Source organism: Pantoea sp. EKM10T, from assembly GCF_011800685.1.
Taxonomy (GTDB): Bacteria; Pseudomonadota; Gammaproteobacteria; order Enterobacterales; family Enterobacteriaceae; genus Pantoea; species Pantoea agglomerans.
Genome location: NZ_JAALEU010000010.1, coordinates 1 through 56,960, shown reverse-complemented (window position 1 = coordinate 56,960; position 56,960 = coordinate 1). Strand labels below are relative to the sequence as shown.

Sequence of the window (56,960 nt, the reverse complement as noted above, 5' to 3'; positions counted from 1 at the left end):
ATTCGGATTTGCCGGGTCAATGGCCAGGCCGAACAGGGTGGGCCCGTAAGCCCGGCCTGCAAAACCGGTTTCAGGTATTACTGCCTCCGGCATGCACTGAACCAGAATATCCAGACGAGGGACACGTGTCACGGAGGAGAGGTGCTCGCAGGCGAGCTCAGCGGCCCTGACTATTGACGATTTATAGGGCCCAACATCACCCGATGCCTCAAGCCAGTGCAATTTCCATAAGTCGTTCACAGACTCTCCTGTCAAAGGTTGATAATCAGAACACAGGTCCGGGACGCGCCAGAGCTACTAATACCTTAACCGGCAATGCTTTAAACAGACACCGGAAGAAAGCGTTATCGTTGTCGGTAAAGAGTTAAAAGCAACTTCCGGAACGCCTGCCATTCCTGAACATTCAGGGCTGTCTCGTCGCGACGCCAGCACCGATAGATACCCTGCCACAAGAAAATAGTGCAGTTTGGCCCGACTCCATCGAACACTGTCCTTTGAGCCTGTTACGCGCAGGTAAACAGTGCCGTAAATTAACCTGATGGTAGCCAGTAAGCCTGGCTGATTGCACTGAGACTGTTTACGGAGCCAAAATGAAGCTGACCCAGATTCGTAATGCCACCCTGCTACTGGACTATGCAGGCAAAAAATTCCTGATCGACCCGATGCTGGCCGAAAAAGAGGCCTGGCCCGGGTTTGCCGGAAATGCCCGTCCCCATCTGAGAAATCCGATGGTTGAGCTGCCTGTCCCGGTCGCTGCACTGCTGGCAGTCGATGCGGTTATTATCACCCACACGCATATGGATCACTGGGATGAGGCTGCGCAGCAGCTAGTGCCGAAGACGATGATGATCTACAGCCAGGATGAAACGGATGCAGCGCTGATTCGTTCGCAGGGGTTTGAAAATGTTCGCGTGCTGCAGGATGAGAATCCGTTTGTTGATGGCCTGACGATTTATAAAACCGACGGTCAGCACGGCAGCAATGCGTTATATGCCGACAAAGTGATGGGCGATATTCTGGGTGACGCCTGTGGCCTGGTCTTTACCCATCCGGCAGAAAAAACCCTCTATATAGCTGGCGATACCGTATGGGTCAAACCCTATGTCAGAGCGCTGCAACGTTTTCAGCCGCAGGTGGTGGTAATGAATATCGGCAATGCAACCAACGATCTCTATGGGCCGATTATCATGGGAAAAGAGGATACCCAGCGCACGCTGAATATCCTGCCTGACGCAACGCTGGTTGCCTCACACATGGAGGCGATCAACCACTGTTTGCTGACGCGCGCAGAGCTGCGAGCCTGGACTACCGAACAGGGTATTGCTGACCAGGTGCTGATCCCGGAAGATGGTGAAACAATGACGTTCTGAGCGTCGTGGCACTAAACCGGCACAATTGTGCCGTGAGTTCTCAACACTACGCTTTCACACAATAAGGGGGAGAGGATGGCTGCTCTGAGAGTCGCGGTGCTGGCAACGGCCGGTTTTAGTCCGTTTCATTTTTCAGTTCCCTGTATTCTGTTCGGCTCAGCCCTGCCGCAGCCGGATCTGTTTCATGTCGATATCTGCGCACTGAAACCAGGCCCGGTCATCTCAGAGATGGGGTTGTCAATTACGGTGGAACAGGGTCTTGACCCGCTTGATCAGGCGGACATTATTATCGTGCCCTACTGGCATAATCCGGCTGAAAAACCTGCGCAGGCGCTGCTTGATAAGCTGGTGGCAGCCTGGCAGCGCGGCGCAGAGATCGTTGGACTATGTCTGGGCACTTACGTACTGGCTTATGCAGGTTTGCTCGATAAGCATCGTGCTGCCACTCACTGGGAATTTGAGCGTGACTTCTGCGAGCGCTTTCCGCAGGTTCACCTCGACAGTAATGCTCTTTATACCCGGGACACTCGTCTGATCACTTCTGCCGGCACCGCGGCGGGCATCGACTGCTGCCTGGATATCATCCGTCACCACTATGGCAGCGCCATGGTTAATCGGGTAGCCAGACGCATGGTGGTGCCGCCTTACCGTGAAGGCGGTCAGGCGCAGTTCATTGAGCGGCCGGTTCCGGAAACAACGCGTGACAGTAAGATCAACGCGTTGCTGGCGTCCCTGCGACAGAATCTGCATCAGCCGCAGGATCTTGACTCACTTTCGCGGACGCTTGGCATGAGCAGGCGAACGCTGACGCGTCATTTTCACAAGGCGACAGGCATGTCCCTGGGAGAGTGGCTGACAGCAGAGCGTCTGCAACGCAGCCAGCTATTACTCGAAACCACCGGCATCAGCATTGAATGTGTGGCAGAAAAGGCGGGTTTTGATTCGCCCGTGTCATTTCGTCAGCGTTTTAAATCCCGGTTTGGCGTCTCTCCCAGCGAGTGGCGCCGGACATTTCGGGGGCCGCATCCGGTGATGAGTGATGAGACATTACGACAGGACGATGAGTGACCAGGCCCGGATGAATTTCTGCGCCTGTGACTTTGCCTGCCGGAATATTCCCGCGTAATGACGGTCACTATTCCGGCAGAAATAAATGCGACTACAGCAGGAAATCATCCAGCGACTGGCCGTTTTCAATGGCCGCCTTAATTACGGAGGGCGTTCGGCCCTGACCCGTCCAGTAACGAACCTGACCATTTTCGTCATTGTAACGGTATTTCGCCGGACGCTTTGCGCGTTTCTTTTTGCCGGTTACCGAGGGGGATGCGCTATTCACCAGCTCCGCCGGGTTAATCCCTTCTTCCATTAACAGCTCCTGGTAGAACGCCAGTTTTTCTGCTTTCTCACGGGCTTCCGCTGCCCGCGCGTTTTCCTCTTCACGACGTTCATTTACCACGGTCTCTAATTTCTGGCGTAACTCTTCCAGCATATCTAAAGCCATATTGCGCGCCTCTGCACGAAGCGTGCGGATATTGTTCAGGCTGCTCAGGTTCTTACTCATAACAAATCCTCAAATACTCAACTTAATCAATGAAGTGCAAATTATTCAGCTGGCAAGGGTAACATTTACCCACGTGATATTTGAAGCGCTAGTGTAGCCTTATTCGCTATTAATCCTCTATTAAGGGTGCTGGTTGAACCAACAAAGAAGAAATTTTAAGCGAAATCTGCTGGTTAATTGCGGATTATCATTGTTGAAACAGGATTGTGGGATTTGCATTTTTGCTTTTGATTAACTGTGCTTAAATCAGTCAACAGGGTTTATTAAGGACAGGCATGAAGTTTCGCCAAAAAAATGAGGGTTCAGCGCCAAAAATCTCGCCGCTGCTAAGAAGTATTATCCTTTCAGGCGTATTGCTCAGCGTGGCGGTGATTGGCTTAAATGTGTGGACGCTGCGGGAAGACTGGAATGAAACCGTCGATAAAGCTGAAGATACGGCGGTTAATCTGTCGCTGTCACAGGCGCGCCAGGCGGACGATACATTTTTGCAGACCGAGCTCTCTTTGCGCGAGGTGCAACGCGAGCTCGAAAAGCAGATTGCCACAACCGGTGTAGATGGCGAGGCGCTGAGCCAGACGATGCGCCTGTTGCAGAGCCACCTGCCACAACTACATGGCTTATTCTACTATGATGCGCAGGGGAAATGGATAGCCACTTCTATGAGCCGGATACCGCCTGACATCAATAATTCCGATCGTGAATATTTCGATTATCACCGCACCAGCCCGCGCGATACCCTGCACGTCGGCCCGGTGCTTCGCAGCCGCACCACTCACGAGCTGGTGATCCCGGTTACGCTGCGTGTGAACGATGCCTTTAACGGCTTTCGGGGTGTCTTACTCGCCACCGTCAAAGTGGACTATTTCCGCCGTTTCTACAGCTATTATGAACTTAGCGAAGGCGATGTACTGGTACTGATGCTGGCAGACAGTACCGTGCTTTACGCCCGTCCGATGCCGGATAGCTACATCGGCAAAAACCTCTCAGTGAGTCCGCTTTTCCTCAGGATGCTGGCCCATGCGGATAAAGGCAGCGGTCAGTGGACCGCTGCGCTTGATGGTAAAAAACGCATCTTTGGCTTTGTCCGCTCACAGCGATACCCGCTGGTGGTGGCCGCGGGATATGACAAGCGCGCGCTGTTTAACCACTGGCTCAAAAGCTGGGTACATGATCTGATTCTGAGCCTGGCGCTGCTGATTGTTATTCTTTTACTGGGTGCATTTGTACTGCGTCAGGCACGGCATACACTGCGTTATCAGCTTGAGCTGACCCGATTACGCGATGACCTGACCGCGGCTAATCGCGCACTGGAAAATCTGGCTCAGAGTGACGGGCTGACGGGTGTTGCCAACCGGCGCCATTTTGATCACATGCTGACTGAATGCCTGCAGAACGCGGAGCACAGTGGCCTGCCCGTGTCATTGATCCTGCTCGATATCGATTATTTTAAACGTTTCAACGATACCTACGGCCATGTGGCGGGTGACGACTGCCTGAAAAAAGTGGCTACTGTTCTGAAGAACGCCGCCCGCCGCAAAAACGAACTTACGGCCCGATATGGCGGCGAAGAGTTTGCCATTATTTTGCCCGGACAGCCGTTGTCAGCCGCGTTGAACTTCGCTGAATCGATCATCGACGCTGTTAACAGGCTCGATATTCCGCATCTCACCACGGAACTGCCGCAAAAGCACGTCACCCTGAGTGCAGGCTGCGCCGTCTATCTTGCTTCAGACTCACAACAGGAAAAAGAATCGCTGATAGCGCGCGCGGATGAGGCTTTGTATCACGCGAAATGGGCAGGGCGTAACCAGGCCATGTGTGAAGAACGTAGCGGCTGAGCATCCGTGATCAAATCCTGAATCCTGCCTGTGGCATGGTGACTGCTCAACTTAAACAGGGAGCGGCCATGTCAAACGATACCGGTTTCACTCATCTTGCTTTACAGGTACGGGATTTAGAGAAGAGCGTAGATTTTTATCAGCGTTATGCCGGGATGCAGGTGATACATCAGCGTGAACCTGGCATTCCTGAAGCACAGAAAGTGGCGTGGCTGTCGGATTTAACCCGACCTTTTGCGCTGGTGCTGGTGCAATCTGACAACAGTGTAGATACGCCGCTGGGTCTATTTGGTCATATAGGGGTGGCCTGTAGCAGCCGTGAAGAGATAGATGAAAAAGTGGCACTCGCACGGCTCGAAGGTGTGTTGCGACGCGACGCGCAGCAATCTGGTGTGCCAGTCGGCTACTGGGCATTTTTTGCCGATCCTGATGGCAATACGCTAGAGCTCTCTTATGGTCAGCAGATCGGACTGGAAATTATCACAGCCGCCACACGCAATCGCTGAATAAATAAAGCGGTTGAGAGAACAGAATGAAACCCATTACCTGTTGCGTGACTGCGTAAAGCTTTTCAGTTATTGAGTTCAGGGTAACGCCTGAGCAGGATTATGGATGGAGAGACAATAACAAGATGAGAAAGGAAAGGGTACAGGCTGGCCGGTAATTGAGATGCTTGAACCTGACCATTTATGGTGAAAAAACCGCCTGCCTGATGCAGGCGGTGTTTCATTATGCATACTGGATTAAATCAGGAAATCATCCAGCGATTTACCTGCATCAATGGCAGATTTAATAGCAGATGGGGTACGGCCCTGGCCAGTCCACTGCTTAACCTCACCATTTTCGTCGGTGTACTGATATTTAGCCGGACGAGGCGCGCGTTTTTTCTTCACGGCTGGTGCAGTCGGCATACCATTTAACAGTTCGTTAGGATCGATACCTTCCTGCAACAGTAATTCACGGTACTTTGCCAGTTTCTCAGCTTTTTCACGATTAGCTGCTTCAGAAGCCTGTGCTTCCTCACGTCGCTCACTCACCACAACCGACAGTTTTTCCAGCATTTCTTCCAGGGCAGCAAGGTCAAGCTCGCGAGCGTTTGCGCGAAGGGTACGGATATTATTCAAGCTGTTGAGAGTGTCACTCATCAAAGTCACCATAGTCATGTTCAGATAATAAAATACAGAGCGGGTTCACGCTGATGCTTTTCGTCAGACCTGCTTTTTTAAGATGCTTGCCTTCGAAGAATCAAAATACAGAACCGATAGTTCAACGCCAACATATTAATCGCTTTCTCAAAGAGTTTAAACTGTAATTAACGTAAGACCCTTAAACAAAAGTAAAGTTACTCTTTTTTTTACACTCTTCGCTCAAAATGTCAAAAAGGTGCCTCATCTGATGATGCTCAATAATTTAGTTACGTTATGGATAAACCAGGCTTTCACGCCGCTTTTCCAGCAGAATCGCTTCGCTAATCGCGGACCTGCTTTGTTCCGAGAGGCAGTCACCGTGCATACTTCTCCAGATAAGGCTGGATATGTCCATGAGGCCACCATAATAGGGTTGTAAAGGACGCATAGCAAAATTACTAAAAAATAACCATCAGGCGGCTGATTTATTCAGACAATATCTAAGGCCATGAAATCAGATTAATTTATCACTTAAATAACGTTCTGGTTAAGGCGATCATCACCAGACGGGTTATGGCTTTGTTTTAAAAGCCTGGAGAGACAAACCCCAGTAAAGGGGGATAAAACAGTCAGATTCACGCGTGACCTGTATGACCCTGGATTGATTATTTAGGGGCGTAATGACTTTTTAGCCGCCGTATGGGGCCAGAGAGGCTTTCCGCTAATCAAGGAAACCTGAGCCACATCATCCGGGTACCATATTGCCTTATGCGCCGATGAAGCGGTAAACAGTGCGATCTCAATTGCCCTCAATACTTACTCACAAGCAAGCTAAACTGTATAAGAGACGCTATTGTCAGCGTTATAAGGGGTTTTCAGGAGAGACTGGCGTGTTCAAAGGCAATAAAAAGTCATTACCGGTTCGCTACTGCAAAACGTGTAATAAACCGATGTCATGGCGAAAAAAGTGGGAACGATGCTGGGACGAGGTGTTGTATTGCTCGGAACGGTGCCGGCGGCAGCGTACTGATCGGCAAGAGGATGATACAGAAATAAAACCTGAACCTGACCTCTGACGCTGATCAAAGCTGGCCAGGGATTGACCTGGCCTCAGTCAGGGGAATGGGGCTATTGCTGTACCTCGATCTGTTGCCAGCCTCTTTTAAACATACAATCTTTAACCAGTATCTCTCGCTGGCTTTCATTGGCGTCGCTGGTGGAGTAATCGGTGTCAGTGGTTTTATATTTACTGTCTTTTGAGGTGTATTTACCGCTAACGACATTGTCAGGGGGTAAATCCCGCAGTGCCTGGGCCCGACAGGCTGTTTCCGTTATTGTTTCCTGCTGTTCAGATGCATCTGGCTTGACCCATTTATACTGCACACATCCGGTCAGACAGAGAGTAAATAACATCAGCATAAGAGGTTTCATAATCTGTTTCTCAGTGCTCCCCGCCTGAGTTGAGACGAGTGATTGAGTAAGGAAACCGATCGGCAGGGTTTCCTCACCACAAAAAAAGGGAAGAGTCATCCGACGTTAAAATGTCAGGCCGCCACCGATATAGGGACCATCGATCAGGGTATGACCCGGACGTCCATCTTTGCCATCAACACCCGCATAGCGATAGCCCACTTTTAACACCAGTGGATCCACAGGTGACCAGCTGACACCGCCATTGGCCTCAACGAAATTCTTAACGCTGTTGGTCAGCTGTTCCGGGGCGGAATAACCTTCTCCATACAACGCAAAATTAGCGGGCAGATTGATTTTCACACCGCCGCCAACAGGAAACGCAACGCCGTTATCTCCTTTTTTGCCGCCGATGTAAGCGGCTTTAACGCCAGCCGTCAGCATCACAGGTCCAATTTCAAGGTTATAACCGGTACCCGCCTGACCAATCTGAACACCATCCGCCGTATTTTTGATCCACTGACCATCAACATAAAGCCCGCCGGATGAACGGCCGATTTCTGCGTCCAGTACCGAGGTGTTTTTACTTTGTTCGGCATTCAGGCCAATGGCCATGGCTGAGGAGGATGCACACAATAATAAGCCAAAGCCAATTACAGAAATTTTCATTGCTCAGTTTTTCACAGAATCAGATTTTCAGGATAATGATTAAGATTGCTATTAAAGCAGGATTACTTTTGCACAATCTCTTTAACATCGTGCTGTTGTAACTGATGCATGTTTCCATCCGTGTCTTTATAAGAGATCATGCCTGTTTCTTTATCTTTTGCGGGTTTGCCATGAGTCGTAATCATGTGCCCATCGTTGGTGGAGATCACATAATTGCTTGAGCAGGCGGAAAGGGACATAACAGAAGTTATCATCGCAATAGCAAAAGCGAATTTCTTGCCAGAATTAAAAGATGTCATTTTACTTTCCTGTCGTTTCTTTTTAAGAAGATGCGGCATTATTCGCTGTGATTGTTAAACGACATGCTAACAATCCGGCTGTTTGCCTCTTTATCAGGATGATAATGATCTGGATCAATATCATGGGTTGCTCAGGAGTAAGCAACCATGGCGGGTATTGATTGTTTTGCGACCAGTACTTGCGGAAGCGAAGGCAGAAGTTTGTACTGAGAGAATCAGGAAGAAAACCAGCAAGGTAGAGGAAAAGAAACTTAAGCTCGAATCCGCAAAAATGAATCTGAAAGAAGCACAGGCTGATGTTCAAAGACTGAACTAAACGCATTTACTCGTAGGCTCACGCTGGCGAATCTCCGAACTTCGGTAAATTACGCATGTTCCTTTATCTCTTGTCAGTTTGGGTAGGCATCAGGCTATCACCACTCTCCTCTTCTGTTTATGCATGTTCAGACAGTATCAGGCAACATTCTTCCCCTTTTAATGCCAGAAAGGGCTGCATTCCGAATGGGAGCCGTTGTCGATACACTGCATACGCAGCGTTACTGGGTTCTGTTACTATCATCGGGAACCAGGCATAGAAAAAAACCACTCAGTTGAGTGGTTGTAAAAAGAAAAAAATAGTTAATGAGCAAAACTGCGATACATAATGTTTTAATACTGGGATATATCTATGCCAGGAAATAATATCTGTTAACAGACATGTTAGCTATGGGATTTATAAGAAATGATGCAAAGTGAAAGCGTAACAATGACCATAATACAGTGAATGTTAAAAGTTCAGCTCTCACGTAACTGTTTATCTATCAATTTATTTTGTTAACAACATGGATTTAACTTTGATTGTTTTTCTGATGCGGATTTATCGTGCGCATCATGCTCATTACATTTTTAAAACACATGGAGGTAATCAATTTTCTTAAGATCCCGTTAAGATCTGCATCGTAAATTAGCCCGACAATTTTAACGGAGATAAATATGAAAAAGTTTCTTTTAGCAGCATTGTTTGCCGGTATGAGTTTTGGAGTTGCTGCACAGGAAGGTTTTGTTAATCCAGCAGGGCAGGGGTATTCTCAGGGCGGATTTAAAGGTCCGACACCCGGCGTCTCTTCTGTCGCTCAGGTTAAGACGCTGCGTGATGACGCATGGGTCGTTCTGGAAGGTAACATCATCAGACAAGTGGGGCATGAACTTTATGAGTTCAAAGATGCTACCGGAACGATTAATGTCGATATTGATGACAAGCGCTGGATGGGACAATCGTTATCACCGAGTGATAAAGTCCGTCTTGAAGGTGAAGTTGATAAAGACTGGAACAGTGTTGAGATTGATGTAAAAACGGTTCGGGTTCTTAAGTAATCCTTATTCGCTCATCACCTGGTGGTGGCCTGAAAATCAGGGCACTGCCATTGTGAAAATGATCCTTCCAGGACGCCTTTCTTTCATTACAGCAGCCGCAATTTAGTTACAACACCCTATTTGAGCAGATTACGTTACCGGCGATATCCTGCCAGATTGGTTTTTTTGATTAAACCTGAACGGAGCCGTTCTGTGAATCCGAGTGCTCATTGACCAGCCGCCCCGCACGGCCCGAAGGGCCGTAATAGTTATTTACGGCAGATTGAATGATGTAACTAAATGGATACTCTCTGCTAGAGTGCGGGAATGATTCTACATTCTCCACATCCGCCTTTAACTGTTGAACCCGCGCCTGGAAGAACCCCCATTTAATGCGCTGTTGACCTGCCGTTGACCCTGACGGCCGTTTTCTTCTGCCTGCCCGATGCCAGATCAAAAACCGAAACGAGTATCATTTATAGAATGAGTGCTTCTTACTTTTAGGCAGGGCGTGATATGGCAATGAATATGGGCAGCACCTACCGGATCCTTGGCTATCAGCCATCGGTAAATTCCGCCTGGCGCCAGAAATTACTGACAATGGGTATGCTTCCCGGCGCAGTTATTGAGATCATTCGCGTGGCGCCAATGGGCGATCCGGTGCAGATCTCTACCTGCCGTGTCAGCCTGGCGGTGCGGCAGCGTGACCTGGATGACATCATCCTGGAGGAAATCGTCTGATGAAGAAGATAACCATCGGGCTGATTGGTAACCCTAATACCGGCAAAACCACGCTGTTTAACCAGCTCACCGGTGCCCGACAGCGGGTCGGGAACTGGGCTGGCGTCACGGTTGAGCGCAAAGAGGGTCAATTTTTTACCGCGCAGTCAGATGTCAGGCTTATTGATCTGCCAGGCACCCGATCGCTGACAACGCTATCTGCTGAAAGCTCGATAGATGAGAGCATCGCCTGCCAGTATCTCTATCAGGATCACGCCGATGTGGTGATTAACGTCGTCGATGCCTCCAGTCTGGAAAGTAATCTGTTCCTGACCTTTCAGCTGCTGGAACTGGGCGTGCCCTGCATTGTCGTTTTGAACATGCAGGATATTGCCGCCAGCCAGAACATCACTATTGATGTCGCAGCACTGTCAGCTCATCTCGGATGTCCGGTCGTTTCACTGACCTCAACCAAAGGTGATGGCATTGCCCTGCTCAAAGCGCTGATTGACCAGCCCCATATTTACCGCGCACCTGAACGGGTACGTTATCCGGCCGCGATTGAAACGGCCATTGAGCAGCTCTGCCAACAGATGCCCGCCGCCATAGCCCCACAAAAACGCTACTGGCTGGCCTTGCAACTGCTGGAAGGGGATATCAACAGTCAGAAACTTTGTCCGGCGCTGGTTCCGCATTTGCCCGAGATTATGCAGCAGGCCGGAGGAGAGACCGGCGTACAGATTGCCGATTACCGCTATCGCACCATCAATGCGCTTTGCGCGGCAGTGAGTAACATTCATCACGCAATGCCCGCCGGTCTGACCCGCAGGATCGATAAAATTGTGCTGAACCGCTGGCTGGGCATTCCGATATTCCTGGCAGTGATGTATGTGATGTTCGTGCTTTCAATTAACATTGGTGCCGCGCTACAGCCACTGTTCGACAGCAGTTCGGTGGCGATATTCATTCATGGTGCGCAATGGCTGGGCTATGTCTGCCACTTCCCTGACTGGCTGACGGTTTTCCTGGCGCAGGGTATCGGTGCCGGTATCAATACCGTGCTGCCGATCATTCCGCAGATTGGCCTGATGTTCCTGTTCCTCGCTTTTCTTGAAGACTCCGGCTACATGGCGCGCGCCGCTTTTGTGATGGATCGTCTGATGCAGTCACTGGGCCTGCCGGGAAAATCCTTTGTGCCGCTGATTGTCGGCTTTGGCTGTAATGTCCCGTCGGTCATGGGGACACGGACGCTGGATACACCGCGTGAGCGTCTGCTGACGGTGTTGATTGCGCCTTTTATGTCATGTGGCGCACGGCTGGCGATTTTTGCGGTTTTCGCTGCGGCATTCTTTAACACCCACAGTTCCAGCCTGGTTTTCTCCCTCTACCTGCTTGGCATTGTGGTGGCCATCGCGACCGGGCTGGTGCTTAAGCATACCCTGCTGGGCGGATAAGCCTCGCCGTTTATCATGGAGTTGCCGGTCTATCACCGGCCTCACCTCAAAAGCCTGCTGTTGCAGACCTGGCAACGGCTGAAAATGTTTGTGGTGCGAGCCGGACAGGTGATTATCCTGGTGAGCATGCTGATTGGCGTACTGAGCAGTTTTGCCTTTAATGGCCAGATGGTTAATGACATTAACCACTCTGCGCTGGCGGCGACCAGCAAAGCGATCACCCCCGTGCTGTTGCCGATTGGGGTCACTCAGGATAACTGGCAGGCAACAGTGGGGCTGGTGAGCGGCATCATGGCGAAAGAGGTCGTGGTTGGCACGCTCAACAGCCTTTACACCACAGAGGCAATCCAGAGCAGTCAATTTGATCCGCAGGCTTTTGACCTGCCTGGTGAGCTTAAAGAGGCGCTGACAGAGACCTGGGCGGGGTTAACGGCTGCCTTCAGAATTGATGCGCTGGCCCATCCCATCGATGCCAGTAAAGGCGATGGTGAGATGGCGACTGGTTCGATGGGCGTGATGTCAGCCAAATTTGGCAGTGGCTTTGCCGCTTACAGTTACTTAATTTTTGTCCTGCTTTATGTTCCCTGCGTCTCGGTCATGGGGGCTATTGCGCGGGAAGCCGGTAAAAAATGGATGATGTTCTCCTTCTTCTGGGGACTCAATATTGCCTACGCCACCGCCACGCTGTTTTACCAGACCGTCACTTTTGCCGACCATCCTGCATTTAGTGCGACCTGCCTGATAATTGTGCTGGTGCTGAACGGAATCATCCTGCTGGCATTGCGAAAAGCGGGAAGCCGGGTGCAGTCAATACCGGTCATGCTCAGGGAGGAAAAGGGGAGCTGCAGCGGCTGCCACGGCGGCTGTGATAAGCAGAAAGGCTTTGCCCGGTAAAAATAAGTACTGATGACATTCACTCTTTCCGCTGCCGGCGATTCCTGGCCGCAGCGGACAGGTGAGGATTGTCCTGTTAATTGTTCTTACGAATTTGAAGCCAGAATAGTGGGATGATTAGCGTATGAGCAGTGACAAAGGCAGCATGACAATTAACCCCGCCAGAAGCATTATCCTTCTCGCTAAGGCGGATACTTACCAAAGCAGGTCTGACCATGCACTGCAGCATGCCCTTATTATGGATAGCAGCTCCTGTTTTGCAGACAGATTCGCAGCATGCGGTATGGCAGTAAGAATAAATCAATTAAATCAGCCGGATGAACGCTATGGATGCCCGCCGCAGCGATAATCCGTACCGGCTTACACACAGGCTGTCCACTTTTTCTGTGGATAACTTCAGCCTGAATAAGGGCTTTATTCTCATTTCAGGAGCCATCAGCCAGGATAATCAGGGTCACCATATTGCTCCATAAACTCCACCATGGCACCTTTGTGTGCATCCACATGGCGAATATAGCGCATCAGTGTTTCTGGTTTTTTCCACGTGCCTTCCTGCATGATCCTGGCAATCGGATAACCTTTATCTGCCATATCCTGCGCAGCTCCTACCCTGGCGCTGTGGCCACTCCAGCCGGTGTAGCGATTTTTGTTGGCCTTTACTGCGCCCTCTTTTCCGGCAGTGCGCCATGCCCGGCTAAAAATCTGTTCCAGTGCCCTTGTGCTCATCGGCTTTTCGGCAATCAGTGGCCGGCCAGACCGATGTACTGCAGTAAACAGCCAGGCATCAGGCTGGCTGGATAGCCCTGACGCTTCAATCCACTCTTCCAGTCGTTGAGTTGAACGGGCGCTGAGCGCCTTAATCAATCCGCCGGTCTGCACAATAGTTTTTGTCCATGCCACATCCAGAATGATGCGACCATCACCGGCACGCATCACATCCCGCACCCTCAAACGCGACAGTTCACTGATACGCAATAGCGTTGCATAAGCCACATGTAAAAAAGCCAGATCGCGAAGCGCCTGAAGGTTATCAGAACCTGACCATTCTTTATCCAGCGCCAGCAGGTCACTCAGCCTGAAGGGCACGGCCTGGCCTGCCCGCTCACCGTTGATCACCGCCACACGGTTTATCTTCTTCATCGTCCGGAAAACCAGCGGAGAGACATTGGGCACCGGCAATCCGGCGTTACGGTGTAACATCGAAATTAACGCCGCGTGTGAAGTGACGGTTGAGGAGGCCCGGCCGCTTTCAGCCAGAAAAGAGAGATAGTCACGCAAATCGTCTGCGCTCATCGGCAGGAAGCTGCGCTGGTTATCTTCCGACCAGCGATTGCAGATTCGCATTACGCTAAGCAGCTGTCGCCAGGTGTTAGGTGAGAAAGCCTCTTTATCCTGAACGAACTGCCGGAGCCGCTCGGTGATATCGCTATTCCGGTCAACCGTCAGAGGGGTTAACGGCACTAACTCACTCATATTTGCTCACTTATCAACCAAAGACGCCGATGATCTCGCTACGTTAATTCTGAGAACTAAGCAGGGGGATAACCGGTCAGAATTTACGTAGCGTTGTCATTTTCAGGGCGAACTTTACTGCTATCCATCTTAACCCGGCACCATCCCTATGTCATGACTTCGTATAAGAACAATTATACGAAGTTAGTATATCGTAACTGATCCCGTCTGGCTTTTAACGGATTGACGCTCATCGCAGTCAGTCAGGGCAGGTACAGGTCACACGCTTTATCAATAGCTGAACGTAACTCACTGCGAGTTGTTCAAGTGAAACCACGACGCAAAAAAATGTCTCAAACTAAGGTGCGTTTAAACCAGGGTATGAACGGTTTAATCATTATTTAATTAAATCAGCACATCACGATGCTTTATTTTCCCAGCGCAATAATGAGCAGGAGTATCAAAATAGAGATGTTGAAAAATGGCAGAAGACGTTAATTAGTTAGTCAGTTAAATTAATGACTCATAAAAAGGTTCCATATAACACTGCTCAAAGGCAATACCCTTTGAAAGTTTTATAGAGCACATAAATTAAACACAACTTCCCGATATTACGTTCATAGCTCTGAACAGGCGACATGTCATTTACGCTACCAAAAGAGACCCAGGCATTAACCCTCAGAACAAAAAACTAAATACCAGCTTATCGCCGATTTAAATACCAGACAGCACTTCCTTTCATCTATCTTGTTCCCCTGCATATCAAAAGCGTCGATAAGTATATGCATCAGCTTTTTAATCGAATAAAGCGGCTAATGTATTTATCGCAGCGGTCTTATTCTGGCTGATCAGCCGGATTAAAACGTATTAACGAGTTATACACATTTTATGGCGGCGTCTGGAAGAACGCACAGAACGTCGGCTTCACCCAGGGTAAATATGAGGATATTTTCATGAAAAAAACGTTATTATCGCTGTGCCTTTTAGGTCTTTCCTGCGCCCCAGTTGTTACGCAGGCACAACAGTCCGTGGCCTGTGTCAGAGCCTCAGAGCAGGATGTGGCCAACCTGTTTGACGCCTGGAATGACTCTCTGGCAACCGGTGATGCAACAAAAGTCTCTGAATTATATGTCAGCGATGCCGTTTTGCTGCCGACCATTTCAAATCAGGTACGTCTGACCGATCAGGAACGTATCGATTATTTTAAAGATTTCCTGAAAAAAGGGCCGAGCGGTAAAATTGATTCCCGGACTATCAGAATCGGTTGTAATAAAGCGATTGATAACGGCGTTTATACATTTACTTTTAAAGATAACACGCACGTCACAGCACGCTACACCTTCACTTATGTCTGGGATGGTAAGGGCTGGAAAATCTCAACCCATCACTCTTCAGCTATGCCAGAGCCTGTAAGCAAGCCTTAACAGACGCGCTGATGAAAAAATAGCCAGCGTCATGATGTGATGCTGGCTCTTTTCCCTTTACGCAAAAATAAACGTTCGGGCTTGAAGATAATAACGCCTGGCTCATACTTAATAAATGGCAATTAATATCCTTCGCATTTAGCGTGTCTGTTTCCTGTATCACGGACAGTATAAGTGCTATTAAATGGCCAGCGTCAGTTTCTCATCCGAATAAAATGAAATCTGTCGGTTTGGTGTTTCCATTTCAGGCTGATCAATTCCCAAACGCAAATATCTGCCCATGAAACAGCGGTTTTATACGCCATTTCCATTGCCTATCTGCCAGATAAAGGTCGGATCGGTGCCGTTCACCTCCCAGTCACCCACGTTACGTAGCTTGTAGATCACCGGATTGTGCGACGACACCGTTCGTGCATTACGCCAGTGCCGGTCGAGTGCCTTGCTGACTCGGGTATCAGATGCACCCAGCGCATTGAAGAATTCTGTTGCCGCACGCGTCACCAGCTCAACGGCCACCGCCTGTGCCTGAGCGGACTCTACTTCGGCCAGCACGTTTGCCGCATGAAGCTGTGCCTCATCTGCGCCACTCAGTTGCAGCTCAAATGCCCGCTGCAACGAGTGGGTCGCCCGGTCGACGGCGGCTTCGGCTGCCCATGCCCAGCTGCTTATCTGACCGACCACCTGCAACACCTGAACATCCTGCTTCACCTGCGGCGCATTACCGTGGCTGTAAATACGCTTACGCTGCGCCACGCCCTGAGCAGCATCGCGCACCACCGCCCGCCCGATGCCCGCCAGCGTGGCCAGTAAGACATGCTGATAGAATGCCGTCTGATAGCGGAAACGCTCACTGAAATCATAGACATGTGGCAGTTCAACCCGCGCCTGATGAAAGCGCGTCGTACCACTGCCGGTCAGTCGCTGCCCGAAGCCATCCCAGTCATCATCGCGCTTCACCTCATTCTGGTGGGTGTTCACCAGTGCAATCACGTCACGACCGTTATCCGCGCGCTGAGCATAGACATCAATCCAGTCTGCATAGAGCGTGCCTGTGCTGTAGAACTTCTCACCGCTGATCCGCCATCCCCCCTCATCGGGAGAAACCTGAGTATTGACCTCACCCAGCTTCACCGCGCCGATCTCGCTCCAGCCGCTGCCCACCAGCTCACCGTCCACAAAGCGGCGGAACCAGCGACGCCGATCCTCACTGGCTGGCTGGTTCAGGCGATCCTCAATAAATGCGAAGTGCGCACGCAGCGCCTGTGGCAGGTTCGAATCTGCCTCAGCCAGTTCGGTCAGCAGAGCAAATAACTGCGGCAGCGAAACCCCAAAGCCGCCTTCTTCTTTAGGGATACGCAGGGTCCCGAAGCGCGCCGCTTTCAGCCAGCTAATCGGTTCATGCAACAGTGTGCGTTCGGTTTCACGGGCACTTGCCCCCTCAGCGATGCGGGCGAATAGCGGCCTGAAATGCTGAACCAGTTCGGCAAATTCGGTACGATTTAATTCAGACATGATCCTCTCCTGAGTCGGGTTGTTCATCGATGTCCTGTCGGGTCGGTTCAAAACGAATGATTAACAGGAAAATAATCGGGATAAGGGCGGCCAGTGAGACAATCCAGAACATATTGGTGCCGTAACGCGCCTGCAAAATTGGCAGAATAAACAGCGCCAGCGCGCTGCCCACACCGGAGAGCGAACGACTAAAGCCGACACCGGTGGCGCGTATGTGGGTCGGGTAGGAGAGCGCCGGATAGATCATCAACTGTGCGCCGGGTCCGAATCCCTCTGCGAAGAGCCACAAACCCAGCATCAGTACCGCAAACACCACGCCAGCTGTCGCCTGCGGATGACCGATCAATGCCAGCGAAATCAGTGCGATAAACTGCAGCGCAAATCCGGCGATCGCGACATGTCGTGAGGGGAATTTCCACGCCAGTCGCATCCCCAACAGCCCGCCGGTAAAGGCGAACAACGCATTCAGTCCCAGCGAGGCAGAGATAGTTTCAAATACGCCCGCGCCGAGAAATTGCGCCAGGATAGAGGGCAGGAAGAAAGCGATGGCGGTGTATTCAAATGAAATACAGACGTTCATCACCGCACTGACGACCGTGCGCTCCAGATAAGGTTTCTGAAACAGTACGCGGAAACGCACTTTCGGCTTCGCTTTCACCGCATCGGTTTTAGCGGGCGGCTCCTCATGCGCAACAATGCCGTAAGAGTCACGCAGAATACGCACCGCACCGCTCAGGTCGCCCTGATTCGCCGCCCACAGCGGTGACTCATTCATAAACTTACTGCGCACCGCAATAATCAGTAGCGCCGGTACGGCGCCAAACAGCAGCGAGGCGCGCCACAGCCAGTCGATATGTTCGGCGGGCAGCAGGAAATAGAGTGCAAAAATAATAAAGAAGCAGGCAGACGAAGCGGCATACCACATCGGGCACCAGGCTGCGAGGCGCGATGCTTTATTGCCCTTGCCGGAGAACTTAGAGAATTCTGCCAGATAGGCCATGGCAACCGGCAGATCGATCCCGACGCCGATGCCCATCAGAAAACGGGCACCAATCAACACCCAGACGTTGGGGGCCAGACCTGCCGCAATGGCGGAGACGACAAAAAACAACATGTCCGCCATAAACACTGAGTAACGGCCATATTTATCGGTCAGCCAGCCGCCGACCAGATTACCCACAATGGTGCCGATCATGATTGACGACGTCACCAGGCCCGTGAGTACCGGGGTTAAACCAAACTCCTTCACCACATCATCAATGCCGTAGGAGAGGGTAGTGAGATCGTAGGCATCAAGAAACACGCCGCCCAGCGCCAGGAAAACAATCCAGCGCGCATAGCTGTTTTTTTCGGTGTTACTGTTAATCAGCCGGGCCACATCACTCACCGATCGAACCGGTTGAGAGTGAGGCGGTGGCGCAGTTAAGGTGTTGTCAATTTCTAATGTACTCATCGTATCCTCGTTATTATATTCAGCAGGTAACGAGGGTTTTATATGAATTACTGGCATAGTTAACAACCAACAAAATCAGATAACTATTATAATTAATTCAATAAGATAGATTTATATTTCGCCCACACCAGACCCCGCATGAAATATAAAATTCATCCGGTAGCGTTCAGCGAAATGTTGTTTTTATACTGCTGAAACGGGTGAGGTTTCAGCAGCACATGGCAGACCGGTTCAGCAACGGTTAACAGCAATGACCGGTCCGGTAATGCCTGTCCATCTACCGGCGACAAGACGTACTCTTGTTTCTTTGCACTTTGCTATGCGCCGGTTATTCATGCCGGGCAGCCAGCCGTCTCTGTTATGAAACTTCCACCCTTGCTGCTGGCTGTTCCACATCCGCACTCCGGCGATAACCGGCACCCGGATGCGGCAACGCCAGCCGCGGCCCCTGGCCAAATAACTTTTCACGCAGCGTGCCGGGCTGATACTCCTGCTTGTAGACGCCACGCTTTTGCAGTTCCGGCACCAGCAGTTCCACCACGTCAGTAAAGGTTTCGTGCGTTACGGCGTAGGCGAGGTTAAAACCATCGACGTCTGTCTCTTCGACCCAGCTTTGCAGCTCATCGGTCACCGTTTCAGCGCTGCCCACCAGCAGCGGACCAAATCCGCCAATGCCCACCCAGTCTGCCAGGCCCTGCACCGTCCATTGGCGGTTGGGATCGGCAGTGGAGAATGTCTCAACTGCCGACTGAATCGCATTGGTGTGCAGATGTTTCAGTACCTGATCCGGCTGATACTGCCCGAAATCAATGCCGGTCCAGCCTGAGATCAGCGCCAGCGCGCCTTCGTAACTGACATAGCGTTTGTACTCCTGCCATTTGGCCTGCGCCGCCAGGTCGGTTTCACCCACAATGACTGTCTGCAGGTTGAAGATCAGTATGGAGCGGGGATCGCGTCCCGCTTCAGCGGCTCTCCGGCGAATATCCGTCACGGTTTTCTTCAGCAGAACTTTCGAAGGTGCCGCCACGAACACGCATTCGGCATGCTCCGCCGCAAACGCTTTACCGCGGCTGGAGGCGCCCGCCTGATATAGTACCGGCGTGCGCTGCGGCGAAGGTTCACACAGATGGATGCCGGGCACCTGGAAGAATTTACCCTGATGATTTATCGGATGGATTTTATTCGGGTCGCTGAAAATATGACGTTCACGATCGCGCAGGACCGCGCCATCTTCCCAGCTTCCCTCCAGCAGCTTATAGATAACCTGCAGATATTCATCGGCATAGTCGTAGCGCGCATCATGGTCGGTCTGAGCCTGATGTCCGATATTACGCGCACCGCTTTCCAGATAGGAGGTTACAATATTCCAGCCAATGCGGCCTTTGGTCAGATGATCCAGCGTCGAGATCCGCCGCGCAAACGGGTAGGGGTGTTCAAACGACAGTGAGGCGGTCAGGCCAAAGCCCAGATGTTCCGTCACCAGCGCCATCGGCGTGATTAACGCCAGCGGATCGTTTACCGGCACCTGCGTGGCGTGCCGAATCGCGGCCTGGTTATTGCCATTGAGCACGTCGTAGACCCCAAGCACATCAGCAATAAACAGTCCATCAAACCTGCCGCGCTCCAGCAGGCGTGCTAAGTCGGTCCAGTACTCCAGATCTTTGTACTGCCAGGAACGATCCCGGGGATGCGCCCATAAGCCGGGCGATTGATGACCGACACAGTTCATATCGAAAGCATTCAGGCGAATTTCACGTTGCGATGACATAGCGACTCCTGGGCGGATGCGGCAATCGCTTGCCGCCCACCTTTTAGTGATTGTTCCGGAAGGGTGATTCAGTAGATGAGTGAGCCGGGACATCGCTCGCTGAGGGGCAGCGGCGTAGTGGAGAGTAGCTGCCGTGCTACGGACTCAGCATGTTCTGCAACCTGCGGTAATCCCATGAGTTCGCCAAAGCGACCACGCGCGGCAGGCCCGGCTACATAGAGATGAGGATTGGCATCACCCTGCGCATTCAGCGTCTGTGACAGCGCGTTAACCTGGATGCCCAGCGCCAGCGGGTCGGGCTGAATCACGCCGTCGCCGTGGAGCTGGCGCAGCAGCGCGTTACTTTTAAGCAGTGCGTTGTGCGCTGGCCCGGTGGTGACAATCACTTTTTCCACCACCCGGATTTCTGATTGCGCTCCACGCCGGCGCAGCGTCAGCTGAAGATTGTTTCCCACCGCTTCCGCGCCCATCAGACGCGCCGCCAGCAGTGACAACTGACCGCTCGCCTGCTGCTGGTTGAGTATCTGGCTTACCTGCGGGGCAATCCGGTAGCGGTGAACATCCCACCAGGGGCGTAGATGGTGCAGAAAACGCTGCTGCTCATGCAGTGAAAGGCTCTGCCAGATACGCTGGCCGTTACGGCGGATATCATCCAGCACCAGCTGCCAGGGGAGATTTAACGCGGCTGCCTGTTTTACCTCCTGACGCACCCGATGTAACCAGCCACGTGCGCTGGCGGGCTGTGGCTGACTGTAATCCAGGGTGTAGCTCTCATCGCTGCCGCTCAGGTTGGCTCGCGGCAGCTGTCCACGGCGTGAGAAGGCGGTAATCTCTCCGCGATGCTGCTGGCGATGCAGCGATGCCACCACATCGGACATGGTCAGGCCTGAACCTATAATCGCTACCCGATCGTCAGGTGCGACCTGTGCCAGCGCGCCATTCTGCCAGGGATTGGCAATCAACCCCGGATGCCCCTGTAAGGGCTTCAGCAGCGCAGGCAGGTCCGGCGATGGATGGCTGATGGCCAGCACCACCTGATCGGCCCGGATCTTCTGCCCTGAGGCTGTTGTGACTACGCCATCCTGCAGCGCAACCGCGCTGTCACGCAGATGACTAAGTTTTACCGGCGAATGCTGCTGCTGATGCACAAACTGCGTATTGACCCAGCGACCAAACTCACCGCGTTGCGGGTAGACATTGCCGTCACGCCACAACGCGTCCGGGTCGGCCTGAAAGGCGGGCGATGCGCGATAGTCGCGGTCAAATATGCCCTCCTCATCCCCTGCAAGCTGCATTCTGGCGGCTGGCACATTGATGCGGTGGGCCGGATCGGTGGTGCCGTATGCCACACCCTGAGCAAGCTGCGCTCGTGGTTCAATCACCGTCACGTGCCTCCCTGCCTGGCCAGCCCGGGCCAGATGGATCGCCAGCGCGGTGCCGGTAAAACCACCGCCGATAATGACTATCTGCTGCTGTGACATAAGCGAACCTTCTCTTCTGTTAACTGGCGCTGGCCTGTTTATCAGGACGACGGTCGCCGCCAATGGTTTCACCAAAAGGACCGGTGTTCACGCTGCGCTGTCTCTTTTCGGCGTTGGCAGCCAGCGGTAACAGCGGCATCACCAGTTCAGCGAAGCGGTGCGCCTCTTCAAGGTGCGGATAGCCGGAGAAAATAAAGTTCTCGATCCCCAGCGCCTGATACTCCCGGATGCGATCGGCTACCTGCTGCGGACTCCCCACCAGCGCAGTACCCGCACCGCCGCGCACCAGGCCGACGCCTGCCCAGAGATTGGGACCAATGCGCAGGCTGTCTCGCGAGCCCTGATGCAGCGCGCTCATCCGCGCCTGTCCGGCTGAGTCCATGCGGGCAAAGATCTTCTGCGCGGCGGCAATAGTCTCTTCATCCAGATGAGAAATCAGCCGATCGGCCGCCGCCCAGGCTTCCTCTTCGGTTTCACGGACAATGACATGCAGCCGGATGCCGTAGGAGAGGCTACGGCCACTCTCCTGCGCCCGCTGACGAACCACCGCCAGTTTTTCCGCTACCTGTTCAACCGGCTCACCCCACGTCAGATAAGTGTCGATCTGATTCGCCGCAACGTCGATAGCGGCATCAGACGAGCCACCAAAATAGAGCGGTGGGCCATTTTCCTGCACCGGCGGAAAGAGGATCTCAGCGCCTTCCACGCGGATGTGATCACCCGAAAAATCGACCTTCTCGCCTTTCAGCAGGCGGGAGTAGACCTCAAGAAACTCTCTGGTCACCTGATAGCGCTCTTCATGACTCAGAAAGATGCCGTCACCTTTGTTCTCCACCGGATCGCCACCCGTGACCACGTTAATCAATAAACGTCCGCCAGAAAGCCGATCCAGCGTAGCCGCCATACGCGCCGCCAGGCTTGGCGGTTGCAGGCCAGGACGCACGGCCACTAAATAGCGCAGCTTTTTGGTGATCGGAGCCAGTGCAGAGGCGACCAGCCAGGAATCCTCGCAGCTCTTACCGGTCGGGATTAATACACCGTAGTAGCCCAGATTATCTGCCGCCAGCGCAACCTGCTGTAAATAGGGTAAATCGACTGCTCTGCCGCCTTCGGTGGTGCCAAGATAGCGCCCATCGCCATGGGTGGGCAGAAACCAGAAGAGGTTGAGGTTTTCCTGTGTCGCATGACTCATTAGCAGATTCCTTTATAACGATATTTGAATTTAATACATAGGCATAAATTCTTTTGTTATATAGCTGTTAGCAGGATGCGTGCCAGTCTGCTACTTAATATTTATCTCATTAATTCAACGATATATTCATAATTTCGCTTGATGCATATTGCTGCATTTGCGACAGGTAAAGTTACAGCCTGCTGCATTGGCAACAATCCGGTCCGGTTAGCCTCTCGTTTCCGCGTTAGCCACGCGGTATGGTCATGGCTTTCCAGTTAACCAGGTAAATGAGATGCAAATTACCAGCCCTGAGTTGATTGACCCCGCATCGCGCGCCTTTAAAAGCGTGCTGGATCAGCTTGCGCCTACCGACGCGACGGTGCTGATCATTGGTGAAACCGGCACCGGCAAAGAGGTGATGGCGCGCTATCTGCATCATCACAGCGCCCGCAGCAGACAGCCATTTCTGGCGGTCAACTGCGGTGCCCTCACTGAGAGTCTGGCGGAGTCGGAGCTCTTTGGTCATGAGAAAGGGGCATTTACCGGCGCACAGGATCGGCATCGCGGCTGGTTTGAGGCGGCAGAGGGCGGGACGCTGCTGCTGGATGAAGTCGGTGAACTGAGCGCATCGCTGCAGGTGAAGCTGCTGCGCGTCTTGCAGGAGCGCGAGATTACCCGTGTGGGTTCCTCCCGGGCTTTAAAGGTCAATGTGCGGGTCATTGCGGCCACCAACCGCGACCTGGCGGTGGCGATTCGTGAACGGCGCTTCCGGGAAGACCTCTACTACCGGCTGAATGTGGCCAGCGTCACGCTGCCGCCGCTGCGCCAGCGCTGCGAAGATATCCCGGTGCTGGCCACTCACTTCCTGCAGCTCTATGCGCGCCGTCTGGGCCGACCTCAGTTACGTCTCAGTGAAGATGCTGTCGCCACGCTGATGGACTACAGCTGGCCGGGCAACATCCGCGAGCTGGAGAACACCCTGCATAATGCCGTCCTGCTCAGCAAAACCTCGCTGGTCACGCCGCAGCAGCTCCGGCTGAATAACCTCACGGGTAGCGAGTTACCACCGGGAGAGGAGGCGCTGGATCAGTTTTTACGGCAACAGATGCAGCAGAGCGAAACACCGCTCTATCCCCGGGTGATTGAGGCGCTGATAAAGAATGCGCTGGAACTCACTCAGGGCAATCAACTGCAGGCCGCCGCGCTGCTTGGCATCAGTCGTCATACGCTGCGCACCCAACTGGGCCATCTGGGGGTGATTAAACCGCGCCGCACTTCACTGCGTCAGCGCGACACTTCTCTGAATCAGCAACCAGAACGGGAGCGGGAACTGCGCATCGGTTATCAGAAATTTGGCAACCTCGGCATCCTGAAAGCGCGCCAGTCACTGGAACAGCAGCTGGCCGATAGAGGCGTCAGCGTGCTGTGGAGTGAGTTTCCTGCGGGTCCGCAACTTCTGCATGCGCTGAGCCAACAGGAGATCGATTTCGGCACGACCGGTGAAGTTCCTCCCTTGTTTGCGCAGGCCAGCAACAGCCCGATGGTTTATGTGGCCTGGGAACCCGCCGCGCCGCAGAGCGTGGCACTGCTGGTACCGAACAGCAGCCCGGTTCAACAGATTGGCGATCTCAGAGGAAAACGCATCGCCGTGAATCGTGGTTCCAACGTTCACTATCTGCTGCTGCAGATCCTGGATGAAGCGGGTTTAGGGCTGGACGATGTGCGCATCGTCTATGCACCACCAAAATATCCGCTGACGCCCAGCGATCTCAACGCAGTGGATGCCTGGATGATGTGGGATCCGCTGCTCAGCGATGCAGAGAACAGCGGACAGTTCAGGGTGATCGCTGATGGCACCGGCCGGGTCAATAATCATCAGTTTTACCTTGCCGAACGCGGGTTCGCCGCGCAGTCGGGCGATCTGCTGCAGGTTCTGCTCACCGCGCTGGAGCAGACTGGCCGCTACATCGATGCACACCGTGCTGAAGCCGCTGCGTTGCTCTCAACCGAACTCGGGATATCAGCGCCTTCACTGATGCATGCCTTAGCGCGGCGCAGCCACCAGACCCAGCGCATGAACTTAGCCATCATTCGGGAACAGCAGACCATCGCTGACCGCTTCTATGCACTGGGGCTATTGAGTCGCGCCATTCGGGTACGTGAGTCGGTCTGGCATCCATAGCGTTTTTTTCGCTAAGCATCGAACATTTGATCGCTAAGCGCTTCAACCTGCGTTTGTTATGTTGCGCTGACAACAACCAGACTCAGGAATGAGAGATGAAAAGAGTTTTGCTTAGCGCAATGATTATTGCCGCCCAGGCGGGATTAGCGTTCAACACCCAGGCTGCAGCAGAGAAGCCCGAAACAGTTAACATTGGTTTTCAGAAAGCCAATATCTTCGCCCTGCTGAAATATCGCGGCACGCTGGATCAGGAATTTAAGAAACAGGGGATTGCGGTTCACTGGATTGAGTTCCCGGCTGGGCCGCAGATGCTGGAAGGCCTTAACATCGGCAGTATCGATCTGGCCGCAACTGGCGACGCGCCACCGACTTTTGCTCAGGCCGCACAGGCCGATCTGGTTTATCTGGCACATTCTCCCGCCAACCCCAAAACTGAGGCGATTGTGGTGCCCGCCGACTCCCCCATTAAAAGCGTGGCGGATCTCAAAGGCAAACGCGTGGCGCTGAATAAAGGCTCTGACGTTAACTATCTGCTGGTCACTGCGCTGGAGCAGGCGGGGCTGAGCTATAAAGACATTACACCGGTCTATCTGCCACCCGCGGATGCGCGTGCCGCTTTCCAGCGCGGTGCAGTGGATGCCTGGGTAATCTGGGATCCTTACTACGCAGAAGTTGAAACCAACGCCCACGCGCGGCTGATTAAAAATGCCGAAGGCCTGGTGCCACACTACACCTTCTATCTTGCCAGCCGTAAGTTTGCGGAAACCTGGCCGCAAATCGCCAGCCAGGTGGTGGATGAGCTTGGGTCGCTAAGTACCTGGGCCAATCAACATCAGGAAGAGGCGGCAAAAATCATGTCCACCTCAACCGGTCTGCCGCAGCCGATCTGGCAACGGGCGCTGGCAAGGATGCCGTTCGGGGCTGAGCGGATGACACCTGAAGTCTTCACGCAGCAGCAGGCTCTGGCCGATAAGTTTACCCAGATTGGTCTGTTACCAGTGAAGGTCGATATCCGCAGTGCAACCTGGTCGCTGGATAAGAAATAGGGGGAGGCGGGCGGCGGCTGATTAGGGGAACCTTCGCCTGACGGCTGATAACGTCATCGCCTGGAGTTAATCAAGTGCAGGCGGATTAGCGTGACGTGTTATCCGCGCATCAGCCTGGGCAGATAAGGTCCTGTCACCGACGTTCAGCTCATCCTCGCTGAAAACGGTTTAAAGTCCTGATGGTGCTGTAAGAAAGATGCCCTTTACGTTAGTAAAGGGCATCGATTAACCTGTATTAAGAACATATTTCCTGAGGCTCCGAAAAAAATCATCTATTTCAGTCTGTATTTCAGACAGATAGCTTCGTTATTTCGCTATTTTTTCTTGTATACATCAGCGGTACCTTTAATTTTGTTATTCGTATTGGCTGAGGTCAGCACGAACACATCGCCGCCTTTTTTATCGGCCATTTCTGATAGCTCCGCTTTTGCATCTGAAGGGCTGGTCTCACCTGATGTTGAGATATCGCCTATCTTTTCATACTGATCCTTCACTTTCATAAAATCATTCTTTGACATCATTTCGGCAGCAAATGAGCCAAACGATAAAGAGCAAATAACCACACCAAAAATTAATTTTTTCATATGTGTATCCTCGGAATGTTATAAAAGACGATTAGAATTCGTAACTACATTTAAAACATAGCATATTCAATGCAAACAGCTATTTCAAAAGCTTATTTACGATCCTGTTTTGTGATAACCGATCAGTAATTTAATTAACCACCCATCGTGTTTTCAGGGTAATTTCAAATCAGGGCTTATTACAAAGTCAGGCCGCTCATAACTGTTCTGATTAACTTCTTCTGAAAGGGGGCAAACGGTTAATCGATGGACAGTTAAGGATATATTTATCATCATCAGTGATCCAGGTAGAGGTAATGCACCCAGCTGGTCATTCTCAGCAAAATTTTACGCATGACCGAAACATGCGTGAAGTGGTCAGAATAGACCGCAACCTGAGCAAATATGCCGTCTGGCAATGCATCAACGTCCTGATTTGGGTTTAATTCAATTATGGCTAATACGCCATCAGAACCTGAAGCAAGGCTCAGTGATTGCACCGTTCCCTGTGCCTGATAAGCTCCGCCTGGAACCACTGGCAAAACTCTGAGCAGTTTTCCTGAGAATACCTGTCCCGGAAGGGCATTAAAAACGACCTCTGCTTCATCTCCCGCCGTCAGGCGAAGCAGGGAATTTTGTCTGAACTGAGCAATGATCTGACGTTTTTGTACAGGAATGAATATCATGACCGGGCGCAGCGGCAGGGCGGCTGCGTAGCTTCCGGGACGGATTAAGACCTGAGTGACATAACCATCACTGGGTGCGCGAACAACCGTCTGATCCAGGTTATACCGGGCTTCTGCTAATTGCGCGCGCAGACTGGCTATCTGGGATTGTTCTCCTCCTGATACACTGGTCAACTGGCTTCTGAGCTGCTCCTGTTCCGCCAGTGAACCTTTTACCAGGGCATCCTGCGCCAGAAATGCCTGCCTGGCATTATCAATGTCACGTTCGGAGAATGGATTGACTTTCGCCTTACTGCCTTTGAGATAGCGTTGATAGTCCAGAAATAATCTATCCCGCTCAGCAGATACATGGGTTGTGTAGGCAACGGCTTCGCTTAATTGTCCTTTCATCGCTTCAATATTGTTAATAGCGGTGCTCAGGTCGGCTTGTAATCTTTCGACGCGGACCTTATAACGTGTCTGATCCAGGGTGAAGAGCATTTCTCCCTTTCTAATAAGCACTTCTTTTTTATCAGTAACTTCATTTACGACGCCGGTCACTTGTGGAGTAACAGGAATCGCGACAACCGCTTTTTGTGCCAGTGACGTATAGGGATGGTTATAATTCATTAGCAGAATTAGCGCACTGACCAGAAAAACGCCACCGAGGGCCGCTGTTGGCACTGTCCATTTATTGACGGGTATGCGAAATATTTTAAAAACAGCCCAGGCTATCGCAACGTAGCTTAAAATAATGAGCAGATCCATATCATCGCTCCGGTCGCAGCGGTTTCGAATCAGCCTGTAAACGCTCCAGTTCTGCTACGCGCTGCTGCAGTTCCAGTAATGAAGTGTACTGGTTCTGCATACCCCAACCACGATCCGGACGATAAAGAGTGGCCCAGATCCACAGGAAAGGCCATATGACATGCAGTGTAAACAAACTTACCCAACCTGCGACGTGAATGGCATCGGCATGAGGATGATTACGGGACTTTGCGATTAAATAGGGAATATCATGAAGAACGATAATTCCATAAAAAATAATTATGAAAACGAAGATCAGCATACCCAAAGCAAAATAGTTAAGGAACATAGGTGCCTCTGCTAAATTGGAATGCGAAGTGAAATTAGAACGTCTGCAAGAATGTTTCTATTCGTAAAAGAGTTAACCTGACACACCTTGTTGACAGACGCAATACCAGAAAGTCATGCAGCGCTCAGGGATTTGAGGCACTTCAGCGAGGACGTAGTTGGGCAATACTGTTCATTGGTGATGATTTTAGTGGATTTATTACACTTTAAACGCAGGATTATTCCTCTTTATTTTGAGTCGTTAACCTCCATGATATTGGTAACTGATTGATTTGATTTTATTAAAATAACATGACACGTTGATCACAGATTTGTATTTCTAAAGCTTTATTTAAAAAAATATCTTTATACTTATTAACTATCCTGTCCCGACGTTGTTGCGAATTATCCGATCCATTATTTACTGGAAAATAATAGATCTCCGTTTGATAGTAGATTTTATGATCCTGACTTATTGAAATTTAACGCTTAATGATGAGATTAACTATCATGGCCTCAGGAAAGACCAGCGAATACATAGCCCTGAGATTGAATCCTTCTTCAACAGAACGCCCTGAAAAGTTCAGGTTACTCTGTTCTTACACGAGTCCATACTTTGTCGGATAAGCCGGATAGTGCTCATGTAAACCCCAACAAAAGATGGTCTTCTGTCTGGATCATTCCCTTTGTCACGCTGCTCATCGGTGCCTTTTTATTGTATTACCATAAAAGCCAGCAGGGACCTCTGGTGATTCTGATGACCGAAAACGCACAGGGGATTAAGGCAGGTAAAACCGTAATAAAAAACCGCAACATTGATGTGGGTGTCGTTGAAAGTACCGAGCTTACTGACGATCTTAAGCACGTCGAGATCAAGGTTCGCATGCACACTGGTATGCAAAAACTATTGAACGGCAATAGCGCTTTTTGGGTGGTCAGGCCTGAAATTGGATTCGAGGGGATAACGGGCTTAAGTACCTTGTTCTCAGGCGCCTATATAGCTTTACAGCCAGGTTCTCCGGGGCCAGCGCCGGAACGCTATCGGCTGTCAGATGCGCCTCCCCAGGCCTCACCGAATGCAAAGGGGATCAGAATCACGCTTAATAGTCGTGAAGCGGGGCAACTCATGCCGGGCTACCCGGTTCTGTTTCGCGGCCTGCGTGTCGGGTCAGTCGAGAACAGCCGGTTTGATATGGAAAAAAGGATGATGCGTTATCAGGTTTTTATCGCTTCGCCCTTTGATCAGCTTGTCACCTCAAACGTTCGTTTCTGGAAGAATAGTGGGATTGCTGTGGATTTATCCTCATCCGGGATGCGCGTGGAGATGGGCTCCATCACCACATTATTAAGTGGCGGGGTCAGTTTTGACCTGCCTGAAGGCGTGGCCCTGGGCCAGCCGGTTAAGGGCGTAGCAACTTATACTCTTTATGACGATCTGCGAAGCATCGCGAATTCACGTTATACCGAACACCTCGACTTCGTATTGTTCTTTTCCGATTCTGTTCGCGGACTTCAGGCAGGCGCGCCTGTCGAGTTTCGTGGAATACGCCTGGGGACGGTTGCTCAGGTTCCTTTTAACTCACCAGAGATAACCCAGAATTTTCGCAGCCATTATGAGGTTCCCGTACTGATTCACATTGAACCCCAGAGATTCATGAGCGGTATGAGGGAAGACTTTGACCTGGAGAAAAAGCTACAGCTGGGTAAAAAACAGGGGTTAAGAGGCTCCCTGAAAACAGGCAGTCTGCTTTCCGGTTCGCTGTTTATCGACTTAGACTATTATGCAAATGTTGCACCCGACAAAGGACCGGATATCGTCGCGGGTTACAAAGTCATCCCCACAACGCCTGGTGGTTTAAACCAGATACAGCAAAAGATTGTGGCTATAGTGGATAAGATGAACAGCCTTCCGCTTCGGCCACTGATTTCAGTTGCGACCGGTACGCTAAAACAAAGTCAGCGCACCATGACAGAAATACAAAAATCGCTCAGGCATATTGATGGATTTATCAGCAGCCCTGCAATGAAAACACTGTCTGAGGATATGCAGCAAAGCCTGCAACAGCTCAGCCGTAGCATAAAAGGTATTCAGCCTGGTTCGCCCGTATATCAAAAATTGACGGGGGATATGCAGCGTCTGGACCTTGTGCTCAGAGAATTGCAGCCGCTTCTCAAGACCTTAGATAATAAAAGCAACGCGCTGATTATTCATGATGCTGCAACTGACGATCCTGTTCCTGTCGCCGCGAAAAAGAGAAATGAAAAATAACCCCATCTTCCGGCATTTCAAATGGCTCATTCAGCCTTTGCAGTTCATCAAACATAGCCATTTGTATCTACCGAAAGAGACTGGTTATCAGGTCTTGAGGCTGCTACTATAAAGACCTGTTAAGCAGTCCTGGAGGCTCTATGCCAAACATTATTTTAAGTGATACCAGCGCCAGCGTAAGCGAACTGAAGAAAAACCCGATGGCCACGGTTAATGCAGGTGACGGTTATCCTGTCGCCATTCTTAACCGCAACCAGCCTGCATTCTATTGCGTCCCGGCTGAGCTTTATGAACAGATGCTTGATGCCCTTGACGATCAGGAACTGGTTAAGCTGGTCAGTGAACGCAGCGGCCAGCGTCTGCTTGATGTCGATTTGGATGCGCTTTTGTGAGTTATACCGTCAAATTCAGGGAAGAGGCTTTTAAAGAGTGGCAGAAGCTGGACAAATCTCTCCAGCAGCAGTTTGCCAAAAAACTGAAGAAATGTTGTGATAATCCCCATATTCCTTCTGCCAGACTACGTGGGATTAAAGACTGTTATAAAATCAAACTCAGAGCATCCGGGTTTCGCCTGGTTTATCAGGTAATAGACGATCAGCTGGTAATTGCCGTTGTTGCTGTGGGTAAACGCGAGCGCAGCGATGTTTATCATCTTGCCAGTGAAAGGATGCGGTAGAGAGGGCATATTTGGCTTTACACACCTATTTTTGACAGGGCTACAAATCTTATCAGGATTTACTACTAATAAGGGTCAGGAGGACGTTGGCATCAAAAACGTATATTGTGTTGGCAGAGATGAAAACGTTAGCTACGGCCTGTTTTGATACGCCGTAAAACCCGAAAAAGCTGGAACACATGACAAATTCCTTTCTGGCTGCGCGATGACTTAGGTGTAATATTATCAATAGCTTGCAGGGAAATCTTACGTATGACATCTAATAGTAGTCGGGTCAATGTGGGGAAAGCCGGGCTCGATAACCGGACCACTTTTTGTTATATCTTGTGGTGTTCTCTGGAGCATTTTAAGGATGAAAAGCAATGATAGTAAGTGAAGATGCCCTGCTGCGCTCAGGCTTTAGCTCCGCAGACCTGCGAAAAGTCAAAAACAACCTGGAAAGTTATGGCGGTTCCCTGGGGGATGCCATTCAGGATCTGTCCAGACGCTTCACAATAGCGCTGACCGTTGTGCTGTGTTGTCTTGCTATCTTTATTTTTTTGCTCTTTGTTGGCTCCAGCGAGACCGTTTTTTCCGGTGGAATTGCGCTGCTCTGCGGTTGTGCGGTTGCCATATTTGTACAACCGCCTGTGTTGTCTTATAAGTCCTGGCGATACCAGAGAGCGAACAGAAATTAGCGACTCTGCTGATTGGTCGTGAGAAGGTCAAAAACCACTTTCGCTTTGACGCCATAGTCCACGATTTTCATCGTTAATTTTGGTCTGCTCATGGTATCAACTTTCCGGTAATAATCACGGGGCAACCACCGGAACAGACGCCACGCGCCGGGTTTTCTTGCCAGACCAAAAACACCGTACACGCTGGCGCTCAGTGTAGCCGCATTGTAAAGTGCCAGTCCTGTGTTCGGGCTGAATCCCATGAACTGCGCAGCCTCCATTGCCCCGTCTGCAAAAATTCCTTCAGAGTGCGACTCTTTGCCGTAACGGAGATGACTGACTTCCTTCGATATGCCATTTACGCCGTCAATGAACAGCGTGGCACCGGCTAGCATACCGATGGGGATCATGGAAGAGATCATGATCATCCCGCCAAACATGGCAACCCCGGATAAAACGATATGTACCGCAGATATGACGTACCCGACAATTTCGTTATTGTCCCGGACAAACTCCACTTTAGCGATGAGTTTTGCGGTCTGCATCCGTAGCAGGCGATCCTGTTCACGAAGGTTCTCAGTCTCTTCCCGTAGGTTTTTTATACAGGCTATACAGTCTTCGTCGGTCCTGGCCTGACGTGCTGCGGCAAACTGTTTCTCAACGACATCCCTGATCTCCTGAACAAACTGAAGTCGCGTGAGGCTGTCGCGCAGATGAAAGCCTGAAATTACGTTAGCGGCTTCTACCAGCTTTCTCGCTTCCAGATTAACCATTGTTTCGGCCCATGCCCGGTTGCGGCCACCTGAACGCATCATTGAAAGTAGTGCAGCATCCATTTTCACTCTCCCTGTGTAGATTTTACCGTTCCAGAGATAATAAATTATTCTCTCAATGTGTAAACCGTACGACAGGGAGGGAACGAGAAAAAGTGATAATGGAGTATATACAGATGCTGTTTAAGAAAAGAAGAGAGAGCAACAACCCTTCACATTATCTTAATTCATTCAAACTTAACATAATTAGTATTATGCGCACTTCTGCAGATGGCCAATTTGGTAGTGTCACTTGATAGCAGAAACGGCAAGCTATCAGCGTCAGATGGGAAGGGATGAAGACGGTCAGGTGAAAGGGTATAGCCGGTGCATCAGCACCGGGTTTATCCTGCCCCGAAGGGGCTACCGTCCTGGCAGTTCGCGCGATGCAAAAAGGCAGCTCAAGCTTCCTCTGGTTCGCTTATCTCAATACTGGTTATGTGCAGTCCGGCATGTGACATCATGCTGACCAGCTTATCAATTGAAAAGCAGTTGATCCGACCTCCTGCCAGCTCGGACACTCTGGGCTGTGAAACGCCCAGCGCAGCAGCAGCAGTGGCCTGATTCAGGCCATTACGTTTAATCCAGCTATTCAGGCGGCCTACTAACTCGGCGCGGAGTTTCATATTTTCCGCCTGCTCTGGCGTTTCGCTAAGAGCGTCCCACACATTATCAAAAGTCTGAATATTCATTTTTTACGCTCCTCAACCAATCGGCGATAACGATTTCGGGCAAGTTCTACGTCACTCTGGCTGGTCTTTTGTGTCTTTTTCTGGAAACAGTGCAGCACATACACGGCTTCTTCAAATTTGGCGACATACATGATCCGGAAAATGCCGTCATTACCCCGGATTCGGATTTCACGTGCTCCCTGACCTACCGTAGCAAAATGCTTCCAGTCGTCCGGCTCCAGTCCCTGCTGGATCAGGTCAAGCTGATACCCTGATGCGGTCCGGGCCTCTTCCGGGAAAGCCCGTAGATCCTCAAGACTGCTGTCAATAAAACTGATTTTCTTACGCATCATCACCTCATTATACGAAATTTCGTATATTGTGCAATTTCTGCATTACTCATGCACCCCATACAAACCCGTAACCACTGCTTCCCTACCATGTAGTTTCCTGCTGTTTTGTCCATGGCCTACATTGCCCTGATAAAATCCAGCATCGCCTTGATCCGGCGCTGGCTTTTGAGACGTTCTTCAAAATCGTTGAGATAGTAAGCCGGTGTATAGCGCACCCGGTTAAACTCCAGCGTCAGCGTATTACCGGTGACAACCTCGGCTGCAATGCCCAGCAGGGAAAGCTGTATAAACGCCATATCCACCGTGACAGGATCAATATCAAATCAACTGACGGACATCTGAACTGATGGATTAAATCCGACTTCAATCAGGCAATCTGCATAAGGTAGCATCGGTTATGTGGGTGTAATTAAGCAGGCGGAAGTAACGCACACCGATACGGGCATAAATGTCCGTTATCCCGCCGCAGTACATTTCTGCAAACATGAACGTTTCACAGTCCCCGTTCTCATTGCATGCCTGTTTCAGCGGATAGAGTCTCCCCAGCGCATCAGTAAGCGATGAAAGAGATGGGCAAGCCCGTCTCAGAGTGCATGATGGTGGCTGCGCATGGCTGGGATGTGGGTGGAGCAAAACGTGCAGGCATGAAAACTGCATTTGTTACCCGCAAAGGGCAGGCACTGTATCCGCTGGCGCCTGTGCCTGATCTGATCGTCAGCGATATTGGCGAGCTGGCTGCAAAGATAAAACCGCTTTGCTGACCCGCCGTTTACCGCAAATACTTTAATGCCGCGAGAGTTACTCGCTGCCCAAAAACGCTAATAAAAGGCGTAGTTGATGCGAAAACACTAACAATATTCTTAAATCAGGGCTTAACCACGATACACAGCAGGCCGATGACAATAATCACTACGCCCGCCAGGCTGTGCCAGCTGAACGCCTCATGGAATACCGGCAGACAGACAGCCACCAGCCACACCAGCACATAACTGAGGCTGAGCAGCGGATAGACGCGGTTCAGCGGAAAATAGCGCAGCGCCCGAATCCAGCAGAGCATTGAAACACCATAAGCGCCCAGCCCGGCCAGCAGCAGCAAGGCGGGCAGCAGGGCAACAGCAGGCAGCGACGTTATGCTGCTGACATCGGGCAGACGCGGCATCGCCCAGCGCATCATCAGCTGTGCCGCTGAGACCAGCAGCACGCTGCATGCGACCCATCCATACCCTTTCATAGCTGGCTCGCCATCAGCGCCACACCCGTCACCACCAGTAGCGTGCCGAAGATCTGGCGCAGCGTCAGGCGCTCGCGCCAGAGGATGCGTCCTGCCAGCGCAACGAAAATGAAGTTAAGGCTCAGCATCGGATAGGCCTGGCTGACAGGCACCCGCTGCAGCACCAGCAGCCAGAGAAGCATCGCGACACCCAGCAACAGCACGCTCACCCCAATCCAGCTTAAGCGGACCCGGCGCGATGCCGCGTGAGTCGCCTGTTTCTGGCACAGTTGCGCGCTGCAACTGAGCAGACTGACCAGTACTATCAGCAGCAGCATCACTTCATCTGACTGTAATAGAGGCAGACCAGCCTGCCCTGGCGATAGACGGCGTCCGGCACCGGAACATCCTCGCCGATATCACTGTGTACTGAATCAACCAGCAACAGCAGTGATACGCTTCCCGTACGGCGATGATCGGCAAGCCAGCCGCCGAAGTCCGCCTGAGAGACAAAGCGGGATTGCGCATCCGGGTAACTCAGCCCATATTCCAGCTCGCCTTTGGTGTCATAGAAGCCGATATCGCTACGTTGCAGATGCCAGGCTGCGGCAGATGCCACGCCGGGATTGTCCGCCAGGATAAAGTGACTTGAGGCCAGACGCTGGCTGATCGTCGAGACAAAACGCTGCGGCTGTTTGGCGTCGCGGATTTTATCCGGGATTGCCGTACCAATAAACAGGGCGACGCCCAGCGGGCAAAGCGCGGCCGCCAGCCAGCGGCGCTGTGCAGAGCGGCAGCTATATGCGCCCACCAGCCCCCAGATGAAAAATGCCAGTGCCCCCAGCGCAAGCTTCAGCATCTCGTGCGTGGCGAACAGCGGATGATGCGTCACACTCCAGGGAGCGAGCACCAGCACGACCGTTGCCAGGGTAATGATGCCGAAAATCAGGTTGAGCCCGCCATTGACTGTTAATGCGCGCCCTGCCCGCTGTGCGGCGTTCAGGCCATAGTGCGCCATCAGCAGCGACAGCGGCACAAAACAGGGCAGGATATAGGTTGGCAGCTTGCCTTTTGCCAGGCTGAAAAACAGCAGCGGCATCACCGTCCAGCTCAGCAGATAGAGCGCACCGGGATGCTGCTGACGCTCGCGCCAGCCGGTCATCAATGCGCCCGGTAACAGCGCCAGCCACGGCAGCGTTCCCAGCAGCAGAACCGGCAGGTAATACCAGAAAGGCGCTTTGTGCTGGGCATTGTCCTCAGCAAAGCGCTGAATATGCTCAACCCAGAAGAAGTAGTGCCAGAAATCCGGTGCCTGATGATAGATCGCCAGCGCCCAGGGTGCGCTGATCGCCGCGGCTGAGAGTAGAGCCAGCGGACCGAAGCAGAGCAGTTCGCGCAGTCGCTGCCGCCAGATCGCCCACGGCAGAATCGCCAGCACAGGCACTGCCAGCGCCAGAAAGCCTTTGGTCATAAACCCCATGCCGCAGGCGAGACCCAGCAGCAGATAGCCGCCCGCCCGCCCGGCGCGTCCGCTGGCCTCCGTCGCCAGCCAGAAGCTGCACATCGCGGCAGCCAGCCAGAGCATCAGCATCGGATCGAGCACCGCATAGGTGCCAACGCCATAGACCAGCAGCGAACTGAGGAAAATAATCGTGCCGACGGCAGCCGTGCGTGCCGAACCAAACAACCGCCTGCCGAGCCAGTAGATCAGCACGGCGGTCATCGCCGTGGAGAATATCGATCCCGCCCGCACGCCAAAGTTGTTGTGGCCAAACAGCCACTGACCCAGCGAGTTGACCCAGTAACCCGCAATTGGTTTTTCAAAATAGCGCAGACCGAAGAAGTGTGGCGTCACCCAGTTGCCGGTTGCCAGCATCTCCCGGCTGATCTCCGCATAACGAGTCTCATCCGGCTGCCAGAGATCGCGGAACATCGGCGGAAGCAGGTAATAGAGAATAAAAAAGCTGAAAAAAAGTAGCCACTTCGTGTTGTTACGTATCCGCACTAGTTCGCCTCTTTAGTCAGTTTCTGGCAGCCCAGCCACCCTTCCCGTCCGGGGATTTCGCCTCTGACCACCCTGCCCACCGGCAAGGTACTTAGATCGTCGGGCAGCAGCTCGCTTAACGGACAGAACTGAATGCCGTGACGGTCCGCAGCAGCCAGCAGCTGGTCAAAGTCCGGGTAGCCGATAATCCCTTCGACTTCGGCATGCACGGTGTAGACCGCCCCATCATCAGAAGAGAGCATTTTCGCCAGAATGTAGTCGTTATAGCCTTCTGCGCTGACCTCGCGGCCAACCACTTCATCCCATGTGGGCAACGTCACCGGAATCTGTACGGTACCGATCTGTCCATCCGGCAGCATGGGCCGGAACGGGCCGCTGCCGCGACAGTCGCTGTTGTAGTGAAAGCCAAAGTCCTGTTTGGCGGCGATCACCCGGCCATCGGCTCGCCAGCCCGCGGCGGCCGAACAGCTGACAGGATGACCGAGTATCTCACTCAGCGTTTCGGTGCCGCGTGCTATCTGCTCAACCAGCTTATCCTGCGGCCAGACGCCGGCCCAGGTCTGCCAGGCAAAATGGTCCCAGGCGTGCAGACCGACTTCGTGCTGACGAGTGGCGTCCTGCATGATGTGCCGCAATCTCCGTCCCATCTGCTTTCCCGGCCACGCCGTTCCGGCGAGCAGGATGTCCCAGCCATAGAGCGACGCGGCACGGGAGCGCAGCATCTTCATAAGAAACGCCGGTTTCACCAGCCGCCAGAGATGGCGGCCCATGTTGTCTGGTCCCACGCTGAAGAAAAAGCTGCCCCGCACCGCATGACGCCGGAACAGCTCAAGCAGCGCCGGCACGCCCTGCTTCGTGCCGCGCCAGGTATCTACGTCAATCCGCAGACCGATCTTCTTCATCACTTATCAGCCTGTGGCTCAACGGTGCGCAGGAAGAAGTCGAGCGTGTTGTCGATAGTGACATCCATCGTCACGGTCGGTGTCCAGCCGAGCAGGCGACGCGCATTGCGGATAGCCGGTTTACGGTGCTCCACATCCTGATAGCCTTTGCCGTAGTAGCTGCTGCTTTCTACTTCGCGGAAACCGGCAAACGGCGGGAACTGGCTGCGCAGCGGATGACGCTCAAAGCTGGCCAGCAGCTGCTCGGCCAGCTCTTTGATACTGGCTTCGTTGTCCGGATTACCGATATTGATGATCTGACCATCACAATTCAGCTGTTTGTTTTCGATAATGCGGAATAGCGCCTCAACGCCATCCTGAATATCGGTAAAGCAGCGCTTCTGTTTGCCGCCGTCAATCAGCTTAATGGGCGAGCCTTCTACCAGGTTAAGAATGAGCTGGGTTATCGCGCGGGAACTGCCGATGCGCGCTGCATTAAGGTTATCCAGACGCGGTCCCATCCAGTTGAACGGACGGAACAGGGTAAAACGCAGCCCCTCTTTTTCGCCGTAGGCCCAGATAACGCGGTCCAGCAGCTGTTTGGATACCGAGTAGATCCAGCGCTGTTTGTTGATCGGCCCGACGACCAGATTAGAGCAATCCTCATCGAAGCTGTCATCGGTACACATGCCGTAAACTTCTGAAGTGGATGGGAAAATGATGCGCTTCTGATACTTCACACAGTCGCGAATGATTTTCAGGTTCTCTTCGAAATCGAGCTCAAACACGCGCAGTGGATTGCGGGTGTACTCAATTGGCGTGGCGATGGCTACCAGCGGCAGGATGACGTCGCATTTTTTGATGTGATACTCAATCCATTCGGAATGGATAGCGATATCCCCTTCGACGAAATGGAAGCGCGGATGATCCAGGAAGCGGCTGATCGCGTCTGAACTGATATCCAGGCCATAGACCTCGAAATGCTCATCCTGTAACAAACGCTCAGTGAGATGATTACCGATAAAGCCGTTAACGCCAAGGATCAGCACGCGGGTACGACGTTGCAGCGCCGACTGCGGTTTTGAATAGAGCAGCGCGCCAGGGACGATGCCCAGACTCTGCGCCAGCTGACTGCCATTCATGTAAACGCCATGCTCGGACTGGCCGGTATGGATTTCCAGCGCACCTTCGCCACAGGCGATCAGGAATGGCTGCTTAGAGAGTACCGTCCCTGGCTTTGCCTGATGCTGCTGCGGATGAACCCGGCTCTTCCAGACGATAAATTTAACCGAACCGGCAAAGGCGAATGCGCCAGGCCAGGGATCGGTAACCGCTCTGACCAGATTGTGAATCGTCTGAGCAGGCTGATTCCAGTCAATGCGGCCATCCTCGGCCGTGCGGCGGTCAACCCGTGTCGCCTGACTTTCATCCTGTGGCCATTCATTCACCTCACCCTCGCGCAGACGAGGTAAAACGTCTCCGAGCAACTGCACTGCAGCCTGGGTCAGTTTACGATGCAGCGTCAGCGCGTTGTCCTGATCCTCAATAGCGACCTTCTGCTGCGCCAGAATATTACCGGCATCCGCGCGCTTCACCATGCGATGTAGCGTAACGCCCGTTTCAGTTTCGCCGTTGACCAGCGCCCAGTTCAGCGGTGCCCGGCCGCGATATTTTGGCAGCAGCGAGCCGTGCAGGTTAAAAGCACCCTTTTGAGCGCATTGCAGGATCTCATCACTCAGCAGATGGCGATAGTAGAAGGAGAAGATCATCTCTGGTGCCATGGTACGGATGCGGTCAAGCCAGATCGGGTGATTCGCCTCGTCAGGTGCATAGACCGGAATGCCATGCTCTGCCGCCAGACGGGCTACTGAGCCGAAAAAGTGGTTTTCGGTCGCCACATCGTTGTGAGTAAAAATGGCGGTGATCTCATAGCCTGCACTTAGCAGCGCATTGATGCCGACACAGCCCATGTCGTGATAGGCGAAAACAACGGTCTTCATGATTGAGTATCCTGTACTGAAGGCTCTTCTGGAGCGTGAACAATGCGTTGAACGAAATAGCGCGGACGCGCCCGAACGTCGTTGTAAATGCGCCCGATGTACTCCCCGAGCAGTCCCATACCCACAAACTGGGCGCCGATAAACATGAACAGCACGGCGAACAACACGAAGACGCCGTCACCCGCCCAGGCCGCACCAAAAAAGAGTCGCAACACGATCAACACCAAAGAGAAGGCGAAGCCTGAGAGCGCAATCAGGCTGCCGACCACGCTGAGCAATCGCAGCGGCGTGGTGGTCAGACAGGTCACCAGGTCATACATCAGGTTAATCAGGCGCATAAAGCTGTATTTCGAATCGCCAAAAGCGCGCTCGGCATGGATCACCGGCAGCTCAATGGTGTGTCGGGCAAAGGTGTTGGCCAGGATCGGAATAAAAGTGCTGCGTTCGTGACAGTTGAGCATCGCCTCGACGATGTGGCGACGATAGGCGCGCAGCATGCAGCCGTAATCGCCCATCGCCTTACCGGTGACCCGCTGAATCAGCCGGTTGAGCGTGCGCGAGGCCTTCCGACGGAACCAGCTGTCCTGGCGCTGCTGACGGACGGTACCCACCACGTCATAACCCTGACGTGCGGCGTCTACCAGCCGCGGGATCTCTTCCGGCGGGTTCTGCAGATCGGCATCCAGCGTAATAATCAGATCGCCACGAACCTGGCTGAATCCGGCCATGATGGCGGAATGCTGACCGTAGTTGCGGTTGAGTAGCACACCCGTTATCCGGCTGCCGGGAACGGTGGCGGCCTGTTCAATCAGTTCGGCAGAACGATCGCTGCTGCCGTCATCCACCAGCAGAATTTCATACTCAATCTTAATTGAGTCACAGGCGGCGCAGGTGCGCTGAAGCAGCTCCGGCAGACTCTCCTGCTCGTTATAGACCGGGATGACCACGGAGAGCATATTGATCGGTTTAATATCGCGCATCTCAGGCTCCGGCAATGTCATGTAAAGCCTGAATCACACGTTCGACATCCTGATCCGTCATTGACGGAAACAGTGGAATCGAACACATCTGCTGGCTGTTAAGTTCACTGGCGGGAAGACGTAAATCGGGATAGTGCTCGCGATAATATTTATGGGTGTGCGCCGCACGGAAATGCAATCCGCTGCCGATATCCCGCGTCTTCAGTGCCTGCATAAAGGCATCGCGCGACAGACCGCAGCGCTGTTCATCAATGCGAATAATAAACAGGTGCCACGCATGCTGATGTGGCCAGTCGGGCAGTGACAGCGGCGTGAACGGCAGCGTGCGCAGCGCTTCAAGATAGCGTTCAGCAATCTCACGGCGGCGGGCAATAAAGCCCGGCAGTTTCTGTAACTGCACCAGCGCAATCGCCGCGCTGATATCGGGCAGATTATATTTAAAGCCCGGCATCATGACTTCCGCCTGCGGCAGACGCCCCTGGGTATGACGATCAAACGCATCCACCGCCAGGCCATGAAACTTCAGGCTGCGTATACGATCGGCGAGAGTGGCGTCATCGGTCACCACCAGGCCCCCTTCCGCGCAGGTGATATTCTTGATGGCGTGGAAAGAGAAAATCGCCGTACCGCGCTGCCCGATCGGTTTTTGGTGATATGTGGTGCCCACCGCGTGAGCCGCATCTTCAATAATGGCAATCCCACGCTGCTCAGCCAGTTGATAGATTGACGCGAGATCGGCAGGTGCACCAGCGTAATGCACCGGAATAATCGCGCGGGTGCGGGGCGTAATCGCCTGCGCTATCCGGTCCGGCGTGACCATCAGGTTGTCGGGATCCACATCAATCATCACCGGCGTGGCACCCAGAAGCGTGATCAGGTTCAGGGTAGAGACCCAGGTCATGGACGGCGTGATCACCTCATCGCCAGGCCCGATCCCCATCGCCATCAGCGTGACATGCATTCCGGCAGTGGCAGAGCTTACTGCAATGGCGTGCTGGTTGCCGGTCATCTGAACAAAGGCCTGCTCCAGTTCGGCGCATTTTGCCCCGGTCGTTATCCAGCCAGAGTCAAATACCGCTTTAACAGCAGCCAGCTCTTCATCACCGAATGAAGGCCGGGAAAATGGCAAAAAATCCATGCTAAAACTCCTGCAGATCAAACCCATAAGCTGTCGCGCGTTGTTAATCAGGCACAACGCCAGAAAATAATCGAAATAGCGAATGACTCACAGTCGGCCAGGGTGTTATCGACACCACGCTTTCCCGTTCTGGAATTAAGGTTACCGGACTGCTAATACAAACTACCGTATGAAAGTTAACTGAACATTAAATGAAGAGTGTGAATTGAAATAAAATCAAGGGAGGGCAAGTTAAGGATTTCAGAAAAAGTTCACTATTAAATGGCTAATAATAGCCCTGACCTCAACTCTTTTTGATTTATTGATATTTTGTTTAAAATCAGCAGACTCTGTCAGTCACCAGAGCAGGATTCAGCTCATCCGAATGAAGTCACTTCTGGAAAGAAAAATTAACACGCTGAAATTGCCGGGCTAAATTCAGTCTGCTACTCACAGTATCACATCGAAAAAAATAGCGCTCCGCTCATCTCAGGATGAATCACAGATTAATAAAGCCGTCTTAATGTATTCTTAATATTTTTCGTTATTAATGTTCTGCCCTTGCAATAATCATTACACTTTGGTGATTCTCAGGTGACAGTCAGTTAATATCTGTCAGATTATCTGTGCCTGTAAGGTAAAAACAGTGCTAAAAAAAGTGAATAGGATCGCGGTTTCAGGCGTTAACGTTGGGTCTGCCTAAAAAAGAGAAAATAGTGATGATGCGTGCCGCCTGTTTATGCACTCTGTTAGCCCTGCTCAGCCCGGTGCTTTACGCCGCGCCGGTAACCTATGCCATTACCCCCGATAAAACGTCGATAGGCCTTTCATGGCGCGCCTTTGGTCACCAATTTTCGCAGGCCAGACTGCAGGGTGTGAGCGGCACGGTGACACTCAATCCTGATGAAGACCGTGACGATCGTATTGAAGTGACTATTCCGGTAGGGACACTGGTGGCCTCGAACAGCCTGTTAACCTGGCAACTGAAAAGTAATCTGTTTTTTGATGCAGAGCATTACCCAAACATTCACTTTGTCAGTAGTCGCTTGGCCTCACTGGGTGGCGGCAATTACCGTATTTTTGGTGTGCTGACGGTTAAAAATGTCAGCCGGCCAGTCGTGATGCTGGCCTCGCTGGACAGCGGAAAGACAATTGATCCGGCTTCAGGTTCGCTGGCGCTACATGCCTCCACCGCCATCTCCCGCTCAGCCTTCGGAATGGATCGGCTGGTCGGGGTGGTTGATGATCGCGTCAACATTGCGCTGGCCATTGCCGCGCAGGGCAGAAAGCCGCTGTAACGGTAACCGCTGAAGGGTCCGATTAACTGAGTGCTGTCTGCAATGTTTCCGCTGTGGCAGCCAGTTGAGCCGGTGGGTTGCGGCCAATCAGCACATATTGATAGCCGTCACGCTTCCACCAGGCCAGCTGCATGCCATGGCGCTTTTCATGGGCGATGGGATTCGCGCTGTCCGGCTCAGGCGAGATACAGAGCGCCATCGGGCCATAATCAGCATGCAGCCAGGCGATTTGTGCAATCGACGTCCGTTCGTAGCGCAGGATCCGCACCATTTTCAGTTCAGCCCCTGGCAGGCTGAGTTGCTGTGGATGCATCTGCAATCCTAAATCGAGTCGGGTACGGTCCAGCCCCCTTTGCAGCATGGCGGCGTCATCAGGTGTGTCGGCCAGCGTTTCAGCACTGTAGAGCGACATATAACGCGCCTCCAGATCGCGGATATTCTGGCTTTCATCTTTCTCTTCATCTTCCGGTCTTGCCAGGAAACCGATGCCGCTGCCCACCAGCAAAAAGCTGACAGACGCAGCAATCAGAGCCCGACGGCTGTAGCCTTTGGCTGGCATTGACTCTGGTGCCGTGATGGCTGCCAGTTGCTGTGCCATTCTGGCCTGCGGTGCCTGTTCCAGCAGCGGCGCAAAAGCCTGTTCAAAATCGAGATTACTTTGCTGTAAATGCTCAACCCGTGCCGCCAGTTCGGGATCCCCTGCCATCGACTGCTCAAACTGCACGGCTTCCTGTGGCGTCATCTCACCATCCAGCCAGGCAACGATTGCCTCATCGCGCCACGGTGGCGTAAAAGTTTCCCTGTTCATCTCCGTTTCTCCTGCGGTGCGGGCGAGGTCGCCGGCTGTCTGGCCAGCGTGGCACGTGCGGCGGCCAGACGGCTCATAATAGTGCCAATCGGAACGGAGAGCGTCTCTGCCGCCTCCTGATAGGTCAGACCTTCGACATACACCAGAAACAGTGCATTACGCTGCGCCTCGGGCAAGGCGTTAACCTGTAGCATAATGCGCTGGAAATGGCGGTGGTCGTCGCTGGTGGTGTGGTTGTCTGCGGCCAGCAGCGCATCGGGATCCACGAATCCCTGTCCCTGCCGGACCTTTCGCGCCCGTAAATCACTGGCCCAGATGGAGTGAAGGATCGAAAAAAGCCATCGATCAATGCGTGTGCCCGGCGTGAACTGCGCGCTGCGTTCCAGCGCGCGTACGCAGGTTGACTGCACCAGCTCTTCTGCCATGTCACGGTTGTGTGACAGCACATAGCCGTAACGCCAGAGCCGCGTCAGATGTTCCGCAAGGTGCTGACGGATGTCACTGTGAGTGATTTTTCGCTCCTCCCTTCCGCATCAGACCTCGGGGTGGCCATTGATCGCGGCCTGCAGATCGCGATATTCCTCGCAGTCTGTGCCACAAATCCCGGCAATGGTTTTTAACTGTTCGCGCGCCAGATCCGGACGCCCTTTGATCATCCAGGCTTCGCCCAGATATTCACGCACTTTAGCGTAACGGGGATCAAGTGCAATGGCGCGCTGATAATAGCCAATGCCCTCGTCCGTGCGGCCCAGTTTACGGGTAGCGTAACCACGATAGTTCCAGGCTTCGCGGGTATCCTGATTTTTCAGCGTATCCAGCAGGTTCAGCGCCGCCTGATATTCGCCCTTTTTCGCCAGATGCCAGGCATAGCGGGTTTTATCGTCGTCACTCAGCTTGCTGGTCTTCTCAGGCACACAACTTTTAGTGTGACTGTCATAGACCTGACCTTTGGGGCAGTCAGGCGTCTTTTTATCACTGTCATTGTCGCCCATCGCCATACTCAGCGGAGAGTGCAGCATCAGCAGCAGTGCCGGAACGGCAAGCAGAGAAAAACCAGAACGCGTTGTCATAATTTATCCTTATCGGGTCTGTGAGACAGGCGATAAAGCCCGCCGGATGCAGTCCGCTAGCGCGGCGCTGTACGGTAAACAGCTCAGCGCCGGTTTCTATTCGATAAAAATAAAATTATTTTTTGCCAGGGTGCCACGCTGAATCAGAACGGTAGTTTTTCCACCGCACAGAAACGCCGTTCCGCCAGGGAGATCACCGCAGCTTCCGCAATCGCCTGGGCTTTCAGTCCATCCTCAAGGCCAGGAAGATCGTCAACCTGCTCACCGTTCAGCGATCGGATAAACGCATCCAGATGAGCATAGTAAGTTGGCTGCACCCGGCTGAACCAGTCGGGCAACAAGCCTGGCTGCTGAATCTGCGCACCCTGATAGCAGCTGACGCCGCGCTGTGGCTGAGAGGCTGATTCCAGCATCCCGTGCGGTCCCATCACACTGATGCGTTCATCGTAGCCATAGCCGGTGCGGCGGACATTATCGAGCTGTGCCAGCGCCCCGCCCTGCAGCCGCAATAGCAGCGTGCTGGTGTCCACGTCGTCAAATTCCCTGATCGAGGGCAGAGCCAGCGCTGCACCCATCGCAGCCACCTCTGTCACCTCCTCTTCAGTCAGCCAGCGCAGCAGGTCAAAAAAGTGGATAGCCTGATCGCGCATCTGTCCTCCGGACGCCTGAAGATAGGCCAGCGGCGGCATGGCTGAGGAGCGGCAGACCATCTGAATCAGTTCCGCCGGGCCGATCCGCCCCTGGCGGAGTTGTTGCTTCAGCTGCTGATGGCTGACATCAAAACGGCGATTAAACCCTACTGTGACCGGCACGTTGTAAGGAAGAACATTAGCCACGGCAGAGCGGGCCCGCTCAAGAGAGAGATCGACCGGTTTTTCACAGTAAATAGCTTTACCGGCGCGGGCTGCGGCTTCCAGTAAGTCAGCATGTGTCGGCGTCGCGCTGGCGATCAGCACCATATCAATCTGCTCATCATTTATCGCCTCGGTGACAGACGCGGCCCGGGCACCAAAGCGGGTCGCAAAGACGGCGGCGCGCGCGGGATCCGCATCCGCAACCCATACCAACTCAACTCCGGGGTGCGCCTGAAGATTCGCGGCATGAACTTCACCAATAAAGCCACACCCCAGCAGGGCAACACGTTGCTTTTTATTCATTTTTTTGAACTCCATCATAGTCCGGCAGAAAGATGCATCTGCAGGATAACGCTGCGTTTTACACTGGCGGCACGGTGTTTTGAGGTGTTTACCTCACAGGAGATCGGCATGTCGCTGAAAGAGGTCGCCCGACGGGCAGGTGTGGGACTGGCAACCGTGGATCGGGTGCTCAATGAACGTGGCGGCGTCGCGCCGGAGACGGTTCACAGGGTGCTGCAGGCAGCACGTGAAGTCGGGCTGAAGCGGATCCTGCCGGAGGAGCATCGTCATCCGTGGCAGATAGAACTGCTGCTGAGCAGCAACGATTCGTTTTTCTTTAAGCAGCTGGCACAGGATTTTACTGAGGTTGCCTCGCATCTGGGCTATCGCCGGTTAACGCTGCGCCGCACTTTTGTCCCCGAGGCTCAGCCAGAACGACTGGCAAAGCTTATCAGGCAGGGCGGTGAAACGCGGGATGGTCTGATCGTTTTTGCCCATGAACATCCGGCGATCTATGAGGCGCTGGACCATTGTCAGGCGCGTGGCGTACCGGTGATCTCGCTGGTCACCGATTTACCCGGTGCCGCCCGGCTCTGTCATGTGGGGATCAATCAGTTGCAGGCAGGACGTACAGCCGCTCAGCTGATGGGCAAAATGCTGCATCAGCCCGGTGAGGTGTTGATGGTCAGTGGGCACCGGGATTACAGTGCGCATCGTCAGCGTATTGAAGGGTTTCGTGACCTGATAACCAGTCGGTTTCCCCATCTTCAGTTACGTGAAGTTCTGGCCGCCCAGGAAAATCGCGACACCCTCAGTAAGTTGCTGGAGAAGCAGCTGGTACAGAGCGGTCATCTCCAGGGCATTTATAACACCGGGCTGGGGAATACCGAGATCGGGCAGGCGCTGGCACGACATCGTCGGCTGAATCAGTGCATCTGGATTACTCATGAGCTTTACGCCACCACCCGCACGCTGATGGCGCAGCAGAGCGTTGCGCTGACACTGGATCAAAACACCCGACAGCATGCCCAGCTCGCGCTGCAGCTGATGCTGAATTATCTGGAGCAGGGAGAGAAACCCGATATCTACATTAACGGAAAAGTGGATTTCATCATTTATACGGCAGAAAACTGTCTCTAAAGATTGCCCGTTGTGTCATATCCACCGGTAAAGAAATATGCTTTACCTGCCGTCGATCATTGCATTCAGCACTATTTCCCGCGCGAGACGTTGCCCGGGAAAGTGGCTCACTGGCTCAGAAGTGCATAGAAAATAGCCTGCCACAGATAATCTGATCGCAGTGACAAGCTGAAACCGCCCCTTTATGTCAGATAAAAAATCTAACTATCATCTAAATATTAAAATATAAATCTAAATACGCATTTTTTATGGTTTTAATATTCAGATGCAGAGTGATGACGTTAATATCGTATCCGACTGAACAAACAGCGAAGTGAAACGGGTGAATTAATGTACGACAGAGGTGCGGAAACAGAGCAGGAATAACACTCGCTGTCCTGAACGGTTAACCATTAAAAGCGTACTTTGCAGAATTGATCAATATCAAAACTTAATGGGTTTTTATCGTCATATTTCTATTGGGTTTCACTTTCTGCCAGGTTGATGCTAAGTTCTCGTCGGTTTAAAACAGGGCAGTATGAAGAACCGTTTCACTGATATTACGGCCACCCTGAATTTTTCCTGCGCCAGCACGGTGCCTGACTAATTAATGAGCGTCTGATTTGGAAAAGTGTTTATATCCGGTGCGTACCAGAACTGAGAGAGTGCTGCACGCGGTGGCATTCGAAGTTGTCGCTAATGTGCTGGTTTTCTTTATCCTGATTATTTTTACCTCCGCAGCACCATCGCAGTCGTTGTTGCTTACATTGGTCTCATCGACTCTGGCTATGGGATGGAACTACCTGTTCAACCTGATGTTTGACAGTGTTCAGCTAAGAACAGGATTTAAAAAGAACTTGCGAATGAGATGCCTCCATGCCGTTCTGTTTGAGGCGGGTCTGTTATTAGTGTTAATCCCCTTTGCAGCATGGTGGCTGGATATTACGCTATTCTCAGCGTTGAGACTTGAATCCGGACTGGTGCTATTTTTTCTGACCTATGCTTTTCTGTTCAATTTGTTATGGGATTGGGGAAGATCAGCAAAATCAATGAAGATATAAAATTAATGTATCATGCCATTAAAATTTACTTTCAGAAATTAACCTTTCGCTTAGCCGGCTAATGGAACTTCGCGTGCGAGTGATCGCGCCCGAATGTATCCGATGCGTAAGGAAACAAGTATATCTGGTGTCAGGAGCCGCTTACTCTCGCCTGGCAGCATTGATATAACGGCGCGTCTGCATAACTTAAGTTCAGACTGCGTATAAGCTCATTTCACAGGTTAAATCAGCAAGAATATTATGGACAAAGTCTACTATCTGAATAAGTTAAGGAACTGCCCGTCAACCGACATTCTGGATATCGTAACAAGCTATATGCGGAAAAAACTTCCTGGTGACGACCTCTCTTCATTTGAAGGCGCTTACGATCATCGTAAAGCCGAACTAATAATGAATGAAACCTACAGTGAAGTTCCTTCAGAAGTATGGAGACTGGTGTGCTGAGGCGAAAAAAGGAGGGCAGGATCACTCATAACCCATTATCTGCTGAGGGCTGATCACCCTGCAGATCATCAATTCCTGATAATCCTGGCGCGATGCATTTTGATCTCCGTCGGGCAGAATCGGTGAACAGATAAATCAGAGCATCACCTTTAGTGCTGTGATGCTCTGTCATTCTCAAAAAACGCACGACATAAAGCGCTGTAAGAAATAGTAAGACAAACCTGCCAGACCACTGTAAACCGTTTTAAATATGACGCCAAAACTGGCTTCATCTGTTGTATTCAGAAAAGCTCGTACAAATAATGCCTTCCGGACTCACACGACTACGATAATGATTATCTGTTCAGGCGATATGCTGCCAATTTAGCTCATGCTCCACCAGCACCGATCCCGGAACGGCAAATCGTGTCAGGGTGATAATAAAAGCTGCTCAGTCGTTAAGCAAGGGTGTATTAAGCAGATTCAGATGATGCAATACCATTAAATTTAAATGTTGTTCGCCCGAACAGGGAGCATGCAGGCGAACAAAACGGGAATTCATTTCAGATGGTCACGATGATACAGAGCCCACTGCTCAATCCTTTCTCCAGAGGGTAGCAGGCAATATGCCGAAGATTTTTCCTGGACCTGCTGACCACCGCGATTAACGCAATATTCACTGGCTGGATTACGCATTGTTAAACGCTGCGGTTCCTTGCTGTTCGGTGTGCAGGCGATAAGTAGTGAAGCCAGTAACATCAGTGAAACTCCTGCTAACCTGTTTGTGACGGTCATAAAACCTCTCTTAACCTTATTTTTGTGAATTAAGCATTTACCCTCCAGTGGTGTGATTAAGTCTGATAGCACAACAACGACTTTATCAGGAATCCTCCTTTCTCCTGCCACATGTTAACCTCAGGGGTGACAATCATCATGTTTCCATTCTGCCGTCCACTCTGCACTCACCACTGCGGGTAGCGATACATAATTATAGCGTGCTGCCACTAAACCCGCGCTTAACAACCTCACGCGACACATAAGCAGATAGACCTTTAATGCAGTGATTAAAAAATGAATAAAGCCAAAATTAGAATGCATGTGAAGATAATTAACAAAAACCCCATTATTACAATCGATGCATTATCTTAATTTTTAATGGAAATTCATCGCGGATACGGCATCGCCTTTAACGTTTACTTAAAACAGGCACACTTGCGATGCCTTTACATAAATCCTTTTCCCGCTGCATAATCCCGCAACATTTGTATGCGCACTGCCATTAATGGGATCAATAAAACCTACAACTTATTGGTATCGCTTAAATATCGCTGCTGCTTAACACCTGAATAACAACTCACGATTCAGGTGCCATTTAACGATCAGACTATCAATAAATTCTTAAGGAAGAGTGACTGAGATGAATAATAAATTCCCGCGAAATAAAATCGCAAAAGCATTAATGCTGGCAAGTGGGATGGGGGTTGTGCCTCTGATTAGCTATGCTGCAGTCATCGGAAGCCAGACAGGCAATGAGATCATCTTAACTGATGGCACCACGCTGATTGCCGACCAGTCATCTGGCGACGGTTATTATGGCATCCTGGTTAATGGCGCTACCGCCGCAACGGTTACCATCGGCAGCGGCAGCACAGTTAGCGTGACAGATGCTGAACGTTATGCAAAAGGGATTTTTATTGAAGCGGCAAACAGTGAATTTACTGCAGATAAGTTAACCCTCAACGTTTCCGGTAAAACAGCGGTCGGCATTGAGTTCGGCGGAAAAAATGTAACCGCCAGTTTAGGATCAGGTTCCTCGGTCACCACGGTAGCATCAGGTGATTCTTTCGCCGAGGGCGTCGTTGTCAGCAATAGTTCCTCGCTGCAGGCAAATAACCTGCAAATAAGCACCCAGGGCACTGGCGGAACGGCTCTGCGCGTCAGTGGTTACGGAAGTCACGCCAGTCTGGGCGACGACAGTAATTTACAGACGAATGGTCTTAACAGTAATGCCGTTCAGGTTGATAACCTGACCGGTGAGTCGATTAATGGCGTGGCCACGTTGAAAGCAAATGCATTGACGATCAACACTCTTGGCAATAATTCGCAGGGTATTAATATCCAGGATAATGGTTCTGTTGATCTGGGCAGTAACTCGACCATTATTACCACTGGGGATCTTTCTGCTGGCATCTGGAGCTGGGGTGAGCTGAAGGCCGATCATCTGACAATCAGTACTGCGGGTGAGACCTCTGCAGGTCTGTCAGGCCGTGACAACAGCCTGTCAAACATTGGTGCTGGTAGCGTGATCTCCTCTGATCAGACTGGCGGCATTGTGGCTATGGGCGACAATGCCATCGTTAACTTCATTGGCAGTGAAGAAGAACGCAATACGGTCTATTCAGCAGGTTTTTATGGCGTATCCGCACAGTCAACCGGCGCAACCATTAATCTGCAGAACACCGATATTATGATGAAAAATGTGGATACCATGACCCTGGGTATTTGGTCCACAAGCGGTGGCACAGTTAACGGTGATGCAGTGACCATTACCGGCCCGGAGAATGCTACAGGTGTCTACGCCATGGCTGGTGGTAAAGCGAATCTTACGGGTGATTTGACCATTGATATGAGCTCCCCGGATGGGATAGCCATGGCTACGCGATATGATGAAGGTTATACAGCAGGTGTCATCACCACCGACGGAAAAGCGCAGATCGTTGGTAGCGTTTTATCCCGGGCCGGACTCATCGACCTCAATCTGACATCAGGTTCACTCTGGTCTGGCAGCGCCAGCAGCGATAACGTCAATAATGGCCATCTGAACGTTAATCTGACCGACAGCACCTGGAATGTATCGCGAACATCCAATGTCGATAATCTGACATTGAGTAACTCGCTGGTTGACCTCTCTGCAGCCTCGGATGACGCAACCTATTCAACATTGACTATCGCCAACCTCAGCGGCAGCGGCGACTTCGCCTTGCGCACCAATCTGGCAGGCGATGGTGCTGGCGTGAATAACATTGGCGATAAAGTTGTGGTGACAGAGAGTAGTTCCGGTGATTACGGTCTGACCATACAGAACCGCGGCAGTGCCGTCACCACTGGCAACGAAGTACTGACTGTGGTTGAAACGACTGATGGCATCGCCACCTTTAAAGGTAACGCCGACGTGGAACTTGGTGGCTATGTTTACTCGGTCAATAAGCAAGGCAACAACTGGGTACTCTCCTCACCTAAAGCACCAGAAACCCCTGAAGCAGATGATCCGGCCGTTATCCCTGCGGATGAGCCTGCCGCGACTCCTGCCAATGAGCCTGCCGCGACTCCAGCCGATAACGGTGGCACGGCGCCTGCCGGGCAAGACAACGCAACTTCCCCTATTACCAGCACGGCCAACGCAGGGGCTAACTTCCTCAACACTGGCTATCTGATGAACTATGCCGAAATGCAGACGCTGATGCAGCGTATGGGTGATGTTCGTCAGGGTAAGACAGCCGGGAATGTCTGGCTGCGCGCTATAGATGGACGGTTCAGCGGCTTTGATAATGGCAAGCTGAGCCGTTTCAGCCTGAACTACACCGGTTATCAGTTTGGGGTCGATAAACGTTTGTCCGATGAAATTCCGATCTATCTGGGCCTGTTCATGGGGGTAACTGAAGGATCGCCTCATTACCAAAATGGTAACGGCAACATCCGTTCTGAGCATTATGGCTTCTACACCACCTGGGTAAATGATGCCGGTTTCTATGTTGATGGCGTTGTGAAAGTCAACCGGCTGAGGAATCAGTTCAATGTTCACGATACACAGAATAACCAGGTATCCGGTAACGGTGTCTCTTCAGGTCTGAGCGGATCGCTTGAGGCGGGCAAAAAGTTCAGCTTCTCTGATCGGCTGGCAGGTTTTTATCTTGAACCGCAACTACAGCTGACAGCAGGTCATCAGGATGGTGCTTCCGTAGGTGCGTCTAATGGTCTCAATATCACACTTTCAAGCTACAAATCACTGATGAGCCGGGCAAGCGTGCTGGCAGGGTATGAAATCAATCAGAGCAATTACAAACTCAACACCTATGTAAAAACGGGTGTAATGCGCGAGTATGCCGGGGATGCTGCTTATGCTCTGAACGGATCAAATGAACGTCTTTCCTTTAAAGGAAATGGCTGGAATAACGGCGTCGGCCTGAGTGCCCAAATCAGCAGCCATACGCTTTTCCTGGAGGCAGATATGGTAGACGGAAAACGTTTTAACCAACGTCAGGTTAATGCTGGCTACCGTTTTAGTTTTTAAATCAACGTGCAGCAAGCGCTCGTATAACAGGAGGTGTTAATGAAAAAAACATTATGGATGCTGCTGGCCTTGATCTGCTCAGGATCCGCTTTCGCCCGGCAGGAGTCCACCATCGCAGAAGCAAAAAACATGCGAGACGAACGTCATGTTACCCTTACCGGTACGATTAGTGGACGGGCTGACGATGACCACTACTGGTTACAGGACTCAACGGGTCGTATCCGTATTGATGTCGACGAGGATGACGAAGACGACAACGGCTTCCTTATTGGTAAAAAGGTACGGATAACGGGTGAGGTAGATCGCGATGACGGCCATAGCGAAATCGATGTTGATCGGCTCTTCATTCTGAAATAATTCCGGACTTCTGTGTAAAAAAGCCAGCTATAGCGCTGGCTTTTTTACATTCAGGGCAGGTTTTACTTTTCGCGAAACGCTTCCTGTACGCGCAACAGAGGACGCAACAGATATTGCAGCAGGCTCTTCTCGCCCGTACGAATATCAACGGTGGCCGTCATACCGGGAATAACCCGTAGTTCCTGACTGCCGCTTTTCGTCAGCGTATTATTTTCCGTTAATACCATCACCCGGTAATAAGTATCATCGACGCCTGGCCTGCGGGCAGCCTTACTTTCCTCATCTTTTAGCGCGCCCGAACTGATACTTTGAACATGTCCGGTCAGGCCGCCATAAATCGAATAGTCATAGGCAGAAATTTTTACCACAGCTTCCTGACCGGGCGCCAGAAAAGCCACATCAGAGGGCCGGATACGGGTTTCCACCAGCAGTTGGTCATCCAATGGTGTCACCTCCATTATTGCGGCACCAGGCTGGATCACACCGCCAAGCGTATTGATTTTAATACTGTTAACAATGCCTCGTACTGGCGTGCGAACTTCAGTACGCTCAAGCGTATCATGGCGGCCATGGGCAGTTTCCTGCAGGCTTGTCATCTCAACATCGACTTTGGACAGTTCATCGTTAGCCTCGTTACGGTAGCGGTTTTTTCGCTCGGTAATTTGCAATTCGGCATCATTCATCTGACGCTCAAGTTTCAGAACCTCAGTTTTTGACAGCAGCGATCTGGCTGAGAGCTGTCGCGCCATTTCAAGCTCTTTCTGCAGCAATGTTTTTGACTTCAGATAGCCTTCAATTGACTCATTTACCGCCCTTTTGCGTAGTTTCCAGGCATCGGTTTCACGGGTAACCAGTTCAGGTACTTTCATGACCTCTGGCGGGAACACAAGCTCGCTGCCGGTCGCTTCTGCTTCAAGACGCGCGGCCTGGGCTTTCAGTGCCAGCAGGCGGTTAGCGCTTTCGCGGAAGGAGGCTTCGGCGCGCGTGGGATCGATTTTGGCCACAACCTGACCTTTTTCAACCGTATCGCCTTCATGCACCATTAACTCCTGCAAAATACCGCCCTCAAGGCTTTGCAAAACCTGTTCGCGGGAACTGGGAACAATTTTGGCTGACCCGGTTGTCACCTCTTCGATGTTGAAATTGGCGGCCCAGACGATTACCAGCACCATTAACGCCACGCTGCCCCAGGCAATAAATAGCCAGCCTTCCCAGCGATCCTGACGGGCGGCCCTCACCATGTCACTGGCTGTATGTTCGGTCACCCTGGTTGCCGCTCGTGGTGGTGTTCACCAGGAACTCGCGTCCCACCCTGTTATCGTTCGCATCAAAGCGCTGTGCGTAGATGGCCGAGCCATCCCCGTCGCCGCCTTCAGAGCCCCAGATAAGCAGGTAGCCGCCATCATCCAGCGCCACGCCGACCGGCTTATACTGCTTGCCGCTGGTGTAGCTGTTGACGATGAAGTCACCGCTGCCGACCAGCGTCAGCGTTCCGGTGGCGGCATCCACGCGGTAGTGCACTGCGCGGATGTCAGAGCCGCTGGTGCCGCTGTCGCTGCTGTCCCAGAACACCACGATGCTGCCGTCGTTCAGGGTGATAACGTCCGGATAGTTCTGGGAGCTGTCCGTGGTGGTGTTCACCTGGAAGTTCCCCCCCAGTGGCGTGCCGTCTGCGGCAAAAATCTGCCCGACAACCCCGCTGCCGCTGGTGTCACCCGGACCGCTGGTGGCGTTCCACACGGTCACGTACATGCCGCCGTGCGCCGCATCGGTAAAGGCCGCCATTTCCGGCCCGCCGGAGCTGCCCATGCCCTTGCCGGTTGCCACCGTCACTTCGCCCGTCACCGGCTGGTTATCCGCCCCGTAGCTGCGCTGCACGATGCCTGTGCCCTGGTCTTCCCAGCTGATGATGTAGTCGCCGTCGGCGGTTGCCATCGCACCCGGACGGTTCTGTGCACCGCTGTAGGTGGTGTTCACCTGGAACTCATCGGTCACCGCCTGGCCGTCGGCGCCGTAGCGGCGCGCCATCACGCCGTCGCCGCTGTTGTCCAGTCCGTTAACGTTGGACTCGTAGACAATCAGAAAGCCGCCGTCGGTCAGCGCGATCACCTGCGGGCTGTCCTGATTGTTGGCCGTGCGCTGGTTCACCTGCTGCTCGGTGCCGATTTTACGTATACCGTCGGCCTCAAAGAGCTGCATGTAAACCTCAGTGCCGGAGACACCTGCGCCCTGCCACGTCACCACGATGCGGCCGTCCGCCAGCCGGGTCGTCGACGGGTTAAGCTGATCGCCTGTGGTAGTGGTGTTCACCTGCATACTTTCATTCAGCAAGCTATACGTAGCCAGTGCAGATCCCTGGAAGGCCACTGTATCGCCCTTGTTCCCTGCTGGATCGATAGCGTAGATCTCTCCTGACTCGCCAGCTGAGATTGGGTTAGGTGCTATCACCCATTTACCCTGCTGATCGGCTACTACGCTATATTCCGTGCCGTTCTTATCGACAATGACAACCACAACGCCTGGCTCAGTAACACCGCTCAGTGACTCCTCTGAGTTTCCTGAAATCCCAACGTTAGGCGCTGTGATATCGATAATAAAATCCCAGCTACTGCTGATTTCACTGACGTTACCTGCAGCATCCGTTGCCGTCGCCGTAATACCGTGTGTCCCTTCCAGCAGGTTAGTGGTCGGCGTATAGCTCCACTCACCCTGTGCATCTGCCGTCACTGTCGCAAGCAGGATGCCATTGTCATAAAGCGTAACCAGCGAGCCTTTTTCCGCCTTGCCGGTAAAGGTCGGCGCCGGATCGTCAATGACATTACCTGCCACTGGTGAGGTGAACTGCAATGTACCGACGTCATCCTGTAATGACTGGATGATCACTGGTTCTGGCGGTGTGGTATCCACATTCAGGGTAAATTTCGCCTCGCTGCTGTTGCCCGCTGCGTTGGTTACCGATGCCGTAAAGACGTGCTCACCATCAGCCAGCTCCGCCACCGCGAACGTCCACACGCCGCTGCTGTTTGCCGTGCTGCTGCCCAGCACCGCGCTCGATTGGTCGCTGATGGTCACCACCGCGCCCGCCGCCGCCGTGCCCTGCAGCTCCGGCGTGCTGTCGTCGGTCAGGCCGCCGTTCAGTACCGCGCCGGTGATGCTTCCCGCATCGTCGTTCGCCTGGTCAATGCTCAGCTCCACGCTGCTGCTGTCCAGCCTGAAGGTCGCGCGCTCGCCGCGGGTTTCGTTCCCCGCCGCGTCCGTCACCTTCACCTGCCAGCTGTAATCGCGGTCCGTCAGCGTGC

The 56,960-nt window shown here is 52.3% G+C and carries 54 protein-coding genes and 2 pseudogenes (1 of these 56 running past the window's edge); 22 read left to right on the top strand and 34 right to left on the bottom strand.

Going from position 1 to position 56,960, the window contains the following annotated elements; all coding sequences use genetic code 11:
- Positions 1-240, bottom strand: the start of a protein-coding gene (locus HFD95_RS18010) for a DUF2268 domain-containing putative Zn-dependent protease (protein ID WP_031292291.1). It extends 429 nt beyond the left edge of the window; only the first 240 of its 669 coding nucleotides appear in the window; the start codon lies at positions 238-240; its stop codon lies off the left edge, out of view.
- Between the two features lie 350 nt (positions 241-590).
- On the opposite strand from HFD95_RS18010, the gene HFD95_RS18005 reads away from it, so the two are divergent.
- Together HFD95_RS18005 and HFD95_RS18000 are read left to right on the top strand one after the other, a co-directional pair.
- On the top strand, positions 591-1,370 hold the full coding sequence (locus HFD95_RS18005; RefSeq protein WP_010671936.1) for an MBL fold metallo-hydrolase: 780 nt from the start codon (positions 591-593) through the stop codon (positions 1,368-1,370).
- A 75-nt stretch (positions 1,371-1,445) separates the two neighbouring features.
- A complete protein-coding gene (locus HFD95_RS18000) occupies positions 1,446-2,438 on the top strand; it encodes a GlxA family transcriptional regulator (protein ID WP_167430574.1) in 993 nt (330 codons plus the stop codon).
- A gap of 91 nt (positions 2,439-2,529) precedes the next feature.
- Here the strand turns inward: HFD95_RS18000 and HFD95_RS17995 are convergent, their stop codons facing one another.
- Positions 2,530-2,931, bottom strand: a complete 402-nt coding sequence (locus HFD95_RS17995) for an H-NS family nucleoid-associated regulatory protein (RefSeq protein WP_010257048.1) — start codon at positions 2,929-2,931, stop codon at positions 2,530-2,532.
- Between the two features lie 275 nt (positions 2,932-3,206).
- On the opposite strand from HFD95_RS17995, the gene HFD95_RS17990 reads away from it, so the two are divergent.
- Together HFD95_RS17990 and HFD95_RS17985 are read left to right on the top strand one after the other, a co-directional pair.
- Positions 3,207-4,769, top strand: a complete 1,563-nt coding sequence (locus tag HFD95_RS17990) for a sensor domain-containing diguanylate cyclase (protein WP_022624258.1) — start codon at positions 3,207-3,209, stop codon at positions 4,767-4,769.
- Positions 4,770-4,837: 68 nt separating this feature from the next.
- Entirely contained in the window at positions 4,838-5,275 is a 438-nt protein-coding gene (locus HFD95_RS17985) for a VOC family protein (RefSeq protein ID WP_167430573.1), read from the top strand.
- A gap of 237 nt (positions 5,276-5,512) precedes the next feature.
- Here HFD95_RS17985 and HFD95_RS17980 read toward each other — a convergent pair whose 3' ends face one another.
- Complete coding sequence (locus HFD95_RS17980) at positions 5,513-5,914, bottom strand: H-NS family nucleoid-associated regulatory protein (protein WP_010257055.1); 402 nt, start codon at positions 5,912-5,914, stop codon at positions 5,513-5,515.
- A gap of 872 nt (positions 5,915-6,786) precedes the next feature.
- Here HFD95_RS17980 and HFD95_RS17975 point away from each other — a divergent pair.
- On the top strand, positions 6,787-6,972 hold the full coding sequence (locus HFD95_RS17975) for a DUF2256 domain-containing protein (RefSeq protein ID WP_010671932.1): 186 nt from the start codon (positions 6,787-6,789) through the stop codon (positions 6,970-6,972).
- Positions 6,973-7,024: 52 nt separating this feature from the next.
- On the opposite strand, the gene HFD95_RS17970 is transcribed toward HFD95_RS17975, so the two are convergent.
- The 3 genes from HFD95_RS17970 to HFD95_RS17960 form a co-directional block, all read right to left on the bottom strand.
- Positions 7,025-7,327, bottom strand: a complete 303-nt coding sequence (locus HFD95_RS17970) for a hypothetical protein (RefSeq protein WP_029519489.1) — start codon at positions 7,325-7,327, stop codon at positions 7,025-7,027.
- A 105-nt stretch (positions 7,328-7,432) separates the two neighbouring features.
- A complete protein-coding gene (locus HFD95_RS17965; RefSeq protein WP_033770122.1) occupies positions 7,433-7,975 on the bottom strand; it encodes a YfaZ family outer membrane protein in 543 nt (180 codons plus the stop codon).
- 62 nt (positions 7,976-8,037) lie between these two features.
- On the bottom strand, positions 8,038-8,274 hold the full coding sequence (locus tag HFD95_RS17960) for a YgdI/YgdR family lipoprotein (protein WP_010257065.1): 237 nt from the start codon (positions 8,272-8,274) through the stop codon (positions 8,038-8,040).
- Positions 8,275-9,246: 972 nt separating this feature from the next.
- Between HFD95_RS17960 and HFD95_RS17955 the strand changes: the two genes are divergently transcribed.
- From HFD95_RS17955 to feoB, 3 genes and pseudogenes are all read left to right on the top strand, one after another.
- Positions 9,247-9,627 (top strand): YgiW/YdeI family stress tolerance OB fold protein, encoded by a 381-nt coding sequence (locus tag HFD95_RS17955; protein WP_010257071.1) that lies wholly within the window; start codon positions 9,247-9,249, stop codon positions 9,625-9,627.
- A 495-nt stretch (positions 9,628-10,122) separates the two neighbouring features.
- On the top strand, positions 10,123-10,347 hold the full coding sequence (locus tag HFD95_RS17950) for a FeoA domain-containing protein (RefSeq protein ID WP_167430572.1): 225 nt from the start codon (positions 10,123-10,125) through the stop codon (positions 10,345-10,347).
- Positions 10,347-12,674: pseudogene (feoB, locus tag HFD95_RS17945) on the top strand (Fe(2+) transporter permease subunit FeoB). The gene HFD95_RS17950 and the pseudogene feoB overlap by 1 nt, the downstream one beginning before the upstream one ends.
- Before the next feature lie 435 nt (positions 12,675-13,109).
- Here the strand turns inward: feoB and HFD95_RS17940 are convergent.
- The gene (locus HFD95_RS17940; protein WP_010671927.1) at positions 13,110-14,147 is read right to left on the bottom strand and encodes a tyrosine-type recombinase/integrase; all 1,038 of its coding nucleotides are present in this window, start codon (positions 14,145-14,147) and stop codon (positions 13,110-13,112) included.
- 932 nt (positions 14,148-15,079) lie between these two features.
- On the opposite strand from HFD95_RS17940, the gene HFD95_RS17935 reads away from it, so the two are divergent.
- A complete protein-coding gene (locus tag HFD95_RS17935) occupies positions 15,080-15,550 on the top strand; it encodes an SgcJ/EcaC family oxidoreductase (protein WP_167430571.1) in 471 nt (156 codons plus the stop codon).
- A gap of 294 nt (positions 15,551-15,844) precedes the next feature.
- On the opposite strand, the gene HFD95_RS17930 is transcribed toward HFD95_RS17935, so the two are convergent.
- The 6 genes from HFD95_RS17930 to ssuD all read right to left on the bottom strand — a co-directional run bounded on the left by HFD95_RS17930 (position 15,845) and on the right by ssuD (position 22,956).
- On the bottom strand, positions 15,845-17,062 hold the full coding sequence (locus HFD95_RS17930) for a monooxygenase (RefSeq protein ID WP_022624271.1): 1,218 nt from the start codon (positions 17,060-17,062) through the stop codon (positions 15,845-15,847).
- Entirely contained in the window at positions 17,055-18,515 is a 1,461-nt protein-coding gene (locus HFD95_RS17925) for an MFS transporter (protein ID WP_033781082.1), read from the bottom strand. The genes HFD95_RS17930 and HFD95_RS17925 overlap by 8 nt, the downstream gene beginning before the upstream one ends.
- A gap of 152 nt (positions 18,516-18,667) precedes the next feature.
- Complete coding sequence (locus HFD95_RS17920; RefSeq protein ID WP_163641609.1) at positions 18,668-18,805, bottom strand: hypothetical protein; 138 nt, start codon at positions 18,803-18,805, stop codon at positions 18,668-18,670.
- A gap of 68 nt (positions 18,806-18,873) precedes the next feature.
- Positions 18,874-20,283, bottom strand: coding sequence for an LLM class flavin-dependent oxidoreductase (locus HFD95_RS17915; RefSeq protein WP_167430570.1), 1,410 nt, complete (start codon positions 20,281-20,283; stop codon positions 18,874-18,876).
- A gap of 68 nt (positions 20,284-20,351) precedes the next feature.
- Positions 20,352-21,764 carry an FAD/NAD(P)-binding protein gene (locus HFD95_RS17910; RefSeq protein WP_167430569.1) on the bottom strand — a complete coding sequence of 471 codons (1,413 nt, stop codon included), beginning with the start codon at positions 21,762-21,764 and terminating at the stop codon, positions 20,352-20,354.
- Positions 21,765-21,783: 19 nt separating this feature from the next.
- Complete coding sequence (ssuD, locus tag HFD95_RS17905) at positions 21,784-22,956, bottom strand: FMNH2-dependent alkanesulfonate monooxygenase (protein WP_010257094.1); 1,173 nt, start codon at positions 22,954-22,956, stop codon at positions 21,784-21,786.
- A gap of 274 nt (positions 22,957-23,230) precedes the next feature.
- On the opposite strand from ssuD, the gene HFD95_RS17900 reads away from it, so the two are divergent.
- Both HFD95_RS17900 and HFD95_RS17895 read left to right on the top strand, forming a co-directional pair.
- Positions 23,231-25,120 carry a sigma-54-dependent Fis family transcriptional regulator gene (locus HFD95_RS17900; RefSeq protein ID WP_167430568.1) on the top strand — a complete coding sequence of 630 codons (1,890 nt, stop codon included), beginning with the start codon at positions 23,231-23,233 and terminating at the stop codon, positions 25,118-25,120.
- 119 nt (positions 25,121-25,239) lie between these two features.
- On the top strand, positions 25,240-26,166 hold the full coding sequence (locus tag HFD95_RS17895) for a sulfonate ABC transporter substrate-binding protein (protein WP_170933491.1): 927 nt from the start codon (positions 25,240-25,242) through the stop codon (positions 26,164-26,166).
- Positions 26,167-26,480: 314 nt separating this feature from the next.
- On the opposite strand, the gene yahO is transcribed toward HFD95_RS17895, so the two are convergent.
- The 3 genes from yahO to HFD95_RS17880 form a co-directional block, all read right to left on the bottom strand.
- Positions 26,481-26,750, bottom strand: coding sequence for a DUF1471 family periplasmic protein YahO (gene yahO / locus HFD95_RS17890; RefSeq protein ID WP_010257103.1), 270 nt, complete (start codon positions 26,748-26,750; stop codon positions 26,481-26,483).
- Positions 26,751-27,025: 275 nt separating this feature from the next.
- Complete coding sequence (locus tag HFD95_RS17885) at positions 27,026-28,162, bottom strand: HlyD family secretion protein (RefSeq protein ID WP_022624279.1); 1,137 nt, start codon at positions 28,160-28,162, stop codon at positions 27,026-27,028.
- A gap of 1 nt (position 28,163) precedes the next feature.
- The gene (locus HFD95_RS17880; RefSeq protein WP_033759973.1) at positions 28,164-28,490 is read right to left on the bottom strand and encodes a DUF3302 domain-containing protein; all 327 of its coding nucleotides are present in this window, start codon (positions 28,488-28,490) and stop codon (positions 28,164-28,166) included.
- A gap of 594 nt (positions 28,491-29,084) precedes the next feature.
- Between HFD95_RS17880 and pqiB the strand changes: the two genes are divergently transcribed.
- From pqiB to HFD95_RS17860, 4 genes are all read left to right on the top strand, one after another.
- Entirely contained in the window at positions 29,085-30,737 is a 1,653-nt protein-coding gene (pqiB, locus tag HFD95_RS17875) for an intermembrane transport protein PqiB (protein WP_167430567.1), read from the top strand.
- Positions 30,738-30,877: 140 nt separating this feature from the next.
- Positions 30,878-31,129, top strand: coding sequence for a type II toxin-antitoxin system Phd/YefM family antitoxin (locus tag HFD95_RS17870; RefSeq protein ID WP_039387444.1), 252 nt, complete (start codon positions 30,878-30,880; stop codon positions 31,127-31,129).
- Complete coding sequence (locus HFD95_RS17865) at positions 31,126-31,413, top strand: type II toxin-antitoxin system RelE/ParE family toxin (RefSeq protein WP_010257115.1); 288 nt, start codon at positions 31,126-31,128, stop codon at positions 31,411-31,413. The genes HFD95_RS17870 and HFD95_RS17865 overlap by 4 nt, the downstream gene beginning before the upstream one ends.
- 362 nt (positions 31,414-31,775) lie before the next feature.
- The gene (locus HFD95_RS17860) at positions 31,776-32,090 is read left to right on the top strand and encodes a hypothetical protein (RefSeq protein ID WP_031593845.1); all 315 of its coding nucleotides are present in this window, start codon (positions 31,776-31,778) and stop codon (positions 32,088-32,090) included.
- On the opposite strand, the gene HFD95_RS17855 is transcribed toward HFD95_RS17860, so the two are convergent.
- The 4 genes and pseudogenes from HFD95_RS17855 to HFD95_RS17840 form a co-directional block, all read right to left on the bottom strand.
- Positions 32,087-32,905: a DUF4225 domain-containing protein gene (locus HFD95_RS17855; RefSeq protein WP_167430566.1), complete on the bottom strand. Its 819-nt coding sequence runs from the start codon at positions 32,903-32,905 to the stop codon at positions 32,087-32,089. The two genes, HFD95_RS17860 and HFD95_RS17855, sit on opposite strands and share 4 nt — an antisense overlap.
- Positions 32,906-33,282: 377 nt before the next feature.
- Positions 33,283-33,573 (bottom strand): helix-turn-helix domain-containing protein, encoded by a 291-nt coding sequence (locus HFD95_RS17850; protein ID WP_022624282.1) that lies wholly within the window; start codon positions 33,571-33,573, stop codon positions 33,283-33,285.
- A complete protein-coding gene (locus HFD95_RS17845) occupies positions 33,570-33,902 on the bottom strand; it encodes a type II toxin-antitoxin system RelE/ParE family toxin (RefSeq protein WP_031292300.1) in 333 nt (110 codons plus the stop codon). The genes HFD95_RS17850 and HFD95_RS17845 overlap by 4 nt, the downstream gene beginning before the upstream one ends.
- A 119-nt stretch (positions 33,903-34,021) precedes the next feature.
- A pseudogene (locus HFD95_RS17840) lies at positions 34,022-34,297 on the bottom strand (SAM-dependent DNA methyltransferase); the annotation flags it as partial.
- Between the two features lie 177 nt (positions 34,298-34,474).
- Here HFD95_RS17840 and HFD95_RS17835 point away from each other — a divergent pair.
- A complete protein-coding gene (locus HFD95_RS17835) occupies positions 34,475-34,666 on the top strand; it encodes a hypothetical protein (protein ID WP_233267992.1) in 192 nt (63 codons plus the stop codon).
- A gap of 104 nt (positions 34,667-34,770) precedes the next feature.
- Here HFD95_RS17835 and arnF read toward each other — a convergent pair whose 3' ends face one another.
- The 7 genes from arnF to arnB are packed head-to-tail and all read right to left on the bottom strand — an operon-like array spanning position 34,771 to position 42,119.
- Positions 34,771-35,136, bottom strand: coding sequence for a 4-amino-4-deoxy-L-arabinose-phosphoundecaprenol flippase subunit ArnF (gene arnF, locus HFD95_RS17830; RefSeq protein WP_010257128.1), 366 nt, complete (start codon positions 35,134-35,136; stop codon positions 34,771-34,773).
- Positions 35,133-35,453, bottom strand: coding sequence for a 4-amino-4-deoxy-L-arabinose-phosphoundecaprenol flippase subunit ArnE (arnE, locus tag HFD95_RS17825; RefSeq protein WP_010257131.1), 321 nt, complete (start codon positions 35,451-35,453; stop codon positions 35,133-35,135). Before arnE ends, arnF begins: the two co-directional genes overlap by 4 nt.
- Positions 35,453-37,120: a lipid IV(A) 4-amino-4-deoxy-L-arabinosyltransferase gene (arnT, locus tag HFD95_RS17820; RefSeq protein WP_163852392.1), complete on the bottom strand. Its 1,668-nt coding sequence runs from the start codon at positions 37,118-37,120 to the stop codon at positions 35,453-35,455. Before arnT ends, arnE begins: the two co-directional genes overlap by 1 nt.
- Entirely contained in the window at positions 37,120-38,022 is a 903-nt protein-coding gene (arnD, locus tag HFD95_RS17815; protein ID WP_163852393.1) for a 4-deoxy-4-formamido-L-arabinose-phosphoundecaprenol deformylase, read from the bottom strand. Before arnD ends, arnT begins: the two co-directional genes overlap by 1 nt.
- On the bottom strand, positions 38,022-40,001 hold the full coding sequence (gene arnA / locus HFD95_RS17810) for a bifunctional UDP-4-amino-4-deoxy-L-arabinose formyltransferase/UDP-glucuronic acid oxidase ArnA (protein WP_167430565.1): 1,980 nt from the start codon (positions 39,999-40,001) through the stop codon (positions 38,022-38,024). The genes arnD and arnA overlap by 1 nt, the downstream gene beginning before the upstream one ends.
- On the bottom strand, positions 39,998-40,981 hold the full coding sequence (arnC, locus tag HFD95_RS17805) for an undecaprenyl-phosphate 4-deoxy-4-formamido-L-arabinose transferase (RefSeq protein ID WP_163852394.1): 984 nt from the start codon (positions 40,979-40,981) through the stop codon (positions 39,998-40,000). The genes arnA and arnC overlap by 4 nt, the downstream gene beginning before the upstream one ends.
- Position 40,982: 1 nt before the next feature.
- Positions 40,983-42,119, bottom strand: coding sequence for a UDP-4-amino-4-deoxy-L-arabinose aminotransferase (gene arnB, locus HFD95_RS17800; protein ID WP_167430564.1), 1,137 nt, complete (start codon positions 42,117-42,119; stop codon positions 40,983-40,985).
- Positions 42,120-42,817: 698 nt separating this feature from the next.
- On the opposite strand from arnB, the gene HFD95_RS17795 reads away from it, so the two are divergent.
- On the top strand, positions 42,818-43,396 hold the full coding sequence (locus HFD95_RS17795; RefSeq protein WP_167430598.1) for a YceI family protein: 579 nt from the start codon (positions 42,818-42,820) through the stop codon (positions 43,394-43,396).
- A 22-nt stretch (positions 43,397-43,418) separates the two neighbouring features.
- Here the strand turns inward: HFD95_RS17795 and HFD95_RS17790 are convergent, their stop codons facing one another.
- From HFD95_RS17790 to HFD95_RS17775, 4 genes are all read right to left on the bottom strand, one after another.
- Positions 43,419-44,204, bottom strand: coding sequence for an anti-sigma factor (locus HFD95_RS17790; RefSeq protein ID WP_163852395.1), 786 nt, complete (start codon positions 44,202-44,204; stop codon positions 43,419-43,421).
- Complete coding sequence (locus tag HFD95_RS17785) at positions 44,201-44,650, bottom strand: sigma-70 family RNA polymerase sigma factor (protein WP_061902469.1); 450 nt, start codon at positions 44,648-44,650, stop codon at positions 44,201-44,203. The genes HFD95_RS17790 and HFD95_RS17785 overlap by 4 nt, the downstream gene beginning before the upstream one ends.
- 87 nt (positions 44,651-44,737) lie before the next feature.
- Complete coding sequence (locus HFD95_RS17780; protein ID WP_010257155.1) at positions 44,738-45,274, bottom strand: tetratricopeptide repeat protein; 537 nt, start codon at positions 45,272-45,274, stop codon at positions 44,738-44,740.
- Positions 45,275-45,417: 143 nt separating this feature from the next.
- Positions 45,418-46,431, bottom strand: a complete 1,014-nt coding sequence (locus tag HFD95_RS17775) for a Gfo/Idh/MocA family oxidoreductase (RefSeq protein WP_167430563.1) — start codon at positions 46,429-46,431, stop codon at positions 45,418-45,420.
- Positions 46,432-46,539: 108 nt separating this feature from the next.
- Between HFD95_RS17775 and HFD95_RS17770 the strand changes: the two genes are divergently transcribed.
- The 3 genes from HFD95_RS17770 to HFD95_RS22250 all read left to right on the top strand — a co-directional run bounded on the left by HFD95_RS17770 (position 46,540) and on the right by HFD95_RS22250 (position 49,034).
- Positions 46,540-47,550, top strand: a complete 1,011-nt coding sequence (locus tag HFD95_RS17770; RefSeq protein ID WP_050680230.1) for a LacI family DNA-binding transcriptional regulator — start codon at positions 46,540-46,542, stop codon at positions 47,548-47,550.
- 602 nt (positions 47,551-48,152) lie between these two features.
- A complete protein-coding gene (locus HFD95_RS17765; RefSeq protein WP_111534880.1) occupies positions 48,153-48,590 on the top strand; it encodes a PACE efflux transporter in 438 nt (145 codons plus the stop codon).
- A 240-nt stretch (positions 48,591-48,830) separates the two neighbouring features.
- A complete protein-coding gene (locus tag HFD95_RS22250) occupies positions 48,831-49,034 on the top strand; it encodes an Hha/YmoA family nucleoid-associated regulatory protein (RefSeq protein ID WP_010257166.1) in 204 nt (67 codons plus the stop codon).
- 537 nt (positions 49,035-49,571) lie between these two features.
- Here the strand turns inward: HFD95_RS22250 and HFD95_RS22170 are convergent.
- Positions 49,572-49,709 carry a DUF333 domain-containing protein gene (locus tag HFD95_RS22170; protein ID WP_235038367.1) on the bottom strand — a complete coding sequence of 46 codons (138 nt, stop codon included), beginning with the start codon at positions 49,707-49,709 and terminating at the stop codon, positions 49,572-49,574.
- Between the two features lie 721 nt (positions 49,710-50,430).
- Here HFD95_RS22170 and HFD95_RS17750 point away from each other — a divergent pair.
- Both HFD95_RS17750 and HFD95_RS17745 read left to right on the top strand, forming a co-directional pair.
- Positions 50,431-53,304, top strand: a complete 2,874-nt coding sequence (locus tag HFD95_RS17750; RefSeq protein ID WP_167430562.1) for an autotransporter outer membrane beta-barrel domain-containing protein — start codon at positions 50,431-50,433, stop codon at positions 53,302-53,304.
- Positions 53,305-53,343: 39 nt separating this feature from the next.
- Positions 53,344-53,661 (top strand): NirD/YgiW/YdeI family stress tolerance protein, encoded by a 318-nt coding sequence (locus HFD95_RS17745; RefSeq protein WP_010257173.1) that lies wholly within the window; start codon positions 53,344-53,346, stop codon positions 53,659-53,661.
- A gap of 62 nt (positions 53,662-53,723) precedes the next feature.
- Here the strand turns inward: HFD95_RS17745 and HFD95_RS17740 are convergent, their stop codons facing one another.
- Together HFD95_RS17740 and HFD95_RS17735 are read right to left on the bottom strand one after the other, a co-directional pair.
- Complete coding sequence (locus HFD95_RS17740; RefSeq protein ID WP_167430561.1) at positions 53,724-54,926, bottom strand: HlyD family type I secretion periplasmic adaptor subunit; 1,203 nt, start codon at positions 54,924-54,926, stop codon at positions 53,724-53,726.
- Positions 54,904-56,960 (bottom strand): Ig-like domain-containing protein (locus HFD95_RS17735; RefSeq protein ID WP_167430560.1); only part of this gene is annotated, 2,057 nt, incomplete at its 5' end. The genes HFD95_RS17735 and HFD95_RS17740, both read right to left, overlap by 23 nt.

What these genes read in the sequence shown, in the direction of transcription:
- HFD95_RS17790 (WP_163852395.1), bottom strand. Translation starts at nt 44,204, where the DNA reads ATGAACAGGGAAACTTTTACGCCACCGTGGCGCGATGAGGCAATCGTT.
- HFD95_RS17885 (WP_022624279.1), bottom strand. Translation starts at nt 28,162, where the DNA reads ATGGATCTGCTCATTATTTTAAGCTACGTTGCGATAGCCTGGGCTGTT.
- HFD95_RS17925 (WP_033781082.1), bottom strand. Translation starts at nt 18,515, where the DNA reads ATGAGTACATTAGAAATTGACAACACCTTAACTGCGCCACCGCCTCAC.
- HFD95_RS17940 (WP_010671927.1), bottom strand. Translation starts at nt 14,147, where the DNA reads ATGAGTGAGTTAGTGCCGTTAACCCCTCTGACGGTTGACCGGAATAGC.
- HFD95_RS17970 (WP_029519489.1), bottom strand. Translation starts at nt 7,327, where the DNA reads ATGAAACCTCTTATGCTGATGTTATTTACTCTCTGTCTGACCGGATGT.
- HFD95_RS17775 (WP_167430563.1), bottom strand. Translation starts at nt 46,431, where the DNA reads ATGAATAAAAAGCAACGTGTTGCCCTGCTGGGGTGTGGCTTTATTGGT.
- HFD95_RS17990 (WP_022624258.1), top strand. Translation starts at nt 3,207, where the DNA reads ATGAAGTTTCGCCAAAAAAATGAGGGTTCAGCGCCAAAAATCTCGCCG.
- HFD95_RS17950 (WP_167430572.1), top strand. Translation starts at nt 10,123, where the DNA reads ATGGCAATGAATATGGGCAGCACCTACCGGATCCTTGGCTATCAGCCA.
- HFD95_RS17980 (WP_010257055.1), bottom strand. Translation starts at nt 5,914, where the DNA reads ATGAGTGACACTCTCAACAGCTTGAATAATATCCGTACCCTTCGCGCA.
- HFD95_RS17835 (WP_233267992.1), top strand. Translation starts at nt 34,475, where the DNA reads ATGGGCAAGCCCGTCTCAGAGTGCATGATGGTGGCTGCGCATGGCTGG.
- arnA (WP_167430565.1), bottom strand. Translation starts at nt 40,001, where the DNA reads ATGAAGACCGTTGTTTTCGCCTATCACGACATGGGCTGTGTCGGCATC.
- HFD95_RS17995 (WP_010257048.1), bottom strand. Translation starts at nt 2,931, where the DNA reads ATGAGTAAGAACCTGAGCAGCCTGAACAATATCCGCACGCTTCGTGCA.
- HFD95_RS17935 (WP_167430571.1), top strand. Translation starts at nt 15,080, where the DNA reads ATGAAAAAAACGTTATTATCGCTGTGCCTTTTAGGTCTTTCCTGCGCC.
- HFD95_RS17985 (WP_167430573.1), top strand. Translation starts at nt 4,838, where the DNA reads ATGTCAAACGATACCGGTTTCACTCATCTTGCTTTACAGGTACGGGAT.
- HFD95_RS22250 (WP_010257166.1), top strand. Translation starts at nt 48,831, where the DNA reads ATGGACAAAGTCTACTATCTGAATAAGTTAAGGAACTGCCCGTCAACC.
- HFD95_RS17955 (WP_010257071.1), top strand. Translation starts at nt 9,247, where the DNA reads ATGAAAAAGTTTCTTTTAGCAGCATTGTTTGCCGGTATGAGTTTTGGA.
- arnF (WP_010257128.1), bottom strand. Translation starts at nt 35,136, where the DNA reads ATGAAAGGGTATGGATGGGTCGCATGCAGCGTGCTGCTGGTCTCAGCG.
- yahO (WP_010257103.1), bottom strand. Translation starts at nt 26,750, where the DNA reads ATGAAAAAATTAATTTTTGGTGTGGTTATTTGCTCTTTATCGTTTGGC.
- arnD (WP_163852393.1), bottom strand. Translation starts at nt 38,022, where the DNA reads ATGAAGAAGATCGGTCTGCGGATTGACGTAGATACCTGGCGCGGCACG.
- HFD95_RS17880 (WP_033759973.1), bottom strand. Translation starts at nt 28,490, where the DNA reads ATGTTCCTTAACTATTTTGCTTTGGGTATGCTGATCTTCGTTTTCATA.
- HFD95_RS17855 (WP_167430566.1), bottom strand. Translation starts at nt 32,905, where the DNA reads ATGGATGCTGCACTACTTTCAATGATGCGTTCAGGTGGCCGCAACCGG.
- HFD95_RS17915 (WP_167430570.1), bottom strand. Translation starts at nt 20,283, where the DNA reads ATGTCATCGCAACGTGAAATTCGCCTGAATGCTTTCGATATGAACTGT.
- HFD95_RS17870 (WP_039387444.1), top strand. Translation starts at nt 30,878, where the DNA reads ATGCCAAACATTATTTTAAGTGATACCAGCGCCAGCGTAAGCGAACTG.
- HFD95_RS17895 (WP_170933491.1), top strand. Translation starts at nt 25,240, where the DNA reads ATGATTATTGCCGCCCAGGCGGGATTAGCGTTCAACACCCAGGCTGCA.
- ssuD (WP_010257094.1), bottom strand. Translation starts at nt 22,956, where the DNA reads ATGAGTCATGCGACACAGGAAAACCTCAACCTCTTCTGGTTTCTGCCC.
- arnB (WP_167430564.1), bottom strand. Translation starts at nt 42,119, where the DNA reads ATGGATTTTTTGCCATTTTCCCGGCCTTCATTCGGTGATGAAGAGCTG.
- HFD95_RS17930 (WP_022624271.1), bottom strand. Translation starts at nt 17,062, where the DNA reads ATGTCTGAATTAAATCGTACCGAATTTGCCGAACTGGTTCAGCATTTC.
- HFD95_RS17780 (WP_010257155.1), bottom strand. Translation starts at nt 45,274, where the DNA reads ATGACAACGCGTTCTGGTTTTTCTCTGCTTGCCGTTCCGGCACTGCTG.
- HFD95_RS17845 (WP_031292300.1), bottom strand. Translation starts at nt 33,902, where the DNA reads ATGCGTAAGAAAATCAGTTTTATTGACAGCAGTCTTGAGGATCTACGG.
- HFD95_RS17960 (WP_010257065.1), bottom strand. Translation starts at nt 8,274, where the DNA reads ATGACATCTTTTAATTCTGGCAAGAAATTCGCTTTTGCTATTGCGATG.
- HFD95_RS17900 (WP_167430568.1), top strand. Translation starts at nt 23,231, where the DNA reads ATGCAAATTACCAGCCCTGAGTTGATTGACCCCGCATCGCGCGCCTTT.
- HFD95_RS17750 (WP_167430562.1), top strand. Translation starts at nt 50,431, where the DNA reads ATGAATAATAAATTCCCGCGAAATAAAATCGCAAAAGCATTAATGCTG.
- HFD95_RS17965 (WP_033770122.1), bottom strand. Translation starts at nt 7,975, where the DNA reads ATGAAAATTTCTGTAATTGGCTTTGGCTTATTATTGTGTGCATCCTCC.
- HFD95_RS18000 (WP_167430574.1), top strand. Translation starts at nt 1,446, where the DNA reads ATGGCTGCTCTGAGAGTCGCGGTGCTGGCAACGGCCGGTTTTAGTCCG.
- HFD95_RS17860 (WP_031593845.1), top strand. Translation starts at nt 31,776, where the DNA reads ATGATAGTAAGTGAAGATGCCCTGCTGCGCTCAGGCTTTAGCTCCGCA.
- arnC (WP_163852394.1), bottom strand. Translation starts at nt 40,981, where the DNA reads ATGCGCGATATTAAACCGATCAATATGCTCTCCGTGGTCATCCCGGTC.
- HFD95_RS22170 (WP_235038367.1), bottom strand. Translation starts at nt 49,709, where the DNA reads ATGCGTAATCCAGCCAGTGAATATTGCGTTAATCGCGGTGGTCAGCAG.
- HFD95_RS17770 (WP_050680230.1), top strand. Translation starts at nt 46,540, where the DNA reads ATGTCGCTGAAAGAGGTCGCCCGACGGGCAGGTGTGGGACTGGCAACC.
- HFD95_RS17850 (WP_022624282.1), bottom strand. Translation starts at nt 33,573, where the DNA reads ATGAATATTCAGACTTTTGATAATGTGTGGGACGCTCTTAGCGAAACG.
- HFD95_RS17910 (WP_167430569.1), bottom strand. Translation starts at nt 21,764, where the DNA reads ATGTCACAGCAGCAGATAGTCATTATCGGCGGTGGTTTTACCGGCACC.
- arnE (WP_010257131.1), bottom strand. Translation starts at nt 35,453, where the DNA reads ATGCTGCTGCTGATAGTACTGGTCAGTCTGCTCAGTTGCAGCGCGCAA.
- HFD95_RS17745 (WP_010257173.1), top strand. Translation starts at nt 53,344, where the DNA reads ATGAAAAAAACATTATGGATGCTGCTGGCCTTGATCTGCTCAGGATCC.
- HFD95_RS18005 (WP_010671936.1), top strand. Translation starts at nt 591, where the DNA reads ATGAAGCTGACCCAGATTCGTAATGCCACCCTGCTACTGGACTATGCA.
- HFD95_RS17795 (WP_167430598.1), top strand. Translation starts at nt 42,818, where the DNA reads ATGATGCGTGCCGCCTGTTTATGCACTCTGTTAGCCCTGCTCAGCCCG.